This is a genomic window from Streptomyces tremellae (assembly GCF_039540215.1).
Taxonomy (GTDB): domain Bacteria; phylum Actinomycetota; class Actinomycetes; order Streptomycetales; family Streptomycetaceae; genus Streptomyces; species Streptomyces tremellae.
Genome location: NZ_BAABEP010000006.1, coordinates 106650 through 153825 on the forward strand (window position 1 = coordinate 106650; position 47176 = coordinate 153825).

Consider the following 47176-nt stretch of genomic DNA (forward strand, 5'->3'; position numbering starts at 1 on the left):
CAGTCCTGTGAAGGCGGCGACCTCGCTGATCGTGTACTGGTCCTGCCCCTCGGGCCGGGGGTGCCCTGGCGGTCCTGAGGCACAGGTGTCCGTGGCCGATGCGTCCACCGGTGTGCTCTCGGTCAGCGTCATGCCCCCACGCTAATTCCTTGGAGTGCGCTCGAAGCAAGGGCGGCGCGTCGCGGGGCCGAACCGGTATCGCCGCCCGGGTCCGCCGCCCTACGCTGCGCGCCATGGAGCCGACCACCGACACCGCGCCGCACGCCGCTGTGACCACAAGGGCCGCGGGCCCCGGGGACGCGGAGGAGCTCGTACGGCTGCGCGCCGTCATGCTGGACTCGCTCAACCCCGGTAGGGACGACGGCTCCTGGCAGCCCGCGAGCGTCGCGATCCTGCGGCGGGCGCTTGCGGAGCCGGACGGGGACCTGGCGGCCTTCGTGGTGGACGCGCCGGGCAGGCCCGGTGTCCTCGCGGCCTGCGTGGTCGGCACCGTCACGCAGGGGCTCGGCTCCCCCGGCAACCCCGCGGGGCTCGGCGGCCATGTCTTCAGCGTGGCGACGGACCCGTCGATGCGGCGGCGCGGCTGCTGCCGCGCCTGCATGGAGGCGCTGCTCGCCTGGTACCGGCGGCGCGGGGTCGTCAAGGTCGACCTGCACGCGTCGCGGGAGGGCGCGCCGCTGTACGCGTCCCTCGGCTTCCGGCCGACGCGGGCGACCGCCATGCGGCTCCTGCTGTGATCCGGGCCGCCCCCGCTCCCGGCCCCCGCGCGGCCTGAACTAGGGTCGGGCGCATGCAGCGCCACGAGTCCTCGCCGTCCGCACCTCCCCCGGGGCCCGCGGGGTCCCTGAGGTCCCTGCGCCGGGTCGGTGAGTGGCCGGTGCCGCACGCGGCGGCGGCCGTCGTCCGCGCGGACGGCACACTCGCCGGGTCGTACGGGCCCCAGGACCTGCGGTTCCCGCTCGCGTCCGTGACCAAGCCGCTCGCCGCCTACGCGGTCCTCGTGGCGTACGAGGAGGGCGCGGTCGAACTCGACGAGCCCGCGGGGCCCGAGGGGTCGACCGTCCGCCACCTGCTGGCGCACGCGAGCGGCCTGGCGCCGGACGAGCAGCGGGCGCTGGCCGCGCCCGGTACCCGGCGCGTCTACTCGAACGCCGGATTCGAGGCGCTGGGCGCGCATGTGGCGCGGGCGAGCGGGATCGCCTTCCCCGACTACCTGCGCGAGGCCGTGCTCGAACCGCTCGGCATGGCGGCGACGGAGCTTCCCGCGGGCGGTTCGCCGGCCCGCGGCGCGGTCTCCACCGTGGCCGATCTGGCGCGGTTCGCGGCGGAGCTCCAGGCGCCCAGGCTGCTCGACCCGCGCACGGTGGCCGAGGCGATGACGGTGCAGTTCCCCGGGCTCTCCGGAGTGCTGCCGGGCTACGGCGGCCAGAGGCCCAACGACTGGGGGCTCGGCTTCGAGATCAGGGACGGCAAGTCGCCGCACTGGACGGGCGCCGCGTCGTCGCCCCGTACCTTCGGCCACTTCGGGCAGTCCGGCACGTTCCTGTGGGTGGACCCGGACGCGGGCGCGGCCTGTGTCGCTCTGACGGACCGGGATTTCGGCCCCTGGGCCGTCGAGGCGTGGCCGCCGCTGACGGACGCGGTACTCGCGGAACTGCGCGCCTCCTGACGCGGCGCACCCCGCACGGGCGGCCAGGGATCACGCGGGCCGCCTGCCCCGGGTGCCGAGGCCGCGCGGGCGAACCGCCCCGAGATCGCGCGGGTGACCTGCCCCGGGGCCGCGCGGGCGGACCGGCTCTGCGCCGCGCGGGCGCGCCACCGCGGCGGCCCGCGCGCTCGGCTCAGGCGCGGCCCTCCGCGTGGGCCGTGACGTTGCGGGTGAGGCGGCGCAGGCTGGCGCGGGTGCGGTCGAACTCCTCGTCGGCCAGGCCCATCGCGTCGCCGATCGCGCCGGGGATGGCGCGGGCGCGCTCGCGCAGCGCCGCGCCCTCGGGGGTCAGCGCGATGCGGACCGTGCGCTCGTCGTCGGCCTGCCGCTGCCTGCGCAGCAGGCCCGCCGTCTCCAGCCGCTTCAGCAGCGGCGTCAGCGTGCCGTAGTCCAGCTGGAGCGCGGCACGCAGGTCCTTCACCGGCACCCCGTCGCGCTCCCAGAGCGCCAGCAGCACCAGGTACTGCGGGTAGGTGAGGCCGAGCTCGTCGAGGAGGGGCCGGTAGAGCGCGGTGACCGCGCGCGACGCGGCGTACAGCGCGAAGCACATCTGGTCGTCGAGCAGCAGGGACAGCTCTCCCTTTGCGGCCTGCCCGCCGGTGCGGGCGTCCTGGTCCGCGCTCATACCTGCTCCCCTTCATCCGTCTGGTGCGGTTGACCCGGCTGATCCGGTTCGTCTGGCTGGGCGACTGCGCGGCGGCCACCCGTCCGTCGCCGGGCGGCCGCCTCTCCAGCGTATCCCCTCGCCCACGATGGACCGTGAGGCACCTTCCTCGTGCGCAACTAAACCGCCCTCAACCCACTGTCCCAAAATTAGCTTGCGCACGATTTAAATGTGCCCTAGCCTTCTGGTGGTCCGAACGGAAACCCTCCTGACGGAGCCCGATGGCAGGGCAGCGAACCCACCGCGGCCCGCCGGAACGAGGAGAAGACCCCATGTCCGAGAGCACCACCACCCCCGCGGCCCCCGTGCTCGAACCGGCCGCCGCCGCCTTCGCCGAGGCCACGTCGACGCCGCCCTTCCTCTTCCAGCTGCCGCCCGCCGAGGGCCGCGCCGCCGTCGACGAGGTGCAGTCGGGCGGCCTCGACGAGCTCCCGGCCGCGGCGAATCCCGCCGCCGACGAGGAGTGGGTCACCGTCCAGGGCGGCCCCACCGGCTCCGTGCGGGCCAGGATCGTCAGGCCCGCCGGCGCCACGGGCACGCTGCCCGTGATCCTCTACCTCCACGGCGCAGGCTGGGTGTTCGGGAACGCCCACACCCACGACCGGCTGGTGCGCGAGCTCGCCGCGGGCACCGGCGCCGCCGTGGTCTTCCCCGAGTACGCGCTCGCCCCCGAGGCGCGCTACCCGGTCGCCGTCGAGCAGAACTACGCGGTGGCGCGCTGGATCGTCGCCGAGGGCGCGGCGCACCGCCTGGACGCGGGCCGGATCGCCGTCGCGGGCGACTCGGTCGGCGGGAACATGACGGCCGCGCTGACCCTGATGGCCAAGGAGCGCGGGGACGTGCCGCTGGTCCAGCAGGTGCTGTTCTACCCGGTGACGGACGCCTCCTTCGACACCGCCTCGTACCACCGGTTCGCCGAGAACTACTTCCTCGCCCGCGAGGGGATGAAGTGGTTCTGGGACCAGTACACGACCGACCCGGCGCAGCGCGCCGAGATCACCGCGTCGCCGCTGCGCGCCACCGAGGAGCAGCTGGCGGGGCTGCCGCCGGCCCTCGTCATCACCGGCGAGGCCGACGTGCTCCGCGACGAGGGCGAGGCGTACGCGAACAAGCTGCGCGCCGCCGGCGTCCCGGTCACCGCGGTCCGCTTCCAGGGGATCATCCACGACTTCGTGATGCTCAACGCCCTGCGCGGGACCCACGCGGCCGACGGCGCGATCCGCCTCGCCGTGGACACGCTGCGCCGGGCGCTGGCCGCCTGACGCGCCACCTCGGCGGCGGCCGGGGCCAGGGCCCCGGCCGCCGCGGCATGTCTCAGCCCGGCGGAGCCATCTCCCACACCAGCGTCTCCGAGCGGCCCGCGTGACCGGTGAGTTCGAGCCCGCGCGCGTCCGTGACCCGCGCCGAGTCGCCGGGCCGCAGCTCCTCGCCGTCGAGCAGCACCGCGCCGCGCACGACGTGCGCGTAGAGGAAGGCGGCGTCCGGCACCGCGGAGCGCTCCCCCTCGGCGAGCCGCCGCACATGGAGCATGGCGCCGGCTTCCGGCAGGGCGTACGGCGTGGAGTCGGCGATGCCGCGCACCAGGTCGTACGCGGGGTCGCCGCCCGGCTCCCTGGGCGCCAGCCACATCTGCACGAAGACCAGCGGCTCGCCGCCCTCGTTGCGCTCGCTGTGCCTGACCCCGGACGCCGAGCTCAGCCGCTGCAGGTCGCCGGGGCGCACCACGGTCGTACGGCCCTGGGAGTCGCGGTGCGTCAACTCGCCGCTGACCACCCAGGTCACGATCTCGGTGTGGCTGTGCCGGTGCTCGCCGAAGCCGGCGCCGGGTGCGAGCCGCTCCTCGTTGCAGGCGATCACCGCGCCGAAGCGCAGGTTGTCGGGGTCGTAGAAACCGCCGAAGGAGAAGGCGTGCAGGGAGACGATGCCGGCGTCCTCGTCCCCGCCGGGGTAGCGGTCCTCTGCGTACCGAAGGGACATCACGGGCCCCACGGTAGCCCCGGCCCCGCGTCCCGCCGCCCTGATGAGGCAGTCTTGTCCCGTGCCTCGACCCGCGAACGAACCCCATCCGCACGCCGCCACCCTGCGCCGCCTCGAACAGTCCTCGGGGCGGCTCGCCGCCAACGCCATCGCGCTGATGGACGAGACGCTGCCGTGGTACCGGGCGATGCCGCCGGAGAACCGTTCGTGGATCGGGCTCGTCGCACAGGCCGGTGTCGCCGCCTTCACCGAGTGGTTCCGCCGCCCCGAGCGGCCTCAGGCGATCTCCACCGACGTGTTCGGCACGGCGCCGCGCGAGCTGACCCGGGCGATCACCCTCCGGCAGACCGTCGAGATGGTGCGCACGACGATCGAGGTCGTCGAGTCCGCCGTGGAGGAGATCGCGGCGCCCGGCGACGAGGCCGTGCTGCGCGAGGCGCTGCTGGTGTACGCGCGGGAGATCGCCTTCGCGACCGCGCAGGTGTACGCGCAGGCCGCGGAGGCGCGCGGCGCCTGGGACGCGCGTCTTGAGTCCCTCGTGGTGAACGCGGTGCTCTCGGGCGAGGCCGACGAGGGCGCGGTCTCCCGGGCCGCGGCGCTGGGCTGGACCAACCCCGAACACGTCTGTGTGCTGCTCGGCACGGCGCCCGAGGGCGACAGCGAGCTGACCGTCGAGGCGATCAGGCGGGCGGCGCGACACGCCAGGCTCCAGGTGCTGACCGGCGTGTTCGGCAACCGCCTCGTGGTGGTCGCGGGCGGCTCCGACAATCCGCTCCAGGTCGCGAAGGGGCTGATCGGGCCGTACGCGGCGGGGCCCGTCGTCGCCGGGCCCGTCGTGCCCGACCTGCAGAGCGCCACCCGGTCCGCGCAGGCCGCGGCGGCCGGGCTGCGGGCGTGCGCGGCCTGGCAGGACGCCCCCCGCCCCGTGCTCGCGGACGACCTGCTGCCGGAGCGCGCGATCGCCGCCGACCCGGCCGCGCGGGAGCAGTTGGTGGAGGAGATCTACAGACCGCTGGAGGAGGCGGGCTCGGCGCTGCTGGAAACGCTGAGTGTCTATCTGGAGCAGGCGAGCAGCCTGGAGGGCGCGGCCCGCATGCTGTTTGTGCATCCCAACACCGTGCGCTACCGGCTGCGCCGTGTGACAGACGTCACGGGGTGGTCACCCTCCGACGTACGTTCCGCCTTCACGCTGCGGATCGCGCTGATCCTCGGGCGGCTCGCGGACGCTGACGTCCAGTTCTGAGCTTGTAGAGTCTCCACAACTACCCTCTCGGTTCTTGGTCCCTGTCATCACGGGCGCCCCGGACCGTCGGCAAGAGAGAGTGTGAGGGTGCTCGTACTCGTCGCTCCCGGCCAAGGCGCCCAGACGCCCGGCTTCCTGACCCCCTGGCTCGAACTCCCCGGCGCGGAGGAGAAGCTGCGGCAGTGGTCGGCCCTCATCGACCTCGACCTGGTCCGCTACGGCACCGAGGCCGACGAGGAGCAGATCCGCGACACCGCCGTCGCCCAGCCGCTGCTCGTGGCCTCCGCGCTGCTGTCCGCGCGGCAGCTGTTCCCGTCCGACGGCGACCTGCGCGGCGCGGTCGGCGCGGTCGCCGGCCACAGCGTCGGGGAGTTCGCCGCCGCCGCGCTCGCCGGCGTGCTCGGCGACGACGAGGCCATGGCCCTGGTCGGCGCCCGCGGACGCGCGATGGCCGAGGCGTCGGCCGTCACGGCGACGGGCATGGCCGCGCTGCTCGGCGGCGAGCGCGACACCTCCATCGCCCACCTGGAGCGGCTCGGCCTCACCCCGGCCAACGTGAACGGCAGGACGCAGATCGTCGCGGCGGGCACCCTGGAGCAGCTGGCCGTGCTCGCCGAGGACAAGCCCGAGGGCGTACGGCGGGTCGTACCGCTCAAGGTCGCGGGCGCCTTCCACACCCGCCACATGGCCCCCGCGGTCGACGCGCTCGCCGTGGCGGCCAAGGAGCTCGCGCCGCGCGACCCCGCGCTGCCGTACGTCTCGAACCGGGACGGGCAGCAGGCCACCACGGGCGCCGACGCCCTGGCCCGGCTCGTCGGCCAGGTCGCCAACCCGGTGCGGTGGGACCTGTGCATGGAGACCTTCAAGGACCTGGGCGCCACCGCCCTGGTCGAACTGTGCCCCGGCGGCACGCTGACCGGGCTGGCCAAGCGTGACCTGCCCGGGGTCACGACACTCGCGCTCAAGACCCCTGACCAGCTCGACGCGGCCCGCGCGCTGGTTGCCGAGCAGTCCTCAGCGGCCGGATAAAGGAGCCTCACGAGCATGTCGAAGATCAACCCCAGCAAGGGCGCGCCGTACGCGCGCATCATGGGCGTGGGCGGCTACCGCCCCACCCGCGTCGTGCCCAACGAGGTGATCCTTCAGACGATCGACTCGTCCGACGAGTGGATCCGCTCACGCTCCGGCATCGCGTCCAGGCACTGGGCGTCCCCGGAGGAAACCGTCGCCGCGATGTCCGTCGAGGCGGCGGGCAAGGCCATCGCCGCCGCGGGGCTGAGGCCCGAGCAGGTGGACGCCGTGATCGTCGCGACGGTCTCGCACTTCCACCAGACCCCGGCGATCGCCACCGAGATCGCCGACCGGATGGGCGCGGGCAAGCCCGCCGCGTTCGACATCTCCGCGGGCTGCGCGGGCTTCGGCTACGGCCTCACGCTGGCCAAGGGCCTGATCGTGGAGGGCTCCGCCTCCCATGTCGTGGTGATCGGCGTGGAGCGCCTCTCCGACCTGACCGACCTCACCGACCGGGCGACCGCGTTCCTCTTCGGGGACGGCGCGGGCGCGGTGGTCGTCGGGCCCTCGCAGGAGCCGATGATCGGCCCCACCGTGTGGGGCTCCGAGGGCGACAAGGCGGAGACGATCCGCCAGACCGCCCCGTGGACCGACTACCGCGACGGCGCGCCCGCCGCGTTCCCCGCCATCACCCAGGAGGGCCAGGCCGTCTTCCGGTGGGCCGTCTTCGAGATGGCGAAGGTCGCGCAGCAGGCCCTCGACGCGGCCGGCATCGGCCCCGGGGACCTGGACGTCTTCATACCGCACCAGGCGAACATGCGGATCATCGACTCGATGGTGAAGACTCTGAAACTGCCGGAGAGCGTCACGGTCGCCCGTGACGTGGAGACCACCGGCAACACCTCGGCCGCCTCGATCCCGCTCGCGATGGAGCGGCTTCTTGCGACCGGGAAAGCAGAGAGCGGCGACACCGCCCTCGTCATCGGCTTCGGGGCGGGTCTGGTGTACGCCGCGACGGTCGTTACCCTCCCCTAGGGTCTTTCGGTGCCGGGGCACGCGAGCCCGGCACGACCCACACGGGAGGCCCCCAGCACGCCCCCCGGCCGCAGGCCGGGGCCCGTGCCCGAAGTACAACCGCCACTATTGAAGGAGCGCCCGACATGGCCGCCACTCAGGAAGAGATCGTCGCCGGTCTCGCGGAGATCGTGAACGAGATCGCCGGGATCCCGGTCGAGGACGTCCAGCTGGACAAGTCCTTCACCGACGACCTGGACGTCGACTCGCTGTCCATGGTCGAGGTCGTCGTCGCCGCCGAGGAGCGCTTCGACGTCAAGATCCCCGACGACGACGTCAAGGAGCTCAAGACCGTCGGCGACGCCGCCGACTACATCGCCAAGCACCAGGGCTGACGGACCCGTCAGGAACTGATGGCACCCGGTCCGGCCGTATCCCGGCCGGATCGCACGGCTGAGGCCACCCGGTGGTGGCGCCGTAAGAATTCAGCCCCTCTACACGTGGAGAAAGAATTCCAGTGAGCTCGACCAATCGCACCGTGGTCGTCACCGGTATCGGCGCAACCACACCACTGGGTGGCGACAGCGCGTCAACCTGGGAGGGCCTGCTCGCGGGCCGTTCCGGGGTACGCACCCTCGACGACGAGCGCTACGCCGACCTGCCGGTACGGTTCGCCGCCACCGCGGCGGTCGACCCGAGCGAGGTCCTGGCCCGGCCCCTGGCCCGCAAGCTCGACAGGTCCGCGCAGTTCGCGCTGGTCGCCGCGCGCGAGGCCTGGGCCGACGCGGGCTTCACCGCCAAGGCCGGTGAGGACGCCGCGGTCGACCCCGACCGGCTCGGCGCCGTCGTGGCGTCCGGCATCGGGGGCATCACCTCCCTGCTCGACCAGTACGACGCGCTGCGCGACAAGGGCCCCCGCCGGGTCTCCCCGCACACCGTGCCGATGATGATGCCGAACGGCCCCTCGGCCAACGTCGGCATCGAGGTCGGCGCCCGCGCGGGCGTCCACACCCCCGTCTCCGCCTGCGCCTCGGGCGCCGAGGCCATCGGCTACGCGGTCGAGATGATCCGCACCGGCCGGGCCGACGTGGTCATCGCGGGCGGCACCGAGGCCACCATCCACCCGCTGCCGCTCGCGGCGTTCGCCAACATGATGGCGATGTCGAAGGAGAACGACGCGCCGGAGAAGGCGTCGAGGCCCTTCGACAAGTCCCGCAACGGCTTCGTCATGGGCGAGGGCGCGGGCCTGATCGTCCTGGAGACGGCGGAGCACGCCGCCGCACGCGGCGCCCGCGTCTACTGCGAGGTGCTCGGCCAGGGCATCTCCTCCGACGCGTACCACATCACGGCCCCCGAGCCGACGGGCGACGGCATCGCCGCGGCGCTGCGCCACCTCATGGACAACACGGGTCTCAAGCCGTCCGAGGTCGTCCACGTCAACGCGCACGCGACCTCCACCCCGCTGGGGGACCTCGGCGAGATCAAGGCTCTCCGCCAGGTCTTCGGCGACGAACTCGACCATGTGGCGATCTCCGCCACCAAGTCGATGACGGGCCACCTGCTGGGCGGCGCGGGCGGCATCGAGACCGTCGCGACGATCCTGGCGCTGTACCACCGCACGGCCCCGCCGACCATCAACGTCACGGAGCTGGACGAGGAGGTCGACGCGGACATCGTGCGCGACAAGCCGAGGGCGCTGCCCGAGGGCACGATCTCCGCGGTCAACGACTCGTTCGGCTTCGGCGGCCACAACGTGGTGCTCGCGCTGCGCTCCGTCTGACGCGCCGCGGCACCAGGGCCCCGGCCCCCTCCGCCGAGGAGGGGCCGGGGCCCTTGCGTACGCCCCGGCGGGCCGGTGTCAGCCCTGCTGGCTGGCGAAGTAGGTGGCCGCCATGTCCTCGTCGCCGTGGCCCGCTGCCTCGGCGCGGCGGAAGCGCTCGGCACCCGCCTCCGTGAGGTCCATGCGCACGCCCGCCGCCTCGGCGGCCGCGATGATCAGCCGGGCGTCCTTGGCCGCGTTGGACAGCGCGAAGCTGGGCTCGAAGTCGCCGTTCATGATGGCGGCGCCCTTGAGCTGGACGTAGCCGCTGTCCATCAGGCCACCCTTGATGGTGTCGAGGAACGCCCGCGGGTCGACGCCGAGTCCCTTGGCGAGGGCCACCGACTCGGCGGCGGCGTGGGTGAGCGCGAGCGTCCAGTTGTTGCAGACGAGCTTGAGGCGGGTGGCCGCGGCCGTCGAGCCGTCGTCGCCCGCCCAGACCGTGCGCTGCCCGATCGCGTCGTGCACGGAGGCGAGCGCCTCGCGGGCGGCGGCCGGCCCGGCGGCGATGGCCGTGAGCTTGCCGGCCTCCGCTGGGGCCTTGGTGCCGAGGACGGGGCCGTCGACGAAGAGGAGGCCGTGGTCCTCGCCGAACGCGGCGAGCCGCGGCACGTCGTCCACGCCGACGGTCGTGGACTGGAGCCAGACGGCGCCCGGCGCGAGCCCGGGGGCAGCCTCACGCATGGTCTCCAGGGTGGCGGGGCCGTCGTACAGCATCGTGATGACGACGTCGGCGCCGGTGACGGCTTCGGCCGCGGTGTCGGGGACCTCGGCGCCGTCCGCGGCGAGGGGTTCCGCCTTGGCCCGGGTGCGGTTCCAGACGCGCAGGGCGTGCCCGGCGCGCAGCAGGTTGCGGGCCATCGCCGCGCCCATGATGCCGGTGCCGAGCAGGGCTACGTTCTTGTGGTCAGCCATGGTCACCACCGTACGGCGCCCGGCCTGCCGTCGCGGCTCTGGCGGGTCAGACGACCTGGTGCAGCCAGCGGACCGGGGCGCCCTCGCCCGCGTACCTGAACGGTTCGAGCTCGTCGTCCCAGGGCTTGCCGAGCAGCTTCTGCACCTCGGTCTCCAGCGCGCTCTCGCCGCGCCCCGAGCGGGCGAGCGCGGCGCGCAGCCGGTCCTCGGGGACCAGGATGTCGCCGTGCACGCCGGTGACGGCGTGGAAGATGCCCAGTTCGGGGGTGGCGCTGTACCGCTCGCCCTCCGCCGCCGCGCTCGGCTCCGCCGTCACCTCGAACCTGAGCATCTGCCAGCCGCGCAGCGCCGACGCGAGCTGGGACGCCGTGCCCGCGCGCCCCTTCCAGGAGAACTCCGCTCTCCAGGTGCCCGGAGCTGCCGGCTGCCTGATCCAGTCGAGTTGGACCCGCACCCCGAGCACGCCCCCGACCGCCCATTCGACGTGCGGGCACATCGCGCGCGGTGCGGAGTGCACGTACAGGACTCCACGTGTCGTCACCGGGACCTCCAGTGTGGGACGAGGTTCGCCTTCCCAGCGGCCTCAGTAAACATCATCGAAAGCGGAACCCCGCAAAACGGACAGGATGTGACGTGATGCAACCTACCGGAGCGGTGAGGATCGAATGCCACCGGGCAGACGGGGAAAAACTACCGTGCGCCGGGGTCCCGGGGGTGACGTACCGTCGGTCCCGGGCCCGATTTACGCGAAGCTTTCACTCGCGAGGACGGGCCCGGGGTGCGCATAGTCCACGGGCGGTTTCGCCCGGCACGGGACCGGGAGGGCGGCGTGTCATGCGGTGGCTGAGGCGGTCGGGGCGGTCGCGCGCGGCGCGCGGCGGGTCCGCGGCCTGCGCGGCGGCCCTGCTCGCGCTCGCCGGGTGCGGTGCCCCCGGCGACGGCGCGCACCACCACCGGCCGCGCGCCACCCACTCGGCCGCGCCCGTGTGGAACACCAGGCCCGCGTCGCTCGCGGCGGTCGGCGACTCCATCACGCGCGGCTTCGACGCCTGCGGGCTGCTCAGCGACTGCCCCGCGGTGTCCTGGTCGACGGGTACGGACGCCTCGGTGGACAGCCTCGCGGTGCGGCTCCTCGGCGCGGCGGGCGCCCGTACGCACAGCTGGAACGCGGCGCGCTCCGGCGCCCGGATGGCGGACCTGCCGGCGCAGATGGCCGAGGTCGCGCCGCACAGGCCCGCCCTGGTGACGGTGCTGGCCGGCGCCAACGACGCCTGCCGGCCCTCGGTGTCCGGCATGACGCAGGTCGCGGCGTTCCGCGCCTCGTTCACTGCGGCGCTGCGCCGGCTGCGGGCCGCCTCGCCGTCCTCGCAGGTGTACGTGGCGAGCGTGCCCGACCTGCGCCGCCTGTGGTCGCAGGGGCGCGCCAACCCGCTCGGCCGCGAGGTGTGGAAGCTGGGGATCTGCGCGTCGATGCTCAAGGACGCGTCCAGCACAGGGCCCGCGGCCACGGCACGCAGGCAGGCGGTGTACGACAGGGTCGTGGCGTACAACGGCGCGCTAAGGGACGTGTGCGGGCGCGACCCGCGCTGCCGGTACGACGGGGGCGCGGTCTTCGACTACCGTTTCTCCGCGGCGCTGCTGAGCCCCTGGGACTGGTTCCACCCGGGCAAGCCGGGCCAGGGCAAGCTGGCGGAGATCGCGTACACCCGGGTCACGGCGGCGCGGGCGGCCCCGTAGGCTGCCGGACCGTGACGAGCGTGGACACGACAGTGGGCAGGGAAGCGGCGGGCACGGCGCCGGGCGGCAGGCCGGCCGAGCGGTGGACGCTGGAGCGCGGCGGCACCCGGGTGCGGCTGCTGACGTACGGCGGGATCGTGCAGTCGGTCGAGGTGCCCGACCGGTCGGGGGCGCGGGGCGACGTGGTGCTCGGCCTCGGTTCCGCGGCGGGGGCCACGGAGTACGCCGCGTGCCGCGGCCCGTATCTGGGCGCGCTGGTCGGCCGGTACGCGAACCGGATAGCCGGCGCGTCCTTCACGCTGGACGGCACGGCGTACGCGCTGGTGCCGAACGAAGGACCGAACTGCCTGCACGGCGGCGCCGAGGGGTTCGACCGCCGGGTCTGGCGGGCCGAGCGGGTGCCGGGCGGGGTGCGGCTCACACGCGTGAGCCCGGCGGGCGAGCAGGGCTTCCCCGGCCGCCTCGCCGTCTCCGCCACCTACACGCTGGACGCCGCGGGCGCGCTGGCCATCGCGTACGAGGCGGCGGCGGACGCGCCGACGCCGGTGAGCCTGACCAACCACACGTACTGGAACCTGGACGGCGCGGCGTCGGGGCCCGTCGTCGGCACCCACGAACTGCGGCTCGGCGCCTCGCGGATGACGCCGGTGGACGCGGCGGGCATCCCGACGGGCGGGACCGTGCCGGTGGCGGGCACCCGCCACGACTTCCGGACGGCGCGCGTCCTCGACGCGGGCCACGACCACAACTTCGCGCTGGACGGCGCGGCGGACGGCGAGCGGTTCGCCGCCGAGCTGTACGCGCCCGCTTCCGGGAGGGTTCTGACGATCCGTACGACGGAGCCGGGCGTCCAGCTGTTCACGGCGGACTCCTTCGCTCCGCCGCTGCCCTTCGGGCCCGGCGCGGGGGTGGCGCTGGAGACGCAGGCGTTTCCCGACGCGCCGAACCGGCCGGAGTTCCCCCCGGCCGTCCTGCGGCCCGGCGAGCGGTACACCTCGCGGACGACGTACGCCTTCTCGGTGCGCTGACGGCACGCGGCGGAGCGGGCCTCGGCTCAGCCGGCGGCGGGGCCCGCGTCGCCGCCCCGCAGCAGGGTGAGGAAGTCGCGGAAGACGGCGGGCATGTCGACGGCGTCGGGGTCGAGCAGCCACTGGTACTGGAGGCCGTCCATCACGGCCGTCAGCAGCGGGCCCGCCTGCTCGGGGGTGAGGCCGCTCGGCAGGCGGTCGCCGAACTCGTCACGCAGCGATTCCGCCATGTCGGCGCGCACCTGCTCGTAGCGGCGGGTGAAGAACGGGCGCGCCGGGTGGTCCTCGGTGACGCTCTCGCCGAGCAGCGCGGAGAAGGTCTGCACGACGCCCGGCCGCATCGCGTTGTAGTCCACGAGCGAGGTGAGCAGTTCGAGCCGCCACCCCTCGCGGCGCCGGCCGCCGCCCCCGGTGTCCCAGTGGTCCCGGTCCTCAAGGACGGCGAGGAGCAGCGCCTCCTTCGTCGGGAAGTGGTGCAGCAGGCCCTGCTGGGTGAGGCCGACCCGCTCGGCCACCGCCCCCAGGGTGGTGCCGCGGTAGCCGCGCTCCGCGATGACCTCGAGCGCGGCCCGCAGGATCTCGGCCCGCCGCTCCTCACCTCTGGCTCTCGCCGCCATCCGCCTCGGCCCTCCGGTCGTCTCCTGGGACAGGACCGTACGCCATGCGCACAGACCTGAGATTACGAAACAATAACGAAGCCTACTCATCTACAGGTTCGTGGCCCACCATGTAACCGTCGGTGGGGCCCTGGACAGCCACGGCCCCGCGGCCACCGGCCCCACCGGCCCCTCCCCCGCACCCCGCACCCCGCACCCCGCACCCCGCACCCCGCACCCCGCAGTCTCCCGCCCCATCCCCGGTACCTGGAGGTACGGCCTTGTCTTCCGGCGCACCCACCACCACCGCCGACGACGACGCGCGGAACGCCGCGGTCGAGGCGGCGCTCGCCACGCTCGACCTGGACACGAAGACCCGGCTGCTGGCCGGGCAGGACCAGTGGTCGCTGCCCGCCGTGCCGGAGATCGGGCTGCCGTCGCTGGTGATGTCCGACGGCCCGGTCGGTGTCCGCGGCGTGCGCTGGACCTCCGAGGACCCGTCCGTCGCGCTGCCCTCGCCGACCGCGCTCGCCGCGAGCTGGGACCCCGCGCTCGCCCGCCGCGCCGGACACCTGCTGGCCCAGGAGGCCCGCCGCAAGGGGGTGCACGTGCTGCTCGCGCCGACGGTGAACCTGCACCGCTCCCCGCTGGGCGGCCGCCACTTCGAGGCGTACAGCGAGGACCCGTACCTGACGGGTGAGATCGGCACCGGGTACGTCAGGGGTGTGCAGGACGGCGGCGTCGGCACGACGGTCAAGCACTTCGTGGCCAACGACGCGGAGACCGACCGCTTCACGGTCAACAACGTCGTCGCGCCGCGCCCGCTGCGGGAGTTGTACCTCGCCCCGTTCGAGGCGATCGTGAAGAACGCCCGCCCGTGGGGCGTCATGGCCGCCTACAACACCGTCAACGGCACGTCGATGACCGAGCACCGCCACCTCCAGCAGGAGGTGCTGCGCGGCGAGTGGGGCTTCGACGGCTACCTCGTCTCCGACTGGCTCGCCGCCCGCTCCACCACGGGCGCCCTCCGCGGCGGGCTCGACGTCGCCATGCCGGGACCGCAGACGGTGTACGGGGAGAAGCTGGCCGCGGCCGTACGGGCGGGCGATGTCGAGGAGTCGGCCGTGGACGACGCCGTGCGCCGGGTACTGCTGCTCGCGGCACGCGTCGGCATCCTGGAGGGCGCGCCGCCCGTCGTCACCGAGCCGCCCGCACCGGTCGACGGGGACGCGCTGACCCGCGAGATCGCACGCCGCTCCTTCGTCCTGGTGCGCAACGAGGTACGCGAAGGCCGCCCCGCGCTGCCCCTCGACCCGGCCCGCACACGGAAGGTCGCGCTGATCGGCGCGGCGGCGCGGGACGCGAGGATCCTCGGCGGCGGCTCGGCCACCGTCTTCCCCGCCCGGGTCGTCTCCCCGCTCGACGGCCTGCGCGCCGCGCTGCCCGAGGGGGCCCTGACGTACGCGATCGGCGCCGACCCCAACACCGAACTCGCCCTCGCGGCCGACGGGTTCGACCTGACGGCCACGGCGCGCGACGCGGCCGGCGCGGTGCTCGCCACGGTCAAGCTGCCAGGCGGCCGGGTCCAGTGGGTCGGCAGCGACCTGCCGGAGGGCGTCACCTACGACGCGCTGCACAGCGTCGAGGTCAGCGGCACGTTCACCGCGCGCGACGCGGGCGAGCACACCTTCGGCACCCGGGGCCTCGGCGGCTTCACACTCAGCGTCGACGGTGCGGTGCTGTTCGACGGCTACCAGGACAGGGGCGACTCCTCCGACCCGTTCGAGGCGTTCTTCGGTGCCCAGACCGAGCGGGGCCGCGTCGTGCTGGAGGCCGGGCAGCGCGTCGAGATCTCGCTGCGCGACACGGTCTACAAGGTCACCGAGGCCCCGATGAACGCGATCGGCTTCTCGCTGCTGCACCTGGGCCCGCAGCACGACCCGGACGAGCTGATCGCCGAGGCGGCCCGCGCCGCGGCGGACGCCGACACGGCGGTGGTGGTCGTCGCCACCACCGAGCGCGTCGAGTCCGAGGGCTTCGACCGCGAGGACCTGCGGCTGCCGGGGCGCCAGGACGACCTGGTGCGCGCGGTCGCCGCCGCCAACCCGAACACCGTGGTCGTCGTCAACACCGGCTCCCCGGTGGAGCTGCCGTGGCGAGAGAGCACCGCGGCGGTGCTGCTGAGCTGGTTCCCAGGACAGCAGGGCGGCGCGGCCCTCGCGGACGTGCTGCTCGGCGCGGCGGAGCCGGGCGGCCGACTGCCCACCACCTGGCCGGCCGCGCTGGCCGACGCGCCGGTCGTGGACACCACCCCGAAGGACGGCGAACTCCACTACGAGGAGGGCGTGTTCATCGGCTACCGGGCATGGGAGAAGGCGGGCGGCACGCCCGCGTACCCCTTCGGCCACGGCCTCGGCTACACCGAGTGGGACTACGAGGCGGTCGACGCGTCGCCCACCGAGGTCCGGGTGCGGCTGCGCAACGCGGGCGCGCGGCCCGGCCGCGAGGTCGTCCAGCTGTACGTGGCGCCCGAGCAGCCACGTCAGGACGCCGGCGGCGCCGAGCGCCCGGCCCGCTGGCTCGCGGGCTTCGCCGTGGCCGAGGCGGAGCCGGGCGAGACGGTCGAGGTCACCGTGGACCTGCGGCGGCGCGCCTTCGAGATCTGGGACGAGGGAACGGATTCCTGGTCGCTGATCGAGGGCAGGTATGAGATCCAGGTGGCGCGTTCCCTGACGGATGTGCGCCTGTGCGCGCCGCTGGCCGTGGCGCGCTGACCCAGTACGTACGGCCCCGAGGCGGAACCTGACACCGCCCCGGGGCCGTATGCGTGTCCCGGGGCGCGCCCGTGGCCGCTCCCCTCGTCAGCGCTCGCCCGGCGCCGGCGCGGCGGCCGGGCCGTGCGGCGCGGGGCCGCCCTGTCCGGGCAGCGGGGCGGGGCCGGTGGGGCCCCCGGGAGCGGCGGCCCCGGCCCCAGCCCCAGCCCCAGCCCCAGCTTCGGCTTCGGCTTCTGCTTCTGCTTCTGCTTCTGCTTCGCGCGAGCGGGCCATCAGCGTCGCGCCCGCGACGGCCCCCGGCATCAGGAAGATCGGCACCACCGGGACCAGGAACGCCAGGGTCAGCGGCACTCCGAAGCCGAGCGCCATCAGCCTGCGGCCCTTGAGCCAGGCGAGCTGCTCGCGGGCGCCGACCCGGCGGCGTTCGAGCGCGACCGCGGTCAGTTCCTGCGTCAGGTAGAAGCCGGAGACGCAGAATCCCACGGCGGGCACCACGGTCTGGCCGACGAAGGGCAGGAAGCCGAGGGCGAAAAGCAGCACGCCCCACCCGGCCACCCGCACCAGGACGTACAGGCTGTTCCTGAGCGAGACCAGCATCCCGCGCCACCAGGTGAGGCCCGGCTCGGGCACCGTGCCGTCCGGCGACCGGTCGCGCTCGACGGCCTCGGACAGGGCCTCGTAGAAGGGCTGGCCGACCAGCAGGGTGACCGCGGTGAAGGTGACGACCGCGAGAAAGAGCCCGAGCGCGAACAGCAGGACGGTCATCCCGCCGCGGAACAGGCCCTGCCAGGGGGAGCCCCAGCCGTCGGCGAAGGGCGTCGCCCAGGCCACGGCGTCGTCCGCGCCGTAGGCGAGGGCGACCAGCGCTGCGGCGTACACCACCAGGGTCACGAGGCCCGGCAGCAGCCCGAGGCCGAACCACCTGCCGTGGCCGCCCACCCACCGCTGGCCCTTGACCAGAAAGCCGAAGCCCGCCCCGAGATCGCCCATGCGGGCAACCCTAGCGGGGCGGGCGGGCCCGGCCTGCGCCGTGCCGCGGCGGCTCAGGCGGCCGAGAGGGTCACCTCGATGTTGCCGCGGGTCGCGTTCGAGTAGGGGCACACCTCGTGCGCCTTCTCCAGCAGGTCCTTCGTGGCGGCCTCGTCCAGCGAGGGAACGGCGGCGACCAGCTCGACGGCGAGGCCGAAGCTGCCGTTCGACAGCTTGCCGATGGAGACCTTCGCGGTCACCGTCGACCCCTTGATGTCCAGCTTCTGCTGGCGCGCCACGACACCCATCGCGCTCTGGAAGCAGGCGCTGTAGCCGGCCGCGAACAGCTGCTCGGGGTTGGTGCCCGCACCGCTGCCGCCCATCTCCTTCGGGGGGTTGACGACGACGTCGAGGTGGCCGTCGTCGGAGGCGACCCGGCCGTCCCGGCCGTTCTCCGCGGTGGCGACGGCGGTGTACAGGGGCTGAATCTGTTCAATGGCCATGTCGGACTGTTCCGTTCTGCTTGTGCGCCGCGACTCGCGCCCGAGGCCGCGGCGGCCGGGGAATTCACCTTAGTGGGCGGGCGGGGGATCCACCGTCCGAGGCGGCGGACGGCGGCCCTCGCCCGCTGGGGTCTAGCGGCCGAGCGAGACGATCATCTTGCCGGTGTTCTCGCCGCGCATCACGCCGAGGAACGCGTCGAAGCCGTTCTCGATTCCCTCGACGGTCGTCTCCCGGTACTTGAGGCGGCCCTCGGCGAGCCAGCCCGCGACATCCTCGACGAAGCGCTTCCGCAGGTCCATGTGGTCCATCACGATCATGCCCTGCATGCGCAGCCGCTTGGTGAGGACCTGGGCCAGGTTGCGCGGGGCCGCGGGCGGCTCCGTGGAGTTGTACTGCGCGATCATGCCGCACAGCGTGATCCGCCCGAAGTTGCGCATCCGGCCGATGGCCGCTTCGAGGTGGTCGGCGCCGACGTTGTCGAAGTACACGTCGATGCCGTCGGGGGCCGCGGCCTTGAGCTGGTCCTTGACCGGGCCGTTCTTGTAGTTGAAGGCCGCGTCGAAGCCGTACTCGCGGGTGAGGAGGTCGACCTTCTCGTCGGTGCCCGCCGAGCCGATGACCCGGGAGGCGCCCTTGATCTTCGCGAGCTGGCCGACGATGCTGCCGACCGCGCCGGCCGCGCCGGAGACGAACACCGCGTCGCCCTCCTTGAAGGAGGCGGTCTCGAAGAGGCCCGCGTAGGCGGTGAGGCCGGTGGTGCCGAGCACGCCGAGGTAGGCGGAGAGGGGCGCCACCGACGCGTCCACCTTGACGGCGCGGTCCGCGGGGAATTCCGCGTACTCCCGCCAGCCGAGGCCGTGCAGGACGTGGTCGCCGACAGCGAAGCCGTCCGCGTTCGAGGCGATGACCTCGCCGACCGCGCCGCCGTCCATCGGCCTGCCGAGCTCGAAGGGCGGCACGTACGACTTGGCGTCGCTCATGCGGCCGCGCATGTACGGGTCGACCGAGAAGTACAGGTTCCGGACGAGGACGCGGCCCTGGCCCGGCTCTGCCACCGGGACCTCGCGCAGGGCGACGTCGTCCGGCACGGGCCAGCCGTGGGGGCGGGCGATCAGATGCCAGGCGCGGCCCGACGTGGGAAGTGCGGCCATGGTCCGGATACCTCCTTGGAGCGTGGTGGGCTTGGAATGTGGCGGGCAACAAAGCTTCACCACATGAAACAACAGTGCATCTGAATATTTCATGTTGTCAAGCAAGCGGGTACGCTGTGTCCATGGCCACCTCCCGCACCGACCCGCTCACCCTCGAAGTCGTCGAGCTCATCGGCTCCGTCGTGGCGCGCTACTACGAGGAGTACGAGCAGGCGGCGGCGGAGCACTCACTCACCGGGGCACAGGCCCGCGTCCTGCGCCTGCTGTCCCTCGAACCGCTGCCCATGCGCAGGATCGCGAGGAAGCTCAAGTGCGAGCCGTCCAACGTGACGGGGATCGTCGACCGGCTGGAGGCGCGCGGCCTGGTCGAGCGCACGCCGGACCCGTCCGACCGGCGGGTCAAGCTCGCCGCGCCCACCCGCAGCGGGCTGGCGACGGCGGCCAGGCTGCGGGACTCGCTCGACTTCGCGCGCGAGCCGCTGGCCGAGCTGTCGGCACAGGAGCGCCGCACCCTGCGGGACCTGCTGCGCCGCATGGTGGGCGACGACGACGCCTGACGGGCGGGCCGGAACACCCGCGTCAGGCGCACCACCACAGGATCGGTGTGCACTGGCTCCCGGTGGGCTCGGGATCGGGCGGGGAGGGCTCGGCGGGCGAGGTGGCGGGCGGCGGGTCGGCGGGCCCCGCCGGGTCGGCTGAGGACGGGTCGCCCGGGCCGGTCGCGGGCCCCGTGGGGGCGGTCGGCCCTGTGGGGCCCGGCGTGCCCTCCGCGGTGCCGGACGGGCTGCCGTGAGTGCCGTCGCCGTCCCCGGGGCTCGGGCTCGCGCCGTCGCCCGGCGCGGTGGGGTCCGCGCCCTTCTTCGAGGCGGCGGCCGAGGAGCCGTCCGCGCCGGGGCCGTCGCCCGGGTCGCCCGGCACGGCGGGTCTGCCGGAGGCCGACGGGTCGCCGTCGTGGCCGGGGCCGGTGCCGTCGTCGGTGACCCGGCTGCCCGACCCGGCGCCGGTTCCGGTGCCGCGGGCCGGATCGAGCGCCAGCTGCGCGAGGCTGAGGGCGCCGGAGGCGAGGACGACGCCGAGCACGCCGACCACGACCCTGCGGCCCCGCTTGCTGCGCGCCCTGCGCGGGGCCGGCCTTGGCCTGCGCGCCGCACGGTGGTGACTGCGGCCGTGGCCGCCCGCGACGCCGCCGCCCGCGGGCCCCGGGGCGTCCGCCGTGTCCCGGGCGTCCGCAGGGCCCGGGGCGCCCGCCCGGCCGGCGGGGCCGGACTGCTCCTGGCCTGCGGCCGGCTCCCGGCCATCGGCCCCCGCGAAGCCGGCGGCGTCCCGTACGCCGTCCGGCGCGGATCCCGCCGGTGTCCGCGCGTCGCCCGGCTCGAACCGCGCCGGTGTCAGGCCGCCCCCGGGCTCGAACCGCGTCGGCACCCGTGCCTCCTCGGCCGGGGTCCCGGCCGGCTCTCCGGGGCCGGGCAGACCGGGACGGGGGAAGGGCTCGGCACCGGCCGGGGCCTGCGGCACGGTGTCGTACGCCGCGTACGACTCCCGCACCTCCGCGCCCTCAGGCCCGAACCGAACCGGTACGCGCCCGCCCTCGCCCTCGGACTGCGTCGGTACGCGCCCGTCCACGGGCTCGAACCGAGCCGGGATCCGCGCCTCCTCGGCCAGGGCCCCGGGCGGCCCTCCAGGGCCGCGCAGTCCCGGGTGCGCGAAGGGCGCGGGGTCCGCCGGGACCTGCGGCCCGGGGCCGTACGCCCCGTACGGCAGGTATCCGTCCGGGCCGCCGTCCTGCCCGTAAGGCCCCTGCCGCGGCCCGGCCGCCGGCTCCCGCGGGGCCCGGCCGCCCCACCGCGCCTCCTCGGCGGGCCTGCCGCATCCGGCGCAGGTCAGCGCGCCGTTGAGGTGGCGTCGGCAGTGGTCGCAGTAGTCCATGGCGCTCGCAGGGTATGCGGCGCGGCAACCCCGTTGGCCGCCACGGGTGTGGAGATCCTGTGCACAACCGTGTGTCACACGCCGTGTTGTCCGATTGGCGAAAATGGCGTCATGACCTCAGGCAGCGCACCGGGCGCGTTCGGCCCGCTCTCCTTCCAGCTCGTCCTGCTGCGCAGGATGGCCGACCACCAGCCGGACCTCGCCGACGAGGCCAGGCGCGCGCTGGGCGCGTCCCGCGCCGACCTGCGGGAGGCGAACCGGCGCTGGCAGGCGATGGTGCGCTCGCCGCGCGGCCGGGGCGCGCGGGCCAGGTACCTGTCGGTGCTCGGCGAGCCGGAGCGCGCGCTGCGGCGGCGGGTCGGCGACCTGGAGTGCGAGGCGCTCCAGTGGCCCGTGCCGCTCTGGCCCGACCTGCGCTTCGAGGTCATGGTGGCGCCGGGCGGCGCGGTGTGGAACGAGTGGCTGGTACGGGCCCCGGGCGCGCCCGCACCGGTCCTCGCGACGGCGGCGGACCTGCGCCCGTGGGGCTGCACCGTCGATGAGCTGGCACGGGCCTTCCCGCCCGCGCGACCGCGCGAAGGCACGGCGCCGACCCGCTTCGGCCTGGCGTTTTGCGCGCCCGCGGGCCCGGAGCCGGAAGGACCCGGGCCGGAAGGACCTGGGCCGGACGGCGGCGGGACGGACGGCGACGGGCCGGGCGGCGACGGCCGGCGCGGGTACGTCGCCGAGTTCACCTGGGGGCTGCTCCAGCGGTGGTCGGCCGGCTGAGGGCACCCGCCGGGCCCCCGTACACCGACCGGCGCAGCCCAGCGAGCGCCGGAGCCCTGGCGGCCGCAGGATGTCCGTAACGACACCGACCGGCGCCCGCCCCGCCGGTGACCGTCCCTGCCGCTCGGGAGATCCGCCGTGACCGTCAGCCTTGAGAACCTGCGCCGCTGCCACATCGCCGTCGACATGGGGGCCGCCAGGACGCGGGTCTTCGTGAAGGGGGCGGGCCTCGTCGTCGACGAGCCGAGCTGTGCCGCCATCAACTCCCGTACCGGGTCACTTATCGCGGTCGGCGCCCTCGCCGAGCAGATGACGGGCCGCACGCCCGACTACATCCGGGTCGTACGGCCCGTCACGGGCGGCACCGTCATCGACATCGAGATGGCGCAGCGCATGCTGCGGCACCTGATCGGCGACAAGCTCAGGCGCCAGCTGCGGCGCAAGCCCCGGCTGCGGGCCGCTGCCTCCACCCCGCACGACAGCGACCCGCTGGCGCAGCGCGCCGCGGTGGAGACGCTGGTCGGGCTCAGCGCGAGCCGGGTGGAACTGGTGGACACGGTGATCGCCGCCGCGGTCGGCTGCGGGCTGCCCGTCGAGGAGGCCACCGCCACCATGATCATCATGTGCGGGGCCGCCACCACCCAGGTCGCGGTGATCTCGCTCGGCTCGATCGTGACGGCGCAGCGCATCCCCGTCGGCGGCAACGCCATCGACCAGGCCGTCATCCAGTACCTGCGTCACCACCACGAACTGGTGCTGCCGAGCCAGTCCGTGCGGCCACTGCAGCTGGCGCTGAGCGACAACGGCCTGACGGCGGAGGGCCCCACCTCGATGGAGATCAACGGGCGCGACGTGGCCACCGGCGTGGCGCGCTCCGTGAAGGTGGACACGGCGGCGGTGCGCGAGGCGATCTACACGCCGCTGACGGCCGTCAAGGACGGCATCGGGCGGGTCCTGCGCGAGTGCCCGCCCGACCTGGTGGCGGACCTCGCGGACACCGGCATCAGGATGGTCGGAGGCAGCGCGCTGCTGCCGGGGCTCGACACCATGCTGCGGGAGGCGACGGGCATGCCGGTGGCGATCGCCGAGCGGCCCGACCAGTGCACCATTCTCGGCATGGGCGCGATGATCGAGGGCCAGGTGCAGCCCGTGTCCATGGACCCGCTGGCCGACGCCCACTGACCGCTCCCCCACCGCCGTGCGAGCCGGAGAGCCCCGAGAGGCCGGGGCGCCCGAAGAGACCGGGGCGGCCGGGACAGGAGGTGGCGGGGCCGGAGCCGCGGGCGGCGGCGCCGAGGGGGGCGCCGCGTACACCGACCGCCTGCCGGGGCTGCTCGAATCGGTCCTCGGCATCGGCACCGACCTCGAACTCGGTGTCACGCTCCAGCACATCGTGGACACGTCGCTCGTCCTGGTGGGCGCGCGCTACGGCGAACTCGCCGTCGTACAGCCGGAGAGCGCGCCGCTGACCGAGCTGTTCTCCGCGGGCTCGGACCCGGGCGGCGCCCCGGACGCGGACGGCGCCTTTGCCGAGGTGCCGGTACGGGTCGGCGACGAGGTGTTCGGCAGCCTGCGCGTCACCGGCGGCGCCTTCACCGCGCGCGACACCGTCCTGCTGCACACGCTCGCCGCGCAGGCGGGCATCGCCATCGGCAACGCCCGTACGTACGGCACGGCGCGCCAGCGCGAGCGGTGGATCCAGGGCGCGGCGGCGGTCACCACCGCGCTGCTCACAGGCGAGTCGGCCGAGGACGCCCTCACCACGGTCGCCGAGTCGGCGCGGGTGCTCGCCGACGCGGACGCGGGCGCGGTGCTGCTGCCCACCGCGGACGGCGGCATGAGCATCGCCGCCGCGTCGGCCGCGGACCCGGCGGTCGCGGACGGCATGGTCGGCACGACGATCCTGCCCGGTTCCGCCGTGCTGGACCAACTGCTCGGTGGGGAGCCGGTGTTCCTTGAGGACTCGGCGACCGATCCCCGGATGACGACACCGGTGCGCGACCGGTTCGGTCCCAGCATGATGCTGCCGCTCCAGCACGGCGGCCGGCTGATCGGCACACTGACCGTGCCGAGGACGCGCGGCAGGCGCCCGTACACCGACGCGGAGCGGCTGCTCGCCTCCCAGTTCGCCTCGCAGGCGGCGCTGGCGCTGGTGCTCGCGGACGTGCAGCACAACAGGGAGCGGCTCGCCGTCTACGAGGACCGCGACCGGATCGCCAGGGACCTCCACGACCTCGTGGTGCAGCGGCTGTTCGCCACGGAGATGATGCTGGAGTCGACGCGGCGCAGGACCGGTGCGGGCGGGACGGGCGAGCTGCTCGACCGGGCCACCGACGAGCTGGACTCGATCATCCAGGAGGTGCGTACCGCGATCTTCGCGCTCCAGCAGCCGCCCGCCGAGGCCCCGACGAGCCTGCGCGGGCGCGTCCTGCGGGAGACCGACGGCGCGGCGGCGCTGCTCGGCTTCCGCCCCTCGGTGCGCTTCCTCGGCCCCGTGGAGTCCGCGGTGCACGAACCGGTGGCCGCGCAGTTGCTCTCCGCGCTGCGGGGCGCGCTCGCCGCGGCCCACCGCAGGGAGGGCGTGACGGCCGTGGACGTGGCGGTGGACGCGCGCGCCCGGCTGCCCGACGGGCGCGCGGCGGTGCGGCTCACGGTGCGCGACGACGGGGTGCGCGAGGACGGCGGGGGCACCGGTACCACGGTGTCCTGGCAGGCACCGGAGCTGTGAATTCCCCCTCCGCCTGGGCTTGTCGTGGCGCCGTCCCCGCCGCGTGCCCCAAAGGCGCGCGGCAGGGACGGCGGTGTGCTTGCTCTGCGGTCTGCTTGCCCGCTACGCGAGCGAGAAGGTGGCACTACAGGACGGGGCCGCTGTGGCGCACGAGGGCGAGGTCGAACTCCCCCATCAGGGCGGTGGCGTCGCGGGGTGGCACGGCGCGGCGGTGAAGCCGTGCCGGCGCAGCCACCCGGAGAGCCAGATGTCCCCGTCGCAGTAGCCGGCGGCCCGCCGCCTCGTAGCCGGGGCCGGTGACGTAGGGGATGCGAAGCACCGCAGCACGCTACGGCACGTGCGCCAAGGCGCCCCCGGACCGCACGTTCGGCCGTCCCGGCACCGGGAAGACGACTATCAGTAGCAGATCCAGCGCGCAGAGTGAAGGACGGAGGTATCGGCCATGCCGGACACTGCGGGAGTCGACTATGCGTGGGGCCGTCCAGGCGGGGCCGCACTCAAGGCCGCGGGCAAGAAGTTCGCCTGCCGCTACCTGAGCGGGGACGAGGGGAAGAACCTCACGGCGGAGGAGGCGCGCGAGCTCGCCGCGCACGGCGTCTCCTGCGTGGTGGTGTGGGAGAGCGGCGCACAGCGCGCCCTGTCGGGGAAGAAGGGCGGGGAGGAGGACGCGCGGAAGGCGGAGACGCTGGCCGCGCACGCGGGCATGCCGGGCGACCGGCCGATCTACTTCGCGGTCGACTTCGACGCCACACCCGGCCAGCAGGACGACATCAACGCCTACCTGGACGGCGCCGCTGGCGTGGTCGGGCGCGAGCGCGTCGGCATCTACGGCGGCTACTACCCGGTCAAGCGTGCCCTCGACGCGAAGAAGGCCGCGTGGGCCTGGCAGACGCCTGCCTGGTCGGGCGGCCAGTGGGATGCGCGCGCCCACATCCGCCAGGGGGCGCAGCAGACCATCGGCGGCACGGCCTGCGACCTGAACACGGCGAAGGCCGACGACTACGGGCAGTGGACCCCGCACTGACCGGGGCTCCCGCCCGGGGTCGGCGTCGCTCCGCCGTCCACCGGCCCCGGCCGTGCGCGCGGCCGTCACCGCGTGTGTTCACCCGGGCGCCGCGGCCGTGGCTTCCGGGGCCGGGGCGGACCGCGCCGCTAGCGTGGCGCGGGCGCGTGAAGCGGGATTTCTCCACTGATGCGGTGGTTTTCCGTGAGAGGCCGAGTCCGGCGGGAAACCCGGTGGGAGCCGGGGTGCGTGCGAGCCACGAGGACACCGGAGGGATCCGGGGAAGGCAGGGATGGCGTGGGAGTACGCCGCAGATCGGGCCCCGTCCTGGGCGCCGCGGTCCGCGCCGCCGCGGTCGCCGCGGTGGTCGCGGCCACCGGGGCGTGGACGCTCGACGCCGGGCAACTCGGCACCGGGCAGGCGGCGGGCCCCGCGCGGGCGGCGGCGCACCGGGCGGTCCTGGCACCCGTCTCCTTCGCCGCGCTGCCGCGGCGCGTGCTCGACGCGCACCGGGGCGGCGGCGGCGAGCCGGGCATCAGGGAGAACAGCATCTCGGGCGCGGAGAAGTCCCTCGCCTCGGGCCGGGTGCAGGTTCTGGACATCGACACCCGCCGCCTCAAGGACGGCACGCCCGTCCTCATGCACGACGCCACCGTCGACCGGACCACCGACCACACGGGGCCGGTGTCCGGCTACACGCCGGCCACCTGGAAGCAGGTCAGGCTCGACACCGGCGGCGGCGCCCCCGAACCCGCGCCGACGCTCGACCAGTACCTCGACGCGCTCGGCGGCAGGGCCGTCATCACCGTCGAGGCCAAGGACGCGAGCGAGGTACCGACGCTGGCCTCGATGATCAAGGGGCGCGGTCTGACCCCGTCAGTCCTCGTCAACACCAACGACCCGGCCGTCGCACGGCGGATCCACGCCGCGGGCCTCCTCACCCATCTGTGGCGCAGCGCCACGCAGTTGGCGCACGACGACCCCCGCGCGTGGACGGGCTTCGTCGACCTGCTGGACATCGACCACCGGGCCACCGACGCGCAGGTGGGGGCCGCCGTACACAGCGGCGTCCCCCGGGTCTGGGCGCACACCCTCACCACCGCGGCGCAGCGGGACCGGATGCTCGCGCTCGGCGTCCAGGGCATCATCACGGACTATCCGCTGAGCCTCGACCAGCGCTGACGCCACGTCAGCTCCATGGCTCTCAGAGCTCGGTGTGCCCGTTCACCAGCTCACTCGCGAGGGAGGAGAGCAGGGCGCGCCGCGCGTCGGTGAGATGCGCGGCGAGCGCGCCGACACGCCGCCCCGCGTCCTCGGCGAGGCGGCGCGCCGCCTCGTGCCCCTCGTCGGTCAGCGAGACCCGTACGGAGCGCCCGTCGTGCGGGGCGCGGGTGCGGCGCACCAGGCCGCGGCGCTCGGCGCGGTCCACGAGCCCGGTCATGCTCGACTTGTCGAGGCCCAGGTGGCGGGCGAGCTCCTGCATGCCGGGCTCGCGGTCGCGCAGCACGCCGAGCAGCCTCAGCTGGATGACGGAGAGCCCCTGGTCGGCCGCGACCCTGCCCAGTTCGGCCTGGACCAGGAACGACAGCTGGGCGAGGCCGTCCACGATGCCGAGGTCGACGGGGGCGCGCCGCACGGTGTCTTCGGTCATGCCGCCATCCTAGGTTTGACGCAGTACGTGACACAAACTAATTTGGTTCGCGTCACGTACTAACTCCGCGCGGTGCCCGCCGAGGGTCCCGCACGTCCTGGAGGTGCCGCCATGCTGGCCGCCGTCGTCCGCTCCTTCGACCGCCCGCCCCGCTACGAGGAGTTCCCCACGCCCCGCCCGGACGGGGACCGCGTCCTGGTGGACGTGCTCGCCGCGGGACTCCACCCGAGGGTCCGCTCCGGCGCGGACGGCACCCACTACACGAGCGAGGGGCGTCTCCCGATGGTCCCCGGCGTCGACGCCGTGGGCCGGCTGCCCGACGGCCGCCGGGTGTACTTCGTCGCCGACGACGGCGCCCCCGGCACCTTCGCCGGGCAGGCGCTCCTCGACCCGCGCCGCGCCGTCGCGCTGCCCGAGGACGCCGACCCGGTGGTCGTCGCGGCGGCGGCGAACCCCGCCATGTCCTCCTGGGTGGCGCTGCGCCGCCGGATCGACTTCCGGCCGGGGCAGAGCGTCCTCGTGCTCGGCGCGACCGGCAACGCCGGGCAGATGGCCGTACAGATCGCCCGCCACCTCGGCGCGGGCCGGATCGTCGCGGCGGGCCGCGACCCCCGGCGGCTCGACCTGCTCACCGCCCTCGGCGCCACCGACCTGGTCTCCCTCGCCGAGGACCCGGACAGCCCCGCGAGTGCCGCTGCCGCCGACGAGCGCCTCGGCGCGGCGGCGGCCGACGTCGACGTGGTCATCGACTACACCTGGGGCGCGCCCGCCCAACGGGCGATCCCCGCGATCGTCACCCGCCGCGCCGACCGGGCCAGGCCGCTGCACTGGATCCAGATCGGCTCCACGGCGGGGCCCGAGATCGCGCTGCCGTCCGCGGCGCTGCGCGCGGCGGACCTGCGGGTGCTCGGCAGTGGCCAGGGCTCCGTCACCACCGCCGGTATCGTCGCGGAACTCCCGTCTCTGATCGAACAGTTGTCGGTGGGCACGCTCACCGTCGACGCCCGGCCCCGCCCGCTGGCCGAAGTCGAGAAGGCGTGGAAGGAGCCGGTCGAGCCGGGCAGCAGGACGGTGTTCGTCCCGTGACCCGTACGAGCGGCGCGCGGTGGCACGGGCGGGGCCCGCGCACCACCGCGCGCCTGCGGCGCGTCAGCGCCCGGTCAGGCCGTAGACGCCCACCTCGCTCACGGCCGTCTGGCCGCCGGTCTGGCCACCGCTGTCGGGGCGGTCGGCCGTGACGCGGGCGTACCGTGCCGCCACCGGGCGGCCGAGCTGCACACCGGTCACACCGGCCGCCGTGTCGGTGTGCCGCGCCACCGTGTACCAGGTCGCGCCGTCCGCCGGGACGTCCATGTGGAAGTCCGTGGCGAACTTCCCGTCCTGCTGCTGGAGCGTGACCAGGTCCATCGAGCGCGAGCGGCCCAGGGCGACCTGCTGGGCCCAGCAGTACTGGCGTTCGCGACGCGATCGCGCACTACGGGCGGATCGCGAAGACCCTGCACATCCTGCGCCTGGCCGACGAGCCCGGCTACCGCAGGCAGATCAAGGTGCAGGCCAACCTCCAGGAAGGCCGCCATGCCCTGGCACGGGAGATCTTCCACGGCCGGGCCGGGCAGCTCTGCCAGCGCTGCCAGGCCGGCATGGAGGACCAGACCGGCGCCCTCGGCCTCGTCTTGAACGCCCTCGTGCTGTGCAACACCCGCTACATGGACGCCGCCCTCACCCTGCTCCGCGCCGACGGCTTCGACGCCCGCGACCAGGACGTGGCCCGGCTCTCCCCGTTCGTCCGCCATCACGTCAACGTGCTGGGCCGGTACTCCTTCCAGCTCCCCGATCTGCCCGGCGGGCTGCGACCCCTGCGCGACAAGCACGCCACTGTCACTGACGACGCGTGAGGGCTGCTTGCGCCGCCGCCGGGGAGGTGGGCGGGTCCACTTTCCCGGAGGCGTGTGCGTAGCTGTGCTACACCCCTTGGTCGGTGACAGTATGTGATGGCTGGGCAGGTTCGTTCACTGTGAGGTCGGGGCGGGGACGTGTGCGGACATCACAGCCTTGCGTTGGCCTCGCATGAGTCCTATAGGCGATCAGCGCAGGTCGAGTACGGCCTTTCCGATGAGGCCGTTCTCGACGGCCTCGTGGGCGAGCGCCACGTCGTTGAGGCCGAAGGAGTGCACCGGCAATGGCGTGAGAGCGCCCTCACGCAGGGCAGCGGCGATCTCTGTGGCGGCGCGCAGCAGCGCCTCCCGTGGTTCGGTGAGGAACAGCGCGAACCGCAGCACCAGGTTGGACCACATGAGCCGGAAGACCGGCAGGGTCGGGTCGTCGGGCTGTGCTGCGTAGGTCACGATGGTCGCGCCCGGGCCGGTGACGGCCAGGTCCAGTTCGAGGTTGTCGGTCAGCGACACCTCGATGATCCGGTCGACGGGCCCGGCTCCGTCGAGGATCTGCTGGGCGGCGTCGGCGTCACGGTAGTTCACGACGAGATCCGCGCCTGCGGCCCTGGCCAGAGCGGCCTTTTCCGGGCCACTGACCGTCGTCACGACCCGTGCGCCCGCGATCCGGCCGAGTTCGATCGCGTAGTGCCCGACGGCGCCCGCACCGGCCGCGACGAGTACGGTGCGGTCGCGGGGCGAGCCGTCAGCGTGCAGGCACCAGTGCGCGGTCATCGCCGGGATGCCGAGCCCCGCGCCGAGTTCGTCGGCGATCCCGTCCGGCAGCGCGACGGCCTGCTCGGACGGTACGACGGTCCATTCGGCCGCGGTCCCCCACGGATGGCCGGCGCCGGCCATCCAGATCCACACACGTTCATCGATCCGGCTCGGGTCGACGCCCGCGCCGACCGCGTCGACCGTGCCGGTGCCGTCCTGGTGCGGGATGCGGCCCGTGTGCTCGCCGACGCCCCGGAAATCCTGCGGGGTGGAGTTCAGCCGCATGAACATGTCGCCCGGGTTGATCGCAGAGAGCGCGACGCGGATGCGGACCTGGCCGGGGCCGGGCTCGGGGCGCTCGACGTCCAGCACCCGCAGCACGCTCTTGGCGGGACCGGGCGTGTCGTAGAAGGCTGCCCTCATTGGTTCCTCTCTCTTCTTGAGTGCGGTGCGATCCACGGCACCGGCCTGGGGAACGCGCACGTCACCACGGATGGTCCTTCACCATGTTTGTGGTGTGATTCGGTGGCCGCGAGATTGCCGCCTCTTGAAACGGCCGGTCTAGGCGGATCGAATGTGCCACCGGCCATCAGCTGGCCTGGCCACGCCTTCAGTTGGCTTGGCCACGCCGGCCACGTGCTGTGGCCAGCATCTGAGCCTCGCGCACCTCTATGTGCTGGCGAGACACCGGCTGAGCCGGGGTGGACGGAACGTGCCTCCGGCATGCCGCTCGTCGGGGCGGGCGGACTCCGCCTACGGGCTTCCCGACTCGTGCCTCTCGCTTTACAGACCGGCGGCGACGCTTCGCATGACCGACTCCAGATCGCGCTCGCCCGCAGGGGTCTGCGCACCCTGCTCCAGGGCTCCTGCCATGAGCCGTGGAGGCAGAGCCCCGCTCACCAGCTCGGCCCACGCGTCGTTCTCCGCTCGCAGACCGTCGGCCAGGTCCGCCGGAGGAACCAACTGCTTGGCTGCGGCGATGAGCTCCGGGGAAAGCGCGGCAATCTTCTCCACCACCCCGTCAACGAACGCGTCCAGCTCGGCCGCGGGCACCGCTCGGTTGATCCACCCGTAGGCGGCCGCGGTCTCCGCATCCACCAGATCGCCGGTGAGCAGCAGCTCCAGCGCCCGGTTGCGCCCAACCCGCTCGCGCAGGTACTGCGTGCCTCCACCGCCGGGCACGATGCCCATCAGCGCCTCGCTCTGCCCGATACCCGCGCTCTCGCGCGCGGCGAACGCCATGTCGGCCGCCGCAACGAACTCGGCGCCGCCAGCCCGCGCCTTGCCCGCCAGTTTGACGATTGTCACCTGCGGCTGGTGACGCAACAGCTCGCCGACGCCCTGGAAAAGATTGGCGTCCGGGTTGCGGTCCGCGATCCCCTGCAGTTCGTCCATCTCATCGATGATGTGGATGTCGACGTGGGCGATGAAGAACTCGGGATTGGCGCTGGAGAACACAATGACGCGGACCGAGCGATCGTCCCGCAGCGTCCCGAGGACATCGTGCAGTTCCCGGATCAGGGTTCCGCTCAGCACGTTGACAGGGGGATTGTCCAGAGTGATCCACGCGACTCCGGCGTCGATGGCGACGCGGAGCGTCGTGTACGAGTTCAGCTTCATGAGTGTTCCAAGGTTTGCGGTGAGCCAGTAGGTTTGCAATGCATACCTACCCTGGGCTCTGCGCCGAAGACGGTCAATAACGCACTTTTCAACAACCAAGGATCATGATGGATACCAGCCCCACGTCCCTGCCGCCCCGGAGCATGCCGCGTTTCAGTGCCGAGTGCCCGAGCCGGCCCATCCTCGACCAGATCGCCGACAAGTGGTCCATGATGGTCCTGGCGGTCCTGGAGCAACCGACGCGATTCAACGAGATCAAGCGACAGTTGGAGGGCGTCACACAGCGGGTACTGACCCAGACGCTGCGCAAACTCGAACGCAACGGCCTGATCCAACGCCGGGTGCTCCAGACATCCCCTGTTGGCGTGGAGTACTCCCTCACACACCTCGGCGAGTCTTTCCGTGAACCCTTCACCCGTCTGTACGACTGGACGGTCGAGCACAGCGACCAGGTCCTGGTGGCACAGCTCGAATACGACGCGCGGTCATCAGGGCAGCGGACAGTCGCCCGGCCAGTCTCTCGGGCGGGCGTGGCCGGCCGGATGGATTGAGGCGCCCCGCCTCCCGCCTCCAAGCTGCAGGAGGGCCCCGAACGCGTTGAGCCTTCCCCACGATGGTCACCAGAGCAGACCGAAAGCTCGCCTGTCCACACGCGAACGTCTTGCCCATGTCCGCCTCCACGAGGAGGCGGGCCCATCCGGTCCGGCGACTCAGCGCCGGGCGTCGCCGGGCGCGAGGAAGCTGGTCAGCTCCGCGATGGCCTCGGAGGACGGTTTGAAATAGCGACGGACGTTCTCCGGTTTCTCGTGCCGGGACTTCGCCATGAGCATCAGCGGGGAGGCGCCCTGCACACCCAACTCGGTCAGTCCGGAATGGCGGTACTCGTGCAGGTCCCAGCCGGTCCCCGGCCCGCGTACGGCAGTGTGCTCGTCGAGGAGGGCGCGGGCCTGGCCGTAGGAGAGGCGGGCCAGGCCGGTGTCCGGGCATACGTCGCGCGCGCTGACGACCTTCCCCGGCCCGGGGCGGCAGTGGGTGACGAACACCGGGCCCCGGGTACGGCCCTTGAGCACCCGGGGCAGGAGTCGGGCCGTGCCTGCGTCCCAGTAGACGGTCTCCAGCACGAAGTCCTCCCGCGCCTGCGGGCCTTGCTCCGGGCGCCCTTGGCCTTGACCGGGCAGCGACGGGCGGCGAGGTCCAGGTCCTCGATGTCCACGCCGAGGATCTCCTCCGCGCGGGCGCAGGCCTCGTAGAGCATCCGCCACAGCGTCTTCTCCCGCAGGTGCACCTCGCGCCGGGCGATGAGCCGGTCCACGGCCATCGGGGCGTTCTTCCCGTGGGCCGGGGGCGGTGCCCGCGCGCTCCCGGCCCACGCGGACCGCGCCGGCCGCTGGGCGGCCCGCACGGCCTGGCGCAGGGACGGCCGCTGCTTCGTCGCGCTGCGCGGGGGCGTCTGACGGACACGGCGGCCGTCCTCGGGCCCGGCCCGCGGGCGGGCGGGCCGGGCCCGGGTACAGGGGCGGTCGCCGCGCGGCCGGCGCCCGTCAGGCCGCGTGGTGGTAGGCCGGGTAGGTGAGGTAGCCGGCGTCGCCGCCCTGGTAGTAGGTGGCCTCGTCGACGGGGGCCACGGGCAGGCCGGAGCGCAGGCGCTCCACCAGGTCCGGGTTGGCGATGAAGGCACGGCCGAAGCTGATGAGTTCGGCGCCGAGGGCGAGCCAGTGGTCCGCCGCCGCCAGGTCGGCCTGCTTCGGGCCCATGGGAAGGACCGGGTTCACGATCAGGGTGCCGGGCCAGGCGCGGCGCAGGGCGGTGAGGACGTCCTCGGGGGCGGTCGCCTCCAGATGGACGTAGGCGAGGCCGAGCCGGGCGAGTTCGGCGAGCAGCGCGGTGTTGAGCTCGACCGCGTCGTCCTCCCGTACGCCCCAGAAGACGCCGCCCGGGGAGAGGCGGATGCCGGTCCTCTCCGCGCCCACCGCGTCGGCGGTGGCCTCCGCGGCCTCCACCGCGAAGCGGATGCGTCCTGCGACCGTGCCGCCGTAGCGGTCGGTGCGCAGGTTGGCGTTGGAGGAGAGGAACTGGGAGATCAAGTACCCGTTGGCGCCGTGCAGTTCGACGCCGTCGAAGCCCGCGTCGACGGCCAGGCGCGCGGCCTGTGCGTACGCCTCGGCGTGCCCGGGCACCTCGGCGGTCTCCAATGCGCGGGGGACGGGAGCGGGTTGCGGCCCCTTCGGCGTGAAGACGTCCCCCGTGGCGGCGACCGCGGAGGGGCCGACGGGCGTGAGCCCGGTGGTGTCCGGGTGCGAGACCCTCCCCCCGTGCATGAGCTGGGCGAAGATCCGGCCGCCGTTGACGTGCACGGCGTCGGTCACGGCCCGCCAGGACGCGGCCTGTTCTGCGGTGTACAGGCCGGGCGTGCCGGGGTTGGACTGGCCGACCAGGCTGGGCTGCACCCCCTCGGACACGATGAGCCCCGCGGTCGCGCGCTGTGCGTAGTACGCGGCCATCGAGGGGGTGGCGAGGCCGCCGGCCGCGGCCCTCACCCGGCTCATCGGGGCCATCACGGCCCGGTTCGGCAGGGTCAGGCCGCCCAGCCGGTAGCCGCTGAACAACGTGGTCATGTCGGGTTCCTCCACACCTCGTATCACCCGGTTCCGGGCTCGCGGTTACGGTAGAACCTGACGTCAATGTCAGAGTCAAGCGGTGTGACACACCGCACACAGGGAGGTCGTCGTGCGCATCGGGGAACTCGCGGCACGCACCGGGGCCAGCGTCCGGTCGCTGCGGTACTACGAGGAGCAGGGCCTGCTCCACAGCACCCGCAGCTCCGGCGGACAGCGGCACTACGCGGACGAGCAGGTCGAGCGCGTGCGCTTCGTCCAGCGGCTGTACGCGGCCGGCCTGTCGAGCCGCACCATCGTCGAGCTGCTGCCCTGTGTGGACGCGCCGAGCACGCGCAACTCCGACGCGGCCCTGAAGCGGATGGCCGGGGAGCGCGACCGCCTCTCGGCGCACATCGAGGACCTCGTACGCACCCGGGACGCGCTGGACCGTCTGATGGCCACGGCCAGGGCCCACCGCGACGGCCTGCCGGAGGCGGCCGCGGCGTGTGCGTAGCGGCGCGGTGCGCCGCGGCCGTGCGGCGCGGCAGGCCGGATCCCTGGGGCCGGGGCGGTCCCCGGCACCCGGTCGGTCCTCCGCACCCTGTCGGTCCCCGGCGCCGGGGCGGTCCGGTCAGTCCTCGGCGCCGGGGCGGTCGTCGCGGCGGCGGTGGCCGGGCAGCATCTCCTGCACCTTGGACTTGATGCCCTGCCTGACCATGCCGGCCCTGTCGGCGTCGCCGTGCAGCACGGACGAGGCGGCCGCCTCGATCTGGTCGAACGAGGCGTGCGGCGGGATCGGCGGCACGGCCGGGTCGGTGCGGAAGTCGATGACGAACGGCCGGTCCGCGGCGAGCGCGCGCTGCCAGGCGCCCACCACCTCGTCGGGCTTCTCGACGCGCACGCCGTCGAGGCCGATGGAGCGGGCGAAGTCCGCGTAGCGCACATCGGGCAGGCTCTGCGACGGCAGGAACTGCGGGGCGCCCTGCATGGCACGCATCTCCCAGGTCACCTGGTTGAGGTCCCCGTTGTTCAGGACGGCCACGACGAGCCGCGGATCAGCCCAGTCCTGCCAGTACTTGGCGACGGTGATCAGTTCCGCCATGTTGTTCATCTGCATGGCGCCGTCGCCGACCAGGGCGATGCCCGGCCGCTCGGGGTGGCAGAACTTGGCGCCGATCACGTACGGCACGGCGGGCCCCATCGTGGCGAGCGTGCCGGACAGGGAGCCCCGCATGGTGCCGCGCAACCGCAGGTGCCTGGCGTACCAGTTGGCGGAGGAGCCGGAGTCCGCGGCGATCACCGCGTCGTCGGGCAGCAGGTCGTCGAGCGCGTGCACGACGTACTCCGGGTTGACCGGGTCCGCGTCGACGGCGGCCCTGCGCTGCATGACCTCCCACCACCGCGCGGTGTCCTTCTCGATCTTCTTCCGCCATGTGCCGTGCTTCTTGCGCTCCAGGTGCGGCAGCAGCGCGGTGAGCGTGGCGCGGGCGTCCCCGACGAGGTTGACCTCGAACGGGTAGCGCAGGCCGATCATGAAGGGGTCGATGTCGATCTGCACGGCCCGCGCCTGGTCGAGTTCGGGCATGAACTGCGTGTAGGGGAAGCTCGACCCGATCATCAGGAGTGTGTCGCAGTCCCGCATCATCTCGTACGAGGGCCGGGTGCCGAGCAGCCCGATGGAGCCGGTGACGTACGGCAGTTCGTCGGAGAGCACGTCCTTGCCGAGCAGCGCCTTGGCCACGCCCGCGCCGAGCAGGTCGGCGTACTGCTCGACCTCGGCGCGCGCGCCCCTGGCGCCCTGCCCGACGAGGATCGCCACCTTCTCGCCCGCGTTGAGCACCTCGGCGGCGCGCAGCAGGCCGGCCTCGTCGGGGACCGGCGCGTACCGTTCGACGCCGAGACTGGACGGGACCATCTTGAAGGCGTGCGTCGGCGGCGAGTAGTCCAGCTCCTGCACGTCGGCGGGGATGATCACGGCGGTGACCGTGCGCCTGGTGTACGCGGTGCGCAGCGCGCGGTCGAGCACGTTGGGCAGCTGCTCGGGGACGGTGACCATCTCGCAGAAGTCCGCGGCCACGTCCTTGTAGAGGCTCAGCAGGTCGACCTCCTGCTGGTACGAGCCGCCCATGGCGCTGCGGTTGGTCTGGCCGACGAGCGCGACCACGGGCACGTGGTCGAGCTTGGCGTCGTAGAGGCCGGCCAGCAGGTGGATGGCGCCGGGACCCGAAGTCGCCGCGCACACACCGGCCTTGCCGGAGAACTTGGCATAGCCCACCGCTTCGAAGGCGGCCATCTCCTCGTGCCGCGCCTGGACGAACCTGGGCTTGTTGTCGGCCCGGCCCCACGCCGCGAGCAGCCCGTTGATCCCGTCCCCCGGGTAGCCGAAGACATGGTCGACGCCCCACGCGCGCAGGCGCTCGAGTACATGGTCGGAAACCTTCATCGACACGGTCTGTCCTCTCGTTGCTGCGATCGGCTCGCGGTGCGGCCGGGGTGCGGGCCCGCGGGGCGGCCCCACCGCCCGGGGCCGGTGCGTGCGCCCGGCCGCCGGGTACCCGGGAATCCCCCGCGCACGCGCGTCCCCCGGGCCGCCCGGAGCCGGGACGGTGACCCGTGCGGACGCCGCTGCGGTACGGGGAGCGACGGCGGCGGGCGACGGCGGGGAGCGACGGGCGGCGCGGTTTCCGCCGCCGGACGGGGGGTGCCCCGCGGCCGGCGCCGCGGGGCACCTCAGGCCGCGGTGCGGGCCAGGGCCTGGCTGCGCAGCCGGGCGCAGGTCCTGCTGATCAGGCGCGAGACGTGCATCTGCGAGACGCCGAGCTCCTCGGCGATGCTGCTCTGCGTCATGTCCCGGAAGTAGCGCAGGTAGAGGATGCGCCGCTCCCTGTCGGGCAGTTCGCGCAGACAGGGGCGGACGGCCTCGCGCTCCTCCACCAGGCCGTAGGCGGGGTCGTCCTCGCCGAGCAGCTCCTGGAGCGCGGACCCCTCGCCGTCCTGGCCGAGAGCGGGGGCGTCGAGCGACAGGGCGGAGAAGCTGCCCTGGGCGCCCATCCCGCGCCGTACCTCCCGCTCGGTCAGCCCGCAGTGCTCGGCGATCCTGGCGGGGCTCGGCGTCTGGCCGTCCGGCTGCCGGGCCAGTTCCTGGCGGGCGCGCCTGACCTCGTTGCGCAGTTCCTGCACCCGGCGCGGCACGTGCACGGACCACATGAAGTCGCGGAAATGGCGGCGCAGTTCGCCCCGTACGGTGGGGATGGCATAGGTCTCGAACGCCTTGCCGAGCGTCGGGTCGTAGCGGTTGATCGCCTTGGTCAGGCCGAGCGCGGCGACCTGCTGGAGGTCTTCGAGCGACTCGCCGCGGTTGCGGTAGCCGCGGGCGACGCGGTGGGCCATGGGCAGCCAGGCGGCGGCGATCTCCTGGCGGAGCCGCTCGGCCCCGGGGCCTTCCGGTGTGTCCCTGAGGCGGCGGAACGCCTCGGCGGTGTCAGGGGCGTCGTCGTGGATGCGCGGCGTTCCTGCGGGCGGGATCATGCTGATCACCAACTCACGAGCGGTAAGGAATGCTGCCGTGAAGTCGGCGTCCCGCGCGTGCGAGTACACGTCCGGGCGGAGGCGGAACCTCACGGACGTGCCTCACATCCGAAGCACGTGTGTGCGCCTGCCCACCGCTCGCGGCGGCAAACGCCTCTCTGCCTGCCAGACTCGCGCAGATCGGGATCTGCGGCCAGTCGGCGCCGTGACGGCGCAGCGGCCGCCCGGTCGGGTCCCGGGCGGCCGCTGCGCCGTACGCGCTCGCCGTATGCCTAGTGGTGCCCGTGCGCGCTGTCCGACGCGCCGCCGAAAAGCCGCGCCACCAGGCGGAAGGGGAGCGTGACGACCGTGGCGACCGCACCTCCGATCGCCCTGAACACGTCCGCGATGGCCGAGAGCATGGTGACGTCACCTCCGTGCGGGAACCGATTCCGGTCACGGGCCGTGGTGGCCCGACGTGGACCCAGTACCCGCCGATCGGCCCCCCAGGCCCGTCCCCGCGGAATCCGGCGCCCCCGGGGTCAGGCCGCCTGCATCAGCTCGGCCTTGCCGAAGAGGAGTGCGTAGCCCCCGGGGAGGCCCTCCAGGATGCGGGCGAGGAGGTCGGGGCCGGCAAGGGAGGCCACCACGGTCAGGACGGAGCCGACGTCCCAGCGCGTCGTGGCGAGGGGTGCCTCCGCACGGGTCGCCAGGTCCTTGACGAAGCCCCAGCCGGTGAGGGGCGCGGCCCCCGCCTCGGGCCGACCCGCGAGCAGCATCCGGGCGGCCTCACCGGGCAGCCGGGCGGCGAGCTCCTGGCGCTCCGCCTCGCCCAACTGCCGCCCGAGGCCGGTGAGGACGAGCCGGACCGACCGCTCGGCCCGCTCCGTGGTGGGGTAGACACCCGCGTACCGGATGCGCTCCAGCATCTGCTCGTAGGTGACCATCGGAATCAGCCGGGTCACGGACACGTCGTGTGGCATCGCTGCTGCGTTCGCCTTTCTGCTCCACTGCGGACGCCCGCCCGTGCGGCCCCGCGCGTGCGGGGCGGTCGGCTCTCACGGGCATCTTCGGCCGTGCGGTGAGGGCGGGGGCTGAAGGACGGGTCCCCGGGGGACAGGGGGCACCCCCGGGGAGTACGGGAAGAACACCGGAGGACAAGGCCGCGGGGCACGGGCGCCCCGCGGCGGCGGTGCGCGCCGGCGGGGCGCGCACCGCGGGCGCTCTCAGCTCGTGAGCTGCTGGGGCGCCGACGTGTCGCCGCTGCTGATGGCGACCTTACGCGGCTTCGCGCGCTCGGCGACCGGGACGCGGAGCGTCAGCACGCCGTTGTCGTACGAGGCGGTGATGCGCTCCGTGTCCAGGGTGTCGGCGAGGAAGATCTGCCGCGAGAAGACACCGAGGGGCCGCTCCGAGAGATCCATGCGCACGGAGTCGTCCTTGGCCGCGGGCCTGCGCTCCGCCCTGACCGTCAGCGTGGTGCGGTCGATGTCGATGTCGATCGCGTCGGGCGTGACACCGGGCAGGTCGAACGCCATCACGTAGTCGTCGCCCTCGCGGTACGCGTCCATCGGCATGGTGGCCGGGCGGGACCAGGTCCCCGTCCCCATCAGCTGCTGGGCGAGGCGGTCGAACTCACGGAAGGGGTCAGTGCGCATCAACATGGGTGAACACCTCCACGCTTCAGTCATCTTGTGCCAATGCGCTGTCGCTGCACTCTGTTGTAGCATGTCGTCCGTTGGATGACAACCCACCACGTCATCGAACCGACGACAAGCCTGAGGTCGGTGGCCAGAAGCCAGTGGTCAGTGGCCGATGGCCGATGGCCGATGGGGAGAGGCCGACACGCACAGGGAGAGCCCATGCAGAAAGCCCACGAGCCGACATCCGAAGAACCGCAGGCCCCTGCCCGTGCGGGCGGGGCCCCCGCTTCCCCGCGCGCGGCGATCACGGCGCTGCGGGCCATCGACCGGGCGATCTCGGGGGCGGCTCCCCCGGCGGGCGCCGGCGGCGCGGCGGACGGCTCCGCCGCCTCGGGCGCCGAGGAGGCGCTCGCCTCCCTGTTGCTGCTCAGGGAGGTCAGGGAGCGGCTCGCGGGGTGGGAGACGGGGCTGATCGAGACGGCGCGGAGCACCGGGGCCAGCTGGGCCGAGCTCGCCGGACCGCTGGGCGTGGCGAGCCGCCAGGCGGCGGAGCGCCGCTATCTGCGCGGCCGGCCGGGCGACGGCGCCGCCACGGGCGAGGAGCGGGTGCGGGCGACGCGCGACCGCCGCGCCGCCGACCGCTCGGTCACCGCCTGGGCCCGGGACAACGCCGCGTCCCTGCGGGGGCTCGCGGGCCAGATCACCGCGCTCCAGGACCTGCCGGCGGCGTCCCGTACCTCGATCGACCGACTCGGCCAGGCCCTCGGCGACAACGACCCGGCGAGCCTCATCGGCCCGCTGGCCGACGCCCGCCCCCATCTCGGCAGCGCCCACCCCGACCTCGTGGCCCGCGTCGACTCCGTCACGGGGCACACCGACAGGCTGCGGCAGCACAGCGACCGGCAGCGTCGCGGCACCTGAGCGCGCGGCGCGTCGCGTACGGCGCGTCGCGTACGGCGCGGTCGCGCGGGGCCGAGCCCTGCGCGGCGCCCCGTCGCGGGACGGCCGTGCGCGCCGCCCGGCTGCGTACCGCGCGGTGCGGCGCCACCCCCCGTACCGGCGCCTACCGGCCTGCCCGTACGGACCGGCGCATACCGGCCTGCTGGTACGGGAGCGGCCCGCGCTAGCGCCGCCCCCGTACCAGCAGGCGTACGAAGTACGGCGTGCCCACCAGCGCCGTCATCAGGCCGGCGCCGAGCTGGGCGGGGGCGATGACGGTGCGGCCGAGCAGGTCGGCCGCGGCGACCAGCGCGGCACCGAGCAGCATCGCCACGGGCAGGACCCGGGCGTGCCTGCGGCCCGCCAGGCTCCGTGCGGCGTGCGGCGCGACGAGGCCGACGAAGCCGATGGTGCCCGCGGCGGCGACGGCCGCCGCGGTCAGCAGCACGCAGATCACGAGGAACAGCAGCCGCTGCCTGCCGAGCCGCAGCCCCAGCAGGCGCGGGGTGTCCTCGTCGAGGGAGACCAGGTCGAGCTCCCTGCGCCCGGCGACCGCGACCGCGGCGCCGACCGCGAGGACCACCGCCACGGGCACGACGTCGGGAAAGGTGCGTCCGTAGGTCGAGCCGGAGAGCCAGATCAGCGCCTTGGTCGCGCTGAACGGGTCGGTGAGCGCGATGAGCAGCCCGATCAGGGCGGTGGTGGCCGCGGAGACGCCGATGCCGAGCAGCACGAGCCGGTGCTGCCGGAAGCCGCCGCGCGCCGCGAGCCCGAAGACCAGCAGCGCCGCGGCGGCCGCGCCCGCCGCCGACGCCCCCGCGAGGCCCCAGGAGCCCGCGGTCGGCACGGTGGTGGTGAGCAGCACCGCGCCGAGCGCGCCACCGCCCGACACGCCGAGCACCCCGGGCTCCGCCAGCGGGTTGCGGGTCACGGCCTGCACGAGCGTGCCGGCCAGGGCGAGCGCGGCGCCCGCGAGCAGGGCCGCGCACACCCGCGGGACCCGGGTGTCGAGGACGAAGGAGACCGCGCGGCCGGCCCGCCCGGTGAGCCAGTGGGCGACGTCGCCGAGGAGCAGCACGCTGTCGCCGAGCAGCACCGCCGCGATCGCCACGCCCGCGAGGACGGCGCAGAGCACGGCGAGGGTCAGCGCGTAGGTGCCGCGGCGCGGCAGCCGCAGCCGGTCGGACGCGGCGCGGTCCCCGGTGTCCGGGGCGCGCAGCGCCATCACGATCAGGAAGACCGCGCCGACCAGGCTGGTGACCACGCCGGTGGGCACGGCGACGGACGCGTCGGCACCGACCGCGGCGCGCAGCAGCACGTCGGCGCCGAGCACCAGCGCGGCGCCGAGGAGGCCGGTGGCGGGGATGCGGGCGCGGGCCCTGGTGAAGCCGCGCAGGCGCCGGGCGAGCGGGCGCATCAGGGCGGGCGCGCACAATCCGACGAAGCCGACGGGCCCCGCGAGCGACACCGAGGCGGCCGCGAGCAGCGCGGCGAGCACGACGGCAGCGATACGGGTGCCGCGCACCGGCACCCCGACCCCGCGCGCCGCGTCGTCGCCCAGCGCGAGGGCGTCCACCCGCCGCGCCAGGACGCACAGCCCCGCGAGGCCCGCGGCGACGAAGGGCGCCATCTGCGCGACCCCGTCGAAGCCGTTCTGCCCGATGCCGCCCTGGCCCCACTGGTAGAGGCCCTCGGTGCGCTGCGGGAACAGCAGAATCAGCGCGTCGGTGACGGACCCGAGGCCGAGCGCGAGCGCGCTGCCCGCGAGGATCAGCCGGACCGTGCCCGTACCGAGGCCGGAGAGCGCGAGCACGACCGCCGCCGCGGCGAGCCCGCCCACGAAGGCGGCGAGGGACGCGGCGAGGAAGGGCACCGCGAGGCCGGTGACGGTGAGCACGACGAGGGCCAGGTAGGCGCCCGCGTTGACGGCGAGGGTGTCGGGCGCCGCCAGCACGTTGCGGCTGACGGCCTGGAGCACGGAGCCCGCCATGCCGAGCGCGGCACCCACCAGCAGGCCCGCCGTCATCCGCGGCAGCCTGGACGCCACCAGGACGGCCGCGTCGTCGGAGCCCGCGCGGCCGGTGACGGCGTGCCAGACGTCGGCGGCGGCGAGGTGCGCCGTGCCCTGGGTGATGTCGGCGACGGCCAGGGCCACGACGAGCACCACCAGGGCGGCCGCCGCGCCGGCCGTGCCCGCGCGGGCGGCCCCCGCGGGCGGGGGCCGCAGGCCGCGGGCCGTGGGCGGCGGGAGCGTCGTGGTCACGGCGTCACTTCGCCAGGGCACCGACGAGGGCGTCGACGTACTGCGTCATGGAGCCGTAGCCGCCGAAGGTCCAGATGCCGCTCCTGACGGTGGCCAGGTGGCGCTGGGCGACGAACGGCAGCGACGTCCAGACGGCGTTCTTCTTGAGCGCGCCGTCGAACGGGTTGCCCGCGCCTGAGCCGTAGACGAAGCGGGTGTCCTTGCCGAGCTTGGTGAGGCCCTCCACGTCGGTGGTGGCGAGGCCGTAGTCCTTGTCGCCCTTGACGGTCCAGGCGTTCTTCAGGCCGAGTTGCTCGTTGACGGTGCCGATGAGCGAACCCGCGGTGTACGGGCGCACGGCGACCTGGTTGGAGGCGACATAACCGTCGGCGAAGGCGACCTCGGTGCCGTCGAGCCCGGCGGCGGCGAGCTTCCGGCGGCCCGCCGCGAGCTTGGCGTCGAACTTCTTCTCCAGCGCGGCGGCCTGCGCCGTGCGGCCCGTGGCGCGGGCTATCAGGTCGAGGTTCTGCTTCATCCGGCCCATCTGGTCGGTGGCGTCACCGGGGCGCAGTTCGAGGACGGGTGCGACCTTCTTCAGCTGCTTGAGCGCCGAGGACGAGAGGTCGGTGGTGGCGATGATCAGGTCGGGCGCGAGTGCGGCGACGGTGTCCATGCTGGGCTCGCCGCGGGTGCCGATGTCCTGGGGCGTGTTGGGCAGCGGGACCACGGCGTCGTACTGGCGGTAGCCCTTGACGTCGGCGGCGCCCGCCTGCCTGACGCCGAGGGAGGCGAGGTCCTCGGTGACGACCCACTCGGTGGAGACGACCTTCTTCGCGGGTCCTTCGAGGGTGATCTTCGCGCCGGTGGCGTCGGTCAGGGTGATCTTGTGCGCGGCGGGCTTCGACGCGGTGGCCGCGGGCTCGGTCGAGCCGCAGGCGGCCAGGGTGAGCGCCGCGGCCGTGGCGGCGGCCGCGGTGGACAGGAGACGTCTCATGACGAGGGGGCGTGCCTTTCGTTGCGTGAGTGGTGGCGGCCGATCGCGCGCGTGCGCAGGTGGCCGGTGAGCGGGTCGGTGGTGACGTCGACGCGGATGCCGTACGCCGCGGTGAGGCGCCGGGGGGTGAGGACCTCGGCGGGGGTGCCGTCCGCCTGGACGCGCCCCTCGGCGAGCAGGACCATCCGGTCGGCGACCGCGGCCGCCTGGTCGAGGTCGTGCAGGACGACGCCGACGGCGATGCCGTGGCCGTCGGCGAGATCGCGTACCAGGTCGAGGAGTTCGACCTGGTAGCGGAGGTCCAGATAGGTCGTGGGCTCGTCGAGGAGCAGGACTCCGGTCTCCTGCGCGAGGCAGCTCGCCAGCCAGACGCGCTGGAGCTGTCCGCCGGAGAGCTGGTCGACGCCGCGGTCGGCGAGCGCCGTGGCGCCGGTCAGGCCGAGCGCGCGGTCCACGGCCGCGGTCGCGCCGGGGTCGGCGCGGCCGAAGCGCCCCTGGTACGGGTAGCGGCCGAACTCCACCACGTCGCGCACGGTCAGCCCGCCCGGCGTGGGGCGGCCCTGGGTCAGCAGGGCGACATGGCGGGCGAACTCCCGTGCGCCCAGCGCGAATCCGTCGGTGGCGCGGCCGGTGTCCGCGTCGAGGGCCAACTCGCCGCTCCTGGCCTGCTGGAGCCTGGCCACGGTGCGCAGCAGGGTCGACTTCCCGCTGCCGTTGGGCCCGACGAGCACGGTGACCTCGCCGGGCCGCAGGCGCAGGTCCGCGTCGTGCAGGACATCGCCCTCGTCGTACGCGACGGTGACGCCCACCGCGGAGAGGTGGTGCCCGCGCCGCGCCGGGGCGTCCTGTGCCGTTTCAGCCGCTTTCACAACACAAAGGTTAGCCTAACCTAATGCGATCTCCCTATGGGGTGGGCCGCGCCCGGTACGGGGCCCTCAGCCGGCGGCGAGGGACCCCGCCCACTCGTCCACAGTGGCCACCTCGCCGCGCCGCGCGAGCACTTCGGCGACGAGGAGCGCGTGCAGGCCGGGGCTGGGGTCGACGCAGGCGTCGGACAGCGTGGTGACCCGGTAGTCGAGATCCGCGGCCTGGAGAGCGGTCGACAGCACGACCCCGCCGGTCGAGATGCCCGCGAGGACGAGGTGGCCGATGTCCTGGGCGGCCAGGATCTGCTGGAGGTTGTTGCCCGCGAAGGCGCTGACCCTGTTCTTGTGGACGACGAGCTCGCCCGCGGCGGGCGCGACGTCGGGGTGGATGGCGGCGTCCGGGTCGTCTGCGGTGAAGAGGTGCCCGGGCAGGCCGCCGAACACCTTGTTGCGCGGGTGCGCGTCGGTGTGGCCCGCACGCATCCGCAGCGCGACGTGGATGACGGGGACGCCGGAGGACCTGGCCGTGCCGAGGGCGGCCACGGCGCGCGGCAGGTAGTCGTCGGGGACCCGGGCGATGTGGGCGGCCTGGAGGTCCATGAGCAGCAGTGCGGTACGGGACACGGGGGTGCCTTTCCGATCGGTCGTGGAGTGTTCCTTGGCGGCGGCCGGCCGAAGGGTGCCCGCACGGGCTCCCGGCGGCCGAGCGGGAAGTGGCGCGGGGGCTACTCCCCCTTCGCGTCGGCCTTCGGGACGCGGCCGAGTGTGCGGTCGAAGACGGTCAGCAGCAGGTAGAGGACGCCGGCGCCGAGCATCACCCAGGCGAGCTGGTGCACGCCCGCGGTGTCGGCGCGCCGCCCGAAGGACGCGGCGGTGGCGGAGGACGCGACCATCGAGCCCAGGTAGGCGAAGGTGCGCAGCAGCCCGGCGGAGGACGCGGTGCGCTCGGGATCGGCCTGGACGTACACGGAGTTCTGGAGCGCCAGGTTGTTCAGCCCCTGCGGGACGCCGAAGACCAGGGCGACGAGCAGCAGCAGCCACAGCGGGCTGCCGCCCGTGAGCGTGAGGATCACCAGGCAGGCGGCGATCTGTCCGACCGCGCCGGCCAGCAGCTTCCCGCGCACGCCCGGCCGCCGCCCGGAGAGGATCGAGACGCCGATCGCCATCAGGAACATGGGTATCTGCACCAGGCCCGCGTGGAACGGCGTCAGCCCGTACCCCTCCTCGGTCCACTGGCTGAAGCCGTAGAGGAAGGCGTACGAGACGACGTACGCGACGAGCGCGCGGCCGTAGGTGGCGAGGAGCGGGGTGTTGCCGCCGAGCACCCGCAGGTCGATGAAGGGGGTGGCGGCCCGCAGCTCGCGCAGCGCGAACGCGGCGCCCGCCGCGGCGGCGGTCACCAGCAGGTACCAGTCCCGCAGGTGCAGGTTCATCAGGAACAGCAGCAGCGAGGTGAGCATCGCGGCGAAAAGACCCATGCCCGGCAGGTCGAGCCGCGCGGTGACCCGTCCGCGGTCCGGCGCCTCCCCCGTCCCCGCCGACCTGGGCAGCCGCCACACCCCGAGCAGGACGGCGGCGACGGCGAGCGGCACGTTCAGCGCGAAGGTGGCGCGCCAGCCGCCCACCGCGATCAGCAGACCGCCGAGCAGCGGGCCTACGACGGCGATGGTCTGGTTGGCGACCGCGAGGGCCGTCAGCACCCCGCCGGGGCTGTCGCGCCCCGTGCGCCTGGCCTCGCTGCGCAGCAGCGCCATCGCGGCGGGGTAGCCCGCGCAGGTGCCGAAGCCGAGCAGGACCCGAGCGGCGATCAGCACGCCGAGGCCGGGCGCCAGCGTGCCGACGACCCCGGCGACGCCGACGAGGCCGGTGCTGAGCAGGAAGAGTCTGCGTGGCCCGAAGAGGTCGATGAGCCGGCCCACCACGGGCTGCCCGAGCGAGGTGGCGAGGTAGAGGGCGGAGACCAGCCACGCGGTCTGGGAGACCGGCGCGCCGAGGGCCCGGCCGATGGGGACGAGCGCGACGGAGATGATCGTCGAGTTGATCGGGTTCAGGACGGAGCCCAGCAGCATCGGCGGCAGCAGCCGCCGGTCGAAGCCCGCACCTCCCTGCGCCCTCGTGCCGTCCGCGCCGGTCCTCGCCTCAGTCATGAGTGAGCCGCTCCAGCACGGCCATGGCGGTGATCACGGTCCTGATCTCCTCCTCGGTGCACTTGTCCTGCAACTGGCCCGCGAGCCATTCCTTCCTGGCCTGCCGCCCCTCCCGCACGCGCCGCCGCCCCTCGGGGGTCAGCGTGATCAGCAGGCGCCGCCCGTCGTCGGGGTCCGGACTGCGCAGGACGAGCCCCTTGGCGGCGAGGGCGGCGACCGTGGCCGTCATCGACTGGTGCCGCACCCCCTCGACCGCGGCGAGTTCGCTCGCGGTGACACCGCCCCGGTCGGAGAGGCGGGCCAGGACGGAGGCCTGTCCCAGGGTCATGTCCTCGGCCTCGGAGGCGTTCAGGATGCGGCGGCGCAGCCGGCTGATGACCGCGCGGATCTCCCGGGACGCCTGCACGGCCGAGGGGGAGAGCCTCGGTTTCTCGCTCATCCCGCCACCGTAATGTCTACAGGGTCGATTGTACAGTTTTGGCTGTACATCTCGGCGACGACCGGCTGCCCGGCGCACACTGCGGCGCCCGGCCCGCCGCACCGCGCGCCGACCTTCCGACCTTCCGACCTTCCGCCCCGCCGCACCGCGCGCCGACCTTCCGACCTTCCGCCCCGCCGACCTTCCGCCCCGCCGTCCTTCCGTCCTTCCGTCCTTCCGCCCCGCCGTCCCGCCGTCCCGCCGTCCCGCCGTTCTTCCGTTCTTCCGCCCTTCCGCCCTTCCGTCCCGTCGTTCTTCCGTCCCGCCGTCCTTCCGTCCTTCCGTCCCGCCGTCCTTCCGTCCTTCCGT

The 47176-nt window shown here is 74.1% G+C and carries 49 protein-coding genes and 2 pseudogenes (1 of these 51 running past the window's edge); 23 read left to right on the forward strand and 28 right to left on the reverse strand.

Annotation, left to right across the window (positions count from 1 at the left end; all coding sequences use genetic code 11):
• A protein-coding gene (locus ABEA77_RS07550; protein WP_345642961.1) for a MerR family transcriptional regulator crosses the window boundary here: on the reverse strand, nt 1-132 show its 5' portion. 333 nt of this gene lie to the left of the window's left edge; 132 of the gene's 465 nt are visible here — the first part of the coding sequence; it begins with the start codon at nt 130-132; its stop codon lies off the left edge, out of view.
• 101 nt (nt 133-233) lie between these two features.
• Here ABEA77_RS07550 and ABEA77_RS07555 point away from each other — a divergent pair, with 101 nt between their 5' ends.
• Both ABEA77_RS07555 and ABEA77_RS07560 read left to right on the forward strand, forming a co-directional pair.
• Nucleotides 234-737 carry a GNAT family N-acetyltransferase gene (locus ABEA77_RS07555; protein WP_345642963.1) on the forward strand — a complete coding sequence of 168 codons (504 nt, stop codon included), beginning with the start codon at nt 234-236 and terminating at the stop codon, nt 735-737.
• Between the two features lie 53 nt (nt 738-790).
• Nucleotides 791-1669 (forward strand): serine hydrolase domain-containing protein, encoded by an 879-nt coding sequence (locus ABEA77_RS07560; protein ID WP_345642965.1) that lies wholly within the window; start codon nt 791-793, stop codon nt 1667-1669.
• 172 nt (nt 1670-1841) lie between these two features.
• Here the strand turns inward: ABEA77_RS07560 and ABEA77_RS07565 are convergent, their stop codons facing one another.
• Nucleotides 1842-2333, reverse strand: coding sequence for a MarR family winged helix-turn-helix transcriptional regulator (locus ABEA77_RS07565; RefSeq protein ID WP_345642967.1), 492 nt, complete (start codon nt 2331-2333; stop codon nt 1842-1844).
• A 311-nt stretch (nt 2334-2644) separates the two neighbouring features.
• On the opposite strand from ABEA77_RS07565, the gene ABEA77_RS07570 reads away from it, so the two are divergent.
• Nucleotides 2645-3634 (forward strand): alpha/beta hydrolase, encoded by a 990-nt coding sequence (locus tag ABEA77_RS07570; RefSeq protein ID WP_345642969.1) that lies wholly within the window; start codon nt 2645-2647, stop codon nt 3632-3634.
• 52 nt (nt 3635-3686) lie between these two features.
• Here the strand turns inward: ABEA77_RS07570 and ABEA77_RS07575 are convergent, their stop codons facing one another.
• Nucleotides 3687-4349 carry a pirin family protein gene (locus ABEA77_RS07575; protein ID WP_345643126.1) on the reverse strand — a complete coding sequence of 221 codons (663 nt, stop codon included), beginning with the start codon at nt 4347-4349 and terminating at the stop codon, nt 3687-3689.
• 43 nt (nt 4350-4392) lie between these two features.
• Between ABEA77_RS07575 and ABEA77_RS07580 the strand changes: the two genes are divergently transcribed.
• The 5 genes from ABEA77_RS07580 to fabF all read left to right on the forward strand — a co-directional run bounded on the left by ABEA77_RS07580 (nt 4393) and on the right by fabF (nt 9397).
• Complete coding sequence (locus tag ABEA77_RS07580) at nt 4393-5592, forward strand: PucR family transcriptional regulator (protein ID WP_425588220.1); 1200 nt, start codon at nt 4393-4395, stop codon at nt 5590-5592.
• An 87-nt stretch (nt 5593-5679) separates the two neighbouring features.
• Entirely contained in the window at nt 5680-6621 is a 942-nt protein-coding gene (locus ABEA77_RS07585; protein WP_345642974.1) for an ACP S-malonyltransferase, read from the forward strand.
• Nucleotides 6622-6636: 15 nt separating this feature from the next.
• Nucleotides 6637-7638, forward strand: a complete 1002-nt coding sequence (locus ABEA77_RS07590; RefSeq protein WP_345642977.1) for a ketoacyl-ACP synthase III — start codon at nt 6637-6639, stop codon at nt 7636-7638.
• A 125-nt stretch (nt 7639-7763) separates the two neighbouring features.
• On the forward strand, nt 7764-8012 hold the full coding sequence (locus tag ABEA77_RS07595; RefSeq protein WP_345642979.1) for an acyl carrier protein: 249 nt from the start codon (nt 7764-7766) through the stop codon (nt 8010-8012).
• Nucleotides 8013-8134: 122 nt separating this feature from the next.
• Nucleotides 8135-9397 (forward strand): beta-ketoacyl-ACP synthase II, encoded by a 1263-nt coding sequence (gene fabF / locus ABEA77_RS07600; protein WP_345642982.1) that lies wholly within the window; start codon nt 8135-8137, stop codon nt 9395-9397.
• A gap of 78 nt (nt 9398-9475) precedes the next feature.
• Here the strand turns inward: fabF and ABEA77_RS07605 are convergent, their stop codons facing one another.
• On the reverse strand, nt 9476-10351 hold the full coding sequence (locus ABEA77_RS07605; RefSeq protein WP_345642985.1) for an NAD(P)-dependent oxidoreductase: 876 nt from the start codon (nt 10349-10351) through the stop codon (nt 9476-9478).
• A gap of 46 nt (nt 10352-10397) precedes the next feature.
• Nucleotides 10398-10892: a DUF3145 domain-containing protein gene (locus tag ABEA77_RS07610; protein WP_345642986.1), complete on the reverse strand. Its 495-nt coding sequence runs from the start codon at nt 10890-10892 to the stop codon at nt 10398-10400.
• A gap of 293 nt (nt 10893-11185) precedes the next feature.
• On the opposite strand from ABEA77_RS07610, the gene ABEA77_RS07615 reads away from it, so the two are divergent.
• Together ABEA77_RS07615 and ABEA77_RS07620 are read left to right on the forward strand one after the other, a co-directional pair.
• Nucleotides 11186-12088, forward strand: a complete 903-nt coding sequence (locus ABEA77_RS07615; RefSeq protein WP_345642989.1) for a GDSL-type esterase/lipase family protein — start codon at nt 11186-11188, stop codon at nt 12086-12088.
• 20 nt (nt 12089-12108) lie between these two features.
• Nucleotides 12109-13116, forward strand: a complete 1008-nt coding sequence (locus ABEA77_RS07620) for an aldose epimerase family protein (protein WP_345642991.1) — start codon at nt 12109-12111, stop codon at nt 13114-13116.
• A 26-nt stretch (nt 13117-13142) separates the two neighbouring features.
• Here ABEA77_RS07620 and ABEA77_RS07625 read toward each other — a convergent pair whose 3' ends face one another.
• Nucleotides 13143-13733 carry a TetR/AcrR family transcriptional regulator gene (locus ABEA77_RS07625; protein ID WP_345642994.1) on the reverse strand — a complete coding sequence of 197 codons (591 nt, stop codon included), beginning with the start codon at nt 13731-13733 and terminating at the stop codon, nt 13143-13145.
• Nucleotides 13734-13993: 260 nt separating this feature from the next.
• On the opposite strand from ABEA77_RS07625, the gene ABEA77_RS07630 reads away from it, so the two are divergent.
• The gene (locus ABEA77_RS07630) at nt 13994-16486 is read left to right on the forward strand and encodes a beta-glucosidase family protein (protein ID WP_345642996.1); all 2493 of its coding nucleotides are present in this window, start codon (nt 13994-13996) and stop codon (nt 16484-16486) included.
• 87 nt (nt 16487-16573) lie between these two features.
• Here ABEA77_RS07630 and ABEA77_RS07635 read toward each other — a convergent pair whose 3' ends face one another.
• From ABEA77_RS07635 to ABEA77_RS07645, 3 genes are all read right to left on the reverse strand, one after another.
• A complete protein-coding gene (locus ABEA77_RS07635; protein WP_345642997.1) occupies nt 16574-17476 on the reverse strand; it encodes an EI24 domain-containing protein in 903 nt (300 codons plus the stop codon).
• 53 nt (nt 17477-17529) lie between these two features.
• Nucleotides 17530-17958, reverse strand: coding sequence for an organic hydroperoxide resistance protein (locus ABEA77_RS07640; RefSeq protein ID WP_345642999.1), 429 nt, complete (start codon nt 17956-17958; stop codon nt 17530-17532).
• 132 nt (nt 17959-18090) lie between these two features.
• Entirely contained in the window at nt 18091-19110 is a 1020-nt protein-coding gene (locus ABEA77_RS07645; RefSeq protein ID WP_345643000.1) for an NADP-dependent oxidoreductase, read from the reverse strand.
• A gap of 122 nt (nt 19111-19232) precedes the next feature.
• Here ABEA77_RS07645 and ABEA77_RS07650 point away from each other — a divergent pair, with 122 nt between their 5' ends.
• Nucleotides 19233-19667 carry a MarR family winged helix-turn-helix transcriptional regulator gene (locus ABEA77_RS07650; RefSeq protein WP_345643002.1) on the forward strand — a complete coding sequence of 145 codons (435 nt, stop codon included), beginning with the start codon at nt 19233-19235 and terminating at the stop codon, nt 19665-19667.
• A gap of 22 nt (nt 19668-19689) precedes the next feature.
• On the opposite strand, the gene ABEA77_RS07655 is transcribed toward ABEA77_RS07650, so the two are convergent.
• Entirely contained in the window at nt 19690-21036 is a 1347-nt protein-coding gene (locus ABEA77_RS07655; protein WP_345643004.1) for a hypothetical protein, read from the reverse strand.
• Nucleotides 21037-21147: 111 nt separating this feature from the next.
• On the opposite strand from ABEA77_RS07655, the gene ABEA77_RS07660 reads away from it, so the two are divergent.
• The 3 genes from ABEA77_RS07660 to ABEA77_RS07670 all read left to right on the forward strand — a co-directional run bounded on the left by ABEA77_RS07660 (nt 21148) and on the right by ABEA77_RS07670 (nt 24532).
• The gene (locus ABEA77_RS07660; RefSeq protein WP_345643006.1) at nt 21148-21804 is read left to right on the forward strand and encodes a hypothetical protein; all 657 of its coding nucleotides are present in this window, start codon (nt 21148-21150) and stop codon (nt 21802-21804) included.
• Nucleotides 21805-21942: 138 nt separating this feature from the next.
• Nucleotides 21943-22986: a rod shape-determining protein gene (locus ABEA77_RS07665; RefSeq protein ID WP_345643007.1), complete on the forward strand. Its 1044-nt coding sequence runs from the start codon at nt 21943-21945 to the stop codon at nt 22984-22986.
• A gap of 16 nt (nt 22987-23002) precedes the next feature.
• Nucleotides 23003-24532: a GAF domain-containing sensor histidine kinase gene (locus ABEA77_RS07670; RefSeq protein WP_425588221.1), complete on the forward strand. Its 1530-nt coding sequence runs from the start codon at nt 23003-23005 to the stop codon at nt 24530-24532.
• 124 nt (nt 24533-24656) lie between these two features.
• Here ABEA77_RS07670 and ABEA77_RS07675 read toward each other — a convergent pair whose 3' ends face one another.
• Nucleotides 24657-24851: a hypothetical protein gene (locus tag ABEA77_RS07675; RefSeq protein ID WP_345643009.1), complete on the reverse strand. Its 195-nt coding sequence runs from the start codon at nt 24849-24851 to the stop codon at nt 24657-24659.
• A gap of 123 nt (nt 24852-24974) precedes the next feature.
• Between ABEA77_RS07675 and ABEA77_RS07680 the strand changes: the two genes are divergently transcribed.
• A complete protein-coding gene (locus tag ABEA77_RS07680) occupies nt 24975-25556 on the forward strand; it encodes a DUF1906 domain-containing protein (RefSeq protein ID WP_345643011.1) in 582 nt (193 codons plus the stop codon).
• A 276-nt stretch (nt 25557-25832) separates the two neighbouring features.
• Entirely contained in the window at nt 25833-26717 is an 885-nt protein-coding gene (locus ABEA77_RS07685) for a glycerophosphodiester phosphodiesterase (protein WP_345643013.1), read from the forward strand.
• 22 nt (nt 26718-26739) lie between these two features.
• Here ABEA77_RS07685 and ABEA77_RS07690 read toward each other — a convergent pair whose 3' ends face one another.
• Nucleotides 26740-27186 (reverse strand): MarR family winged helix-turn-helix transcriptional regulator, encoded by a 447-nt coding sequence (locus ABEA77_RS07690; RefSeq protein ID WP_345643015.1) that lies wholly within the window; start codon nt 27184-27186, stop codon nt 26740-26742.
• A 111-nt stretch (nt 27187-27297) separates the two neighbouring features.
• On the opposite strand from ABEA77_RS07690, the gene ABEA77_RS07695 reads away from it, so the two are divergent.
• The gene (locus ABEA77_RS07695) at nt 27298-28272 is read left to right on the forward strand and encodes a zinc-binding dehydrogenase (RefSeq protein ID WP_345643016.1); all 975 of its coding nucleotides are present in this window, start codon (nt 27298-27300) and stop codon (nt 28270-28272) included.
• Between the two features lie 63 nt (nt 28273-28335).
• Here ABEA77_RS07695 and ABEA77_RS07700 read toward each other — a convergent pair whose 3' ends face one another.
• Complete coding sequence (locus ABEA77_RS07700) at nt 28336-28593, reverse strand: hypothetical protein (protein ID WP_345643019.1); 258 nt, start codon at nt 28591-28593, stop codon at nt 28336-28338.
• 8 nt (nt 28594-28601) lie between these two features.
• Between ABEA77_RS07700 and ABEA77_RS07705 the strand changes: the two are divergent.
• Nucleotides 28602-29081: pseudogene (locus ABEA77_RS07705) on the forward strand (Tn3 family transposase); the annotation flags it as partial.
• Between the two features lie 189 nt (nt 29082-29270).
• On the opposite strand, the gene ABEA77_RS07710 reads toward ABEA77_RS07705, so the two are convergent.
• Together ABEA77_RS07710 and ABEA77_RS07715 are read right to left on the reverse strand one after the other, a co-directional pair.
• Nucleotides 29271-30257 carry an NADPH:quinone reductase gene (locus ABEA77_RS07710; protein ID WP_345643022.1) on the reverse strand — a complete coding sequence of 329 codons (987 nt, stop codon included), beginning with the start codon at nt 30255-30257 and terminating at the stop codon, nt 29271-29273.
• A 360-nt stretch (nt 30258-30617) separates the two neighbouring features.
• The gene (locus tag ABEA77_RS07715; RefSeq protein ID WP_345643025.1) at nt 30618-31454 is read right to left on the reverse strand and encodes an enoyl-CoA hydratase/isomerase family protein; all 837 of its coding nucleotides are present in this window, start codon (nt 31452-31454) and stop codon (nt 30618-30620) included.
• A gap of 104 nt (nt 31455-31558) precedes the next feature.
• Here ABEA77_RS07715 and ABEA77_RS07720 point away from each other — a divergent pair, with 104 nt between their 5' ends.
• Entirely contained in the window at nt 31559-32005 is a 447-nt protein-coding gene (locus ABEA77_RS07720) for a winged helix-turn-helix transcriptional regulator (RefSeq protein WP_425588222.1), read from the forward strand.
• Between the two features lie 159 nt (nt 32006-32164).
• Here the strand turns inward: ABEA77_RS07720 and ABEA77_RS07725 are convergent.
• Nucleotides 32165-32775: pseudogene (locus ABEA77_RS07725) on the reverse strand (site-specific integrase); the annotation flags it as partial.
• Between ABEA77_RS07725 and ABEA77_RS07730 the strand changes: the two are divergent.
• Complete coding sequence (locus tag ABEA77_RS07730) at nt 32753-32908, forward strand: hypothetical protein (protein WP_345643028.1); 156 nt, start codon at nt 32753-32755, stop codon at nt 32906-32908. The pseudogene ABEA77_RS07725 and the gene ABEA77_RS07730 sit on opposite strands and share 23 nt — an antisense overlap.
• A gap of 87 nt (nt 32909-32995) precedes the next feature.
• Here ABEA77_RS07730 and ABEA77_RS07735 read toward each other — a convergent pair whose 3' ends face one another.
• Nucleotides 32996-34069: an alkene reductase gene (locus ABEA77_RS07735; RefSeq protein ID WP_345643030.1), complete on the reverse strand. Its 1074-nt coding sequence runs from the start codon at nt 34067-34069 to the stop codon at nt 32996-32998.
• Between the two features lie 112 nt (nt 34070-34181).
• On the opposite strand from ABEA77_RS07735, the gene ABEA77_RS07740 reads away from it, so the two are divergent.
• A complete protein-coding gene (locus tag ABEA77_RS07740) occupies nt 34182-34565 on the forward strand; it encodes a MerR family transcriptional regulator (RefSeq protein ID WP_345643033.1) in 384 nt (127 codons plus the stop codon).
• A gap of 117 nt (nt 34566-34682) precedes the next feature.
• Here ABEA77_RS07740 and ABEA77_RS07745 read toward each other — a convergent pair whose 3' ends face one another.
• The 5 genes from ABEA77_RS07745 to ABEA77_RS07765 all read right to left on the reverse strand — a co-directional run bounded on the left by ABEA77_RS07745 (nt 34683) and on the right by ABEA77_RS07765 (nt 39222).
• Nucleotides 34683-36494 carry a thiamine pyrophosphate-requiring protein gene (locus ABEA77_RS07745; RefSeq protein WP_345643130.1) on the reverse strand — a complete coding sequence of 604 codons (1812 nt, stop codon included), beginning with the start codon at nt 36492-36494 and terminating at the stop codon, nt 34683-34685.
• A gap of 287 nt (nt 36495-36781) precedes the next feature.
• The gene (locus tag ABEA77_RS07750; protein ID WP_345643131.1) at nt 36782-37579 is read right to left on the reverse strand and encodes a SigB/SigF/SigG family RNA polymerase sigma factor; all 798 of its coding nucleotides are present in this window, start codon (nt 37577-37579) and stop codon (nt 36782-36784) included.
• Between the two features lie 272 nt (nt 37580-37851).
• On the reverse strand, nt 37852-37980 hold the full coding sequence (locus ABEA77_RS07755) for an LPFR motif small protein (RefSeq protein WP_345643035.1): 129 nt from the start codon (nt 37978-37980) through the stop codon (nt 37852-37854).
• A gap of 120 nt (nt 37981-38100) precedes the next feature.
• Nucleotides 38101-38505 carry a DUF2267 domain-containing protein gene (locus tag ABEA77_RS07760; RefSeq protein WP_425588226.1) on the reverse strand — a complete coding sequence of 135 codons (405 nt, stop codon included), beginning with the start codon at nt 38503-38505 and terminating at the stop codon, nt 38101-38103.
• 279 nt (nt 38506-38784) lie between these two features.
• Nucleotides 38785-39222, reverse strand: coding sequence for an Hsp20/alpha crystallin family protein (locus ABEA77_RS07765; protein ID WP_345643041.1), 438 nt, complete (start codon nt 39220-39222; stop codon nt 38785-38787).
• Nucleotides 39223-39420: 198 nt separating this feature from the next.
• Between ABEA77_RS07765 and ABEA77_RS07770 the strand changes: the two genes are divergently transcribed.
• Entirely contained in the window at nt 39421-40122 is a 702-nt protein-coding gene (locus tag ABEA77_RS07770; protein ID WP_345643044.1) for a type III effector protein, read from the forward strand.
• A gap of 202 nt (nt 40123-40324) precedes the next feature.
• On the opposite strand, the gene ABEA77_RS07775 is transcribed toward ABEA77_RS07770, so the two are convergent.
• The 6 genes from ABEA77_RS07775 to ABEA77_RS07800 form a co-directional block, all read right to left on the reverse strand.
• Nucleotides 40325-42403, reverse strand: a complete 2079-nt coding sequence (locus ABEA77_RS07775; RefSeq protein ID WP_425588223.1) for an iron ABC transporter permease — start codon at nt 42401-42403, stop codon at nt 40325-40327.
• A 4-nt stretch (nt 42404-42407) separates the two neighbouring features.
• Entirely contained in the window at nt 42408-43376 is a 969-nt protein-coding gene (locus tag ABEA77_RS07780) for an ABC transporter substrate-binding protein (RefSeq protein WP_345643047.1), read from the reverse strand.
• Nucleotides 43373-44245 carry an ABC transporter ATP-binding protein gene (locus ABEA77_RS07785; protein WP_345643050.1) on the reverse strand — a complete coding sequence of 291 codons (873 nt, stop codon included), beginning with the start codon at nt 44243-44245 and terminating at the stop codon, nt 43373-43375. Before ABEA77_RS07785 ends, ABEA77_RS07780 begins: the two co-directional genes overlap by 4 nt.
• Nucleotides 44246-44311: 66 nt before the next feature.
• Nucleotides 44312-44866 carry a cysteine hydrolase family protein gene (locus ABEA77_RS07790; protein WP_345643053.1) on the reverse strand — a complete coding sequence of 185 codons (555 nt, stop codon included), beginning with the start codon at nt 44864-44866 and terminating at the stop codon, nt 44312-44314.
• Nucleotides 44867-44967: 101 nt separating this feature from the next.
• Entirely contained in the window at nt 44968-46389 is a 1422-nt protein-coding gene (locus ABEA77_RS07795) for an MFS transporter (protein ID WP_425588224.1), read from the reverse strand.
• Nucleotides 46382-46828, reverse strand: coding sequence for a MarR family winged helix-turn-helix transcriptional regulator (locus ABEA77_RS07800; RefSeq protein WP_345643056.1), 447 nt, complete (start codon nt 46826-46828; stop codon nt 46382-46384). Before ABEA77_RS07800 ends, ABEA77_RS07795 begins: the two co-directional genes overlap by 8 nt.
• Nucleotides 46829-47176 lie beyond the last annotated feature (348 nt).

Coding starts and splice junctions, on each gene's coding strand:
- ABEA77_RS07555 (WP_345642963.1), top strand. CDS start 234: ATGGAGCCGACCACCGACACCGCGCCGCACGCCGCTGTGACCACAAGG.
- ABEA77_RS07560 (WP_345642965.1), top strand. CDS start 791: ATGCAGCGCCACGAGTCCTCGCCGTCCGCACCTCCCCCGGGGCCCGCG.
- ABEA77_RS07565 (WP_345642967.1), bottom strand. CDS start 2,333: ATGAGCGCGGACCAGGACGCCCGCACCGGCGGGCAGGCCGCAAAGGGA.
- ABEA77_RS07570 (WP_345642969.1), top strand. CDS start 2,645: ATGTCCGAGAGCACCACCACCCCCGCGGCCCCCGTGCTCGAACCGGCC.
- ABEA77_RS07575 (WP_345643126.1), bottom strand. CDS start 4,349: ATGTCCCTTCGGTACGCAGAGGACCGCTACCCCGGCGGGGACGAGGAC.
- ABEA77_RS07580 (WP_425588220.1), top strand. CDS start 4,393: ATGAGGCAGTCTTGTCCCGTGCCTCGACCCGCGAACGAACCCCATCCG.
- ABEA77_RS07590 (WP_345642977.1), top strand. CDS start 6,637: ATGTCGAAGATCAACCCCAGCAAGGGCGCGCCGTACGCGCGCATCATG.
- ABEA77_RS07595 (WP_345642979.1), top strand. CDS start 7,764: ATGGCCGCCACTCAGGAAGAGATCGTCGCCGGTCTCGCGGAGATCGTG.
- ABEA77_RS07605 (WP_345642985.1), bottom strand. CDS start 10,351: ATGGCTGACCACAAGAACGTAGCCCTGCTCGGCACCGGCATCATGGGC.
- ABEA77_RS07615 (WP_345642989.1), top strand. CDS start 11,186: ATGCGGTGGCTGAGGCGGTCGGGGCGGTCGCGCGCGGCGCGCGGCGGG.
- ABEA77_RS07625 (WP_345642994.1), bottom strand. CDS start 13,733: ATGGCGGCGAGAGCCAGAGGTGAGGAGCGGCGGGCCGAGATCCTGCGG.
- ABEA77_RS07635 (WP_345642997.1), bottom strand. CDS start 17,476: ATGGGCGATCTCGGGGCGGGCTTCGGCTTTCTGGTCAAGGGCCAGCGG.
- ABEA77_RS07640 (WP_345642999.1), bottom strand. CDS start 17,958: ATGGCCATTGAACAGATTCAGCCCCTGTACACCGCCGTCGCCACCGCG.
- ABEA77_RS07645 (WP_345643000.1), bottom strand. CDS start 19,110: ATGGCCGCACTTCCCACGTCGGGCCGCGCCTGGCATCTGATCGCCCGC.
- ABEA77_RS07650 (WP_345643002.1), top strand. CDS start 19,233: ATGGCCACCTCCCGCACCGACCCGCTCACCCTCGAAGTCGTCGAGCTC.
- ABEA77_RS07655 (WP_345643004.1), bottom strand. CDS start 21,036: ATGGACTACTGCGACCACTGCCGACGCCACCTCAACGGCGCGCTGACC.
- ABEA77_RS07660 (WP_345643006.1), top strand. CDS start 21,148: ATGACCTCAGGCAGCGCACCGGGCGCGTTCGGCCCGCTCTCCTTCCAG.
- ABEA77_RS07680 (WP_345643011.1), top strand. CDS start 24,975: ATGCCGGACACTGCGGGAGTCGACTATGCGTGGGGCCGTCCAGGCGGG.
- ABEA77_RS07690 (WP_345643015.1), bottom strand. CDS start 27,186: ATGACCGAAGACACCGTGCGGCGCGCCCCCGTCGACCTCGGCATCGTG.
- ABEA77_RS07695 (WP_345643016.1), top strand. CDS start 27,298: ATGCTGGCCGCCGTCGTCCGCTCCTTCGACCGCCCGCCCCGCTACGAG.
- ABEA77_RS07700 (WP_345643019.1), bottom strand. CDS start 28,593: ATGGACCTGGTCACGCTCCAGCAGCAGGACGGGAAGTTCGCCACGGAC.
- ABEA77_RS07710 (WP_345643022.1), bottom strand. CDS start 30,257: ATGAGGGCAGCCTTCTACGACACGCCCGGTCCCGCCAAGAGCGTGCTG.
- ABEA77_RS07715 (WP_345643025.1), bottom strand. CDS start 31,454: ATGAAGCTGAACTCGTACACGACGCTCCGCGTCGCCATCGACGCCGGA.
- ABEA77_RS07720 (WP_425588222.1), top strand. CDS start 31,559: ATGATGGATACCAGCCCCACGTCCCTGCCGCCCCGGAGCATGCCGCGT.
- ABEA77_RS07730 (WP_345643028.1), top strand. CDS start 32,753: ATGAGCCGGTCCACGGCCATCGGGGCGTTCTTCCCGTGGGCCGGGGGC.
- ABEA77_RS07735 (WP_345643030.1), bottom strand. CDS start 34,069: ATGACCACGTTGTTCAGCGGCTACCGGCTGGGCGGCCTGACCCTGCCG.
- ABEA77_RS07745 (WP_345643130.1), bottom strand. CDS start 36,494: ATGAAGGTTTCCGACCATGTACTCGAGCGCCTGCGCGCGTGGGGCGTC.
- ABEA77_RS07750 (WP_345643131.1), bottom strand. CDS start 37,579: ATGATCCCGCCCGCAGGAACGCCGCGCATCCACGACGACGCCCCTGAC.
- ABEA77_RS07755 (WP_345643035.1), bottom strand. CDS start 37,980: ATGCTCTCGGCCATCGCGGACGTGTTCAGGGCGATCGGAGGTGCGGTC.
- ABEA77_RS07760 (WP_425588226.1), bottom strand. CDS start 38,505: ATGGTCACCTACGAGCAGATGCTGGAGCGCATCCGGTACGCGGGTGTC.
- ABEA77_RS07765 (WP_345643041.1), bottom strand. CDS start 39,222: ATGTTGATGCGCACTGACCCCTTCCGTGAGTTCGACCGCCTCGCCCAG.
- ABEA77_RS07770 (WP_345643044.1), top strand. CDS start 39,421: ATGCAGAAAGCCCACGAGCCGACATCCGAAGAACCGCAGGCCCCTGCC.
- ABEA77_RS07780 (WP_345643047.1), bottom strand. CDS start 43,376: ATGAGACGTCTCCTGTCCACCGCGGCCGCCGCCACGGCCGCGGCGCTC.
- ABEA77_RS07795 (WP_425588224.1), bottom strand. CDS start 46,389: ATGACTGAGGCGAGGACCGGCGCGGACGGCACGAGGGCGCAGGGAGGT.
- ABEA77_RS07800 (WP_345643056.1), bottom strand. CDS start 46,828: ATGAGCGAGAAACCGAGGCTCTCCCCCTCGGCCGTGCAGGCGTCCCGG.